The organism is Caballeronia sp. BR00000012568055, from assembly GCF_029439455.1.
Classification (GTDB): Bacteria; Pseudomonadota; Gammaproteobacteria; order Burkholderiales; family Burkholderiaceae; genus Caballeronia.
On sequence record NZ_JAQFVG010000335.1, the window covers coordinates 1 to 42,634 of the forward strand.

Here is a 42,634-nt window from a genome sequence, read left to right on the forward strand (position 1 = left end):
GAACGCTTCGATATCCGTGAACGGTTCGGAGAAAAGATAGGTCCAGTCGCGGCCATCGTCAGCGGCGCTGTAGGCTTCGAACAGATCGTCTAGATGACGATCGACATCCACCGGTTCCAAACGGCAATGTTTCCCTTCAATCACGATTCGCGCGGGTCGCTCGCGCGTCGTCCAGTCATTCACGGCATCGCCAATCGGCTGCTGATACTCGTTCGTTCTCGTCATGCGTCGCAGACTCCCGTGGTCACTCGTCCGAAAGCATCTAAGGTAACGCATTCGTTTGATATCGAGTATGCAAAAAGCGTTGATTGACCGTTCAAATTAAATCCGCTTACCATGCGTCGATCGACACACGAGATCACCATGCCCAAGCTCGGAATGCGCGAAGTGCGCCGCGCACAATTGATCGACGCCACGCTGCTCACCATCGACCAGGTCGGGCTCGGCGGCGCGACGCTCGCGTCTGTGGCGCAGCGCGCGAGCACATCGACAGGAATCGTGAGTCACTATTTCGGCGATAAGGATGGCCTGCTCGAAGCCACCATGCGCCATGTTTTACGCGATCTCTGGTTGGCTACGTCGCGCCGTCGCAAGGCCGCGAAGGCGGATTCGCGCTCGAAATTGCGCGCGGTCGTCGCCGCCAATTTCGATGCGGAACAGGTGAACGGTCCCGTCATGAAGACGTGGCTCGCGTTCTGGTCGGAGAGCATGCACAAGCCTGCGTTGAGGCGCTTGCAGCATGTGAATACGCGGCGACTTTATTCGAATCTGTGCGCGGATTTTTCGCGTGAGTTGTCGAAGCCTGCGGCGCGACGCGCGGCGAGTGGGTTGGCCGCGTTGATAGATGGCTTATGGCTGCGCGGCGCGTTGGCCGGCGAACCGTTCGATACGAAAGGCGCGCTGCGTCTGGCTTACGATTACATCGACCTGATACTCGAACCGCGCGAGCAATAAAAAACGGCGCGGAGAATATCCGCGCCGTTCCTGCTTCAATGCAACGCTTGAATTAAACCGCCATCACCGTCACCGACTTCGACACGAGATACGGTTCGAGCGCTTCCGGTCCGCCTTCCGAGCCATAACCCGAATCCTTGACGCCACCAAACGGCATTTCAGGCCAGGGCGTCGCGGGCTGATTGATCCACAACATGCCGACTTCAAGCTGATTCGTCAGCAGATGCACGTTCTTGAACGAGCGCGTGAACGCATAACCCGCGAGACCATACGGCAGACGATTCGCCTCGGCGATGGCTTCCTCGATCGAATCGAATCCGCGCACCGCCGCGACCGGGCCGAACGGCTCGTTGTTGAACACGTCCGCTTCTAGCGATACATCGGTAATCACCGTCGGCGCAAAGAAATTGCCCGCCGTGCCGATACGCTCGCCGCCCGTGGCAATCGTCGCGCCGGTCTTGCGCGCGTTTTCGATCACGCTGTTCATCGCCGTGATACGGCGTGCGTTGGCCAAAGGTCCGAGCGTGGTGCCATCGGCGAGGCCATCGCCTACTTTCAGACTTTCGGCGTGCTTGACCAGCGCGGCGATGAAGTCCTGCTTCACGCTGTTATGCACGAGGAAACGCGTCGGCGAAATGCAGACCTGACCGGCATTGCGGAATTTGGCCGCGCCCGATGCCTTCACCGCGAGTTCCACGTCCGCGTCTTCCGCGACGATTACCGGCGCGTGGCCGCCGAGTTCCATGGTCGCGCGCTTCATATGCGTGCCGGCGAGCGCGGCGAGTTGCTTGCCCACGGCCGTCGATCCGGTGAACGTCACTTTGCGGATTTCCGGATGCGCGATCAGGAACTGCGAAATCTGCGGCGGATCGCCATAGACGAGTTGCACAACGCCCTTGGGCACGCCTGCATCGGCGAATGCGCGAATCAGTTCAGCGGGCGATGCCGGCGTTTCTTCCGGCGCCTTCACGATAAACGAACAGCCCGTCGCCAGCGATGCGCACAGCTTGCGCACCACCTGATTGACCGGGAAATTCCACGGCGTGAACGCAGCGACCGGACCGACCGGCTCCTTCACCACGATCTGCTGCGCATTCACATTGCGCGGCGGCACGATCCGCCCGTACACGCGACGCCCTTCATCCGCGAACCATTCGATGATATCCGCCGCCGAATTCACCTCGATACGCGCTTCCGCCAGTGGCTTGCCCTGCTCCTGCGTCATCAGGCGCGCGATCGAATCTGCGCGTTCGCGGATGATCCCGGCCGCCTTGCGCATGGTGTTCGCACGCTCGATGGCCGTCAGCTTGCGCCACGTCGCAAAGCCTTGTTTCGATGCCGCCACCGCGCGTTCCAGATCGGCCGTGCCCGCGCGCGCCACCTTGCCGATCACCTCGCCCGTCGCCGGACTCACGACGTTGATGGTCTCGCCGGACTTGGCGTCGCACCATTCGCCATCGATGAAAAGACGTGTGTCTGTATAGCCTGCTGTTGCCATTGATGACCTCCAGATGAAAACAAATAGTCTGTCTATGTTGCCTGATATCGGTATCGCTCGCAGAAACGCGGTTGCCTCAAGTCACGCATCGCCCTGCCGTAAACCTTCTTGAGACGCAGGTTTTCTCCGCCGTCTCTGGCTCTTTCGATCGCTTGTTTTCAGCCGATCGGAGCAGCTTCGCATTCTCCCGTGGCATTGCTCAGGTTTGAATCAGTCACCAATCGTCCGCATGCGGACATGCCTGGTGCGATGCGCCTGCTTCGTGGATACGACTTCAATTCGCCCATTCGGTATTGCGCTTCGCCATGACGAAATCTGATCGACCTGTTGTGTTGCCCCACACCTTCATTGCCATCGCGATGAGTCTTTTGATCGCGGCCTGCGGCGGCGGCGGTAGTGGCGATGCCGGGACGACTGCATCGAATGCGGCGCGTGGCACTGCTTCGACGTCTTCTTCTGCTGCTCCCTCTGCGTCAGCATCCTCGCCTTCGGCAGCGGCCGCTTCTCCCTCTGCATCTGCTACTACAGATGCGACTTCTGCGGCTTCGTCAGCGCCCGCCTCGGTTTCCATTGCTGCGTCAGATACAGCGGCGGCTCTTACCGCTTCAGCTCCGGTGGTCACCAGCGTGCCTGCATCGACCGCGAAGTTGTTCTACGGCGCGAACGGTCACAACAACGAAGGCGGCGCATACGATATCTCCAGCACCGCGCTCCAGCTTCAGCAATTGCAGGATCTCGGCGCAAAGCTTTATCGAAACGAGGTATTTAGCCAGAGCAGCGCGACCAAACTCGCCACCGTCGCGCAGACCATGGCGGCAGGCGGCGTGACGGTGTATCCCGTCATGCTGATGGGCCTCGACTTCAACAGCGAAAGCGATGCCTATGCAGCGGGTTTCGCGCTCGGCCAGCAGACCGCGAATTCTTATCATTATCCGTACTACGAAGTAACAAACGAACTCGAAACGGACGCGCTGACCGGCAATGTCGATGGCGTCTATCCTTCGCATTTCGACAACACGAAATTTACCCATGCGCGCGGCGTGATTCGCGGCATGATCGCGGGCGTCAAGTCGGTGGATGCGTCCGCGAAAATCATCATGGGCGGCGGCGGATGGCTGCACTACGCGTTCGATCAGATGCTCGCCAGCGGCACGCAACCGGACGGCTCGACCGGCCATGAAACGGTGGACTGGGACATCACCGCGTGGCACTGGTATTCGGATATGGGCGACATCACCAATGCTTGCGGCGGCACCGGTTGCCATAATGTTCTCGCCGCGCTCAAGCAACTCGGCAAGCCAATCTGGATCAACGAATTCGGCGTGCGCCCGTGGTATGGATCGGATCAGCAAGTCGCTACATATCTGATCGGCAGTCTGATGATGGCGCAATTCGTCTCGCTCGCATCGACCTACAACATCCAGTCGATTCAAACCTACGAGCTTTACGACGATCCGGCCGGTGGCGAAGGCCCGTACGGTCTCCTGAAGAACGACGGCATCACGCCGAAGGCAGGCTACGCCGCGTTCAAACAATTCGTCGCCGCCAATCCTCGATAAACCACGCAAATCGGCCCGCGCGCCTGCGGGCGATCCCACGCTTCGGGACAGATGAACGCACGCGTGCGAGCCGGTAAAAACAGAAAGGTATTCTCGAAACCTAATTGTTGGCACGTGCTTTTTTCTGCAACTTCGGTTTACTTTCCATTCATTACCCGATAACCTTTGCGCCGCTATCACAGGTTTCGGCAACGCTTGCAAGTCTGACGATCATTGATCAGACCAGATCGGCAAATTCGTTATCCACAGCGCGCATCGCGGCTTGTACAAGTTACCGGTGAATAGCACGCCGTCAGGCAAAAACGCCTTCGGCGCTTCGCAGTATCCGTTGATCAAAAGCGAGCAAACGCAATCGTTTGCTCATCGACTCCGCCATCCGGGGGCGCTGCCATTCGCGCGTCTGGACTGCTTCGGCGAATCCGTGTTGTTCCGGCTGTCGTGTGGCGCTTGCAGAGCGTCGGCAGCCAATCCCCATTGCGGGTTGTCGTATGGACTACTAACGACCGTTCATTTGTAACGGCATCTGTGGCCCTTTGTTACATCGACATTTTGTACAGACCGGATCGTGACCGGCGCGTCCAGCGTTTGCGTTTCAATTTCGTGGCACGCCTCATGCCATTAGTACCACTAATTGATATGACGAATCGAACTCAAGCAGACACCTCACGCTTTCAGGCGTTTTACAGCAGCAAGGTCTCGGCGATTGCCGCAGCGGTCGTTGCAAGCGTGATGCTCGCCGCATGCGGCGGCGGCAGCGACAGCGCCGTCGATGCAGCCACCGGCAAAGCCGCCACGCCGAAGGCGACGGCCAAAGCCGCGAACAACGGCTCGATCTTCTACGGCTTGAACGGCCATAACAGCAACGGCGCGCCGTACGACACCACCAGCATTCAGACGCAGTTGTCGCAGCTTCAGGATCTCGGCGCGACCATCTATCGAAACGACGTGTATAGCCAGGCATCGGCGCAGATCGTCGCGAAGGTCGCGCAGCAGATGGCGGCGGGCGGCGTGACGGTGTATCCGGTGCTGATGCTCGGCCTCGACTACAACAGCGAAGACGATGCCTATAACGCGGGTTACACGCTCGGTCAGCAAACGGCCAACTCGTATCACTACGGCTATTACGAAGTCGGCAACGAACTCGAAGCGAAGGCGCTCGCCGGCAACTACGACGGCAATAACTGGCAGCACTACAACAACTGGTCGTACATGCTGGCGCGCGGCGTGATTCGCGGCATGATCGCGGGCGTGAAGTCGGTGGATGGCTCGGCGAAGATCATCGTTGGCGGCACGTGGAAGCACACGGCGTTCTTCCAGATGCTCGCGGACGGCTCGCAGCCCGACGGAAGCTGGGGCCATCCGACGGTGAGTTGGGACATCACCTCGTGGCACTGGTATTCGAACGAAGGCGACATCACGTACGCGTGCGGCGGCACTGGCTGCCAGGACGTGCTCGCCACGCTTCAGCAAATGGGCAAGCCGATCTGGATCAACGAATTCGGCGTGCGTCCGGACTACGGCTCGATCGCATCGATCGCGTCTTATCTGACGGGCAGCCTGATGATGCAGCAGTACGTCAATATCGCTTCGAAGTACAACATTCAGTCGATCCAGGCTTTCGAACTGTATGACGACGGCGAAGGCGAGTACGGGTTGCTGCAAGGCGACGGCCAGACGCAAAAGCCTGCTTACTCGGCATACAAGAACTTCGTCCAAAGTCATCCGATGTAAATCGCGGGCAATACGCCGCGTCCCGACTCGCGCGCATCATCGAAAAGATGCGCGCGAGATCGAAAACGAACAATTCGAACCAGAAAAACGAAAAGAATTGTTCCATCAGCAATCGGTCACGCCCGACCGATCGCGCAAAAAATCCAACCAAATCCTCAATTTAGCCGGATGCTTACGCGATCGCGCCGCAAGCATCCCTATGGTTTTCCCTAGTCCTCAAGCCGACGCGCGAGAGTACGATCCCCGACGATTAGCGGTCCCGAATGTTCGAATTCGAGCATCGGAATCGCGCAACTTGTCGTGATCGGAGTCTCCATGTTGAAAACTGTCATCGGCTTGCGCTGGTGGATCATCGCGCTCGTGTGTGTCGGCACGATCATGAATTACCTGTCGCGCAACGCGCTCGGCGTGATGGCGGCGGAACTCAAGCCGCTGCTCAACATGAGCACGCAGCAGTATTCCTATGTGGTCGGTGCGTTTCAGATCGGCTATACGATCATGCAGCCGGTGTGCGGGCTGATTATCGATGTGATCGGTCTGCGGCTCGGCTTCGCCTTGTTTGCGTGTCTGTGGTCGGCAACCGGCATGGCGCACGGTCTGGTCGGCAACTGGATGTCGCTGGCCGCATTGCGTGGGCTGATGGGTCTGTCCGAAGCGGTGGCCATTCCGGCCGGCATGAAAGTGGTTGCGGAGTGGTTTCCGAATCGCGAGAAGTCCGTCGCGGTCGGTTACTTCAACGCGGGCACCTCGCTCGGTTCGTTGTTCGCGCCGCCGCTCGTCGTGTTCCTTTCCCTTCGATTCGGCTGGCAGAGCGCCTTCGCCGTCACGGGCGCAATGGGCTTCGTCTGGGCCGCGTTCTGGTACTGGCTGTATCGATCGCCGGCGGATCATCCGCGTATCAGCGAGAAGGAACGCGCGACGATTGCTACAGGGCAGACGCCGCGTCTGAAGTCCGGAGAAAAGCGCCGCATCCACGAAGTGCTCGGCACGCGGCGATTCTGGGCCATCGCGCAGGCGCGTTTTTTCGCGGAACCCGCGTGGCAAACCTTCAGCTTCTGGATTCCCCTCTATCTCGCCACCGAACGCCACATGGATCTCAAGCAGATCGCCATGTTCGCGTGGCTGCCGTTTCTCGCCGCCGATCTCGGCGGCTTGTTCGGCGGCTATCTCTCGCCGTTCCTGATGAAGCGTTTTCGCGTGCCGCTGATCGCCTCGCGCATCACGGGCGTGGTGCTCGGCGCGTTCATGATGATCGGGCCGGCGTGCATCGGATTGGTGGCATCGCCTTATGAAGCGATCGCGCTGTTCTGCGTCGGCGGCTTCGCGCATCAGATGATCTCGGCGCTCGTCAACACGCTCGCCGCCGATGTCTTCGAACCAGGCGAAGTCGGCACCGCAGCCGGATTCGCGGGCATGGCCGCGTGGATCGGCGGGCTCGGTTTTTCGCTGATCGTAGGCGCGCTCGCAGATACCGTCGGCTACGGGCCGCTGTTTATCGCGCTCGGCGCATTCGATCTGATCGGCGCGTTCCTGCTTGTCGTGCTGATGCGCGGCGTCAAGGGCGATGCGCGCCTTCAGTCCGTCCCGAACTAATTGGCAATCCGAAATGGCTAATCTCAAACATCGTCCGCAATTTACGATTTCGTATATCAAGAAGCATCGTGTCGCGCTGGCTTCGGCCGAAGGGCATCGCATCGAGATCGATCAGCTTGCGCAGGATATCGTGCGCGTGCTCGTGTTGCCGTATGGCAAGCTGCGCGGGCCGCGCTCGTGGGCGATTGCGCCCGGTCAGGACGACGTGCCGCTCGAAGGCCGCGACCGCCGCGATGTGACCGGCTTCGATCCCGGCCCCGCGCGCTTTCTCAGCGACGATCACGAATTGATGATCGAAACGTCGATGCTGCGTCTGACGGTGACGCTCGACGGCGGCTTCTGCACGTGGGACGTGCTGCGCGGCGGACTGTGGCATCGCGTGTTGGGCGATCGCAAGACGCAGGCGTACAACTTCGGCTGGTGGGACGAGCGTGTGTATCACTACGTCGAACGTTGCAAAGGCGAAATGCTCGTGGGACTCGGTGAACGCGCGGGCATGCTGGATCGCTCGAATCAGCGCTACGAAATGCGCAATATCGACGCGATGGGCTACAGCGCGCGCACGACCGATCCCTTGTACAAGCACATTCCGTTCTACGTGACGTGGCAGCCGGAAACGTCCACCGGCTACGGCCTGTTCTACGACACGCTCGCCGATTGCCACTTCGATATGGGCCGCGAACTGGACAATTATCACGGGCATTACCGGCATTTCATCGCGGAACACGGTGATCTGGACTACTACTTTATCGCCTCGCCCGATACACCGTTGAACGCCACGCGCCGCTTCACCTGGCTCACCGGCAAACCCGCGTGGATGCCGAAGTGGGGACTCGGCTATTCCGGCTCGACGATGAGCTATACGGACGCGCCCGACGCGCAGCATCGCATGAGCGAATTTATCGATCGATGCCGCGAGCACGACATTCTGTGCGACTCGTTCCACTTGTCGTCGGGCTATACATCGATCGATGGCAAGCGTTACGTGTTCAACTGGAATCACGAGAAATTCCCGGATATCGATGGCTTCGTGCACGACTATCTGCGCGATGGCGTGCGCCTCGTGCCGAACATCAAGCCGTGTCTGCTGCACGATCATCCCGCCTTCGATGAAGTCGCCAAAGCGCGCCTGCTGATCGAAACGAACGACGGCGCGCCCGCATGGATTCAGTTCTGGGACGAAGTCGGCGCGTACCTCGACTTCACCAATCCGCAGACCATCGACTGGTGGAAGAATCGCGTGACGGACAGCCTGTTGCGCTACGGCATTGCATCGACATGGAACGATAACAACGAGTTTGAAATCTGGACGCCCGATGCCCTCGCCTACGGTTTCGGCGTGCCCTTCCCCGCGCGCGAAGCCAAGGTCCTTCAGACCATGCTGATGATGCGCGCCTCGCGCGATGCGCAACGCGAGCACGCGCCCGGCGCGCGGCCGTTTCTGGTGTCGCGATCGGGTGGCGTCGGCATGCAGCGTTATGTGCAGACCTGGTCGGGCGACAACTACACGTCGTGGGAAACGCTGCGCTTCAATCTGAAGATGGGACTCGGTCTGGCGATGTCGGGTGTATCGAATAGCGGGCACGATATCGGCGGGTTCGCGGGACCGGCGCCCGGTCCTGAACTGCTCGCGCGATGGGTCGCGTTCGGCATCTTCCTGCCGCGTTTTTCCATTCATTCGTGGAACGACGATGGTACGGTTAACGAACCGTGGATGTATCCGGAAATCACGCGCGTGGTGTCGGATCTGATCAAGCTGCGGTATCGGCTGATTCCGTATCTGTACGAGTTGCTGGGGCAGTCGCACGACCGCTACGAGCCGGTCACGCGGCCCATGTTCGCGGAGTTTCCGCACGATCCCAACTGCCTCGTCGATGGCGACGACATGATGCTCGGCGCAGCCTTGCTGGTTGCGCCCGTGGTCGAGCCGGATCATAAGTATCGCGAAGTATATTTGCCGAGCGGCGCGCGCTGGGCGTCGTACTGGAGCGGCGAAGTGTTCGATGGCGGTCAGCGCGTGAATTTGCCCGCGCCGTTCGATCGCCCAGTGATGCTGATTCGCGAAGGACACGTGGTGCCGCTGAATATCGCGGAGCAGCACTTTGCGCAAGCGGCGGATGAGCGCGCGTTTATCGCGTTGCCGTTCGAAGGCGACGGCGTCGCGCGTGGCGAATGCGTCGAAGACGATGGCGAATCGCACGATGGCGCGCGAGGTCATTGGCACGTTTCCATCGAAAGCGATGCTTCTGAATTGCGCGTATCGGTGGAATGTCCGCTTGCCGGACAGCGCGATGTGCGTATCAGCATTCCGGCATCGGACAAGCGAAGCATCGCGAGCACGCAAGGCGAACTAATCGACGATCAGATCAGCAAAGGTTGGCGTCATCTCACGCTGCGTCTTGCTGACGGTCTCGCTCACTGAGCGAAGCGGTTTCGTTTTATGAATCGAAGGAAAGTAATGAAGTCATCGAAAACCGTCTGGGCGCGCGCATCCGTCCTGTTGTCTCTGCCTGTGGTGTTTGCAAATCACGCGTTCGCGCAAAGCAGTGTCACGCTGTACGGCGTGGTCGATAACGCGTTCGCGTACGTCAACAATCAGCGCGGCCACTCGAACATTTACATGAGTCAGGGCAACTTGCAGGCGAGCAAGTTCGGCTTGCTGGGCGCGGAAGATATCGGCGGCGGCACGAAGGTCGTTTTCCGGCTGGAAAGCGGCTTCAATTCGCTGACGGGCGCGCAAAGCAGCGCGGGCAATATGTTCAATCGGCAAGCATATACGGGCTTGAGTAACGATCGATACGGCACGCTCACGATGGGCCGTCAATACACGCCCTACTTCAACATGGTCGGCGCGCTCGGGCCGACGGGCGTGCTGACGGGCGCGACCGGCGCGCATCCCGGCGATGTCGATGCGCTCGACACCACGCTGCGTTTCAATAATTCGGTTACCTATGTATCGCCGACGATCGCGGGACTGGCGTTCAGCGCGCAATACGCGCTCGGCGGTGTGCCGGGCAGTATCGCGAGCGGCAGCAATTTCAGCGCGGCTTTGCGATACGACTACAAACCGTTTGTCATCGCTGCGGGTTATGTGAAGCTGAAGGACATCGCAACGAGTCCAGCGCTCGGCACCTTCGCGGTGAATTCGCCGGTGAACAACGGCTTCGCGAGCGCGCGCAGCGTGCAACTCGCCGCAGCCGCCGCGCGCTACACGTATAACGATCTGATGCTCGGCGTGAATTACTCGAACGCGCAGTACGCGCCGGGATCGAACTCGCTATTTACCGATGAAGCCGTGTTCAACACGTACGGCGCAATCGCGACCTATCGCTTCACGCCCGCGATCAACGTCGCGGCCGGTTATAGCTATACGCTGGCGAGCAAGTCGAACGGCATCAACGAGCCGGCGCGTTATCAGCAGATTTCGCTGGAGCAGACGTATTCGCTATCGACGCGCACGACGTTCTACGCGCTTCAGGCGTATCAGCATGCAAGCGGTAAATCGTTGATTGCTTCGGGGAACGGGCCGGTGATTGCGAATGCGGTGGCCGTGGTCGGTGACTCGCAGAACACGTCGCCGTCGTCCGGACCATCGCAGTTCGTCGCGATGGTCGGCATTCGGCACGCGTTCTGATTCAGCTTAACGTGTAGCTCCGCGCGAATGCATCGAATTGTTCGATCTGATTCGATTGCCATTGCGCGGGCTTTTGCAGTTCTTCCGCCATAATCCGCGCCACTTCCGGCGCGGCGCGGCGCGCGGCGGCGGCATCGAGAAACAAGGCGCGATTGCGCCGCGCAAGCACATCTTCGACAGAACGCGCCAGTTCCGCGCGCACCGCGAAACGCGTCTGTGCTTCCGTCAGTCCACTTGCTTCGATCAGCACATTCGATGCGCCCGGCAACTGCTCGATAGCATGCGCATCCGAGCCGTAATAGCCGCCGCGCTCATTCGTCGATCCGTGCAGTGGCAAATGCTCCGTGCGGCACGGCGCGGCGGCCAGCATGCCCTGCTTCACCGCGAGATCCATCACCTGCTGCGCCATCAGCCGATACGTCGTCCACTTTCCGCCCGTCACGGTGATCATGCCGGTGCTGTTCAGCTCGATCGTATGTTCGCGCGATAACGACGCCGTCGGCCCGTTGCCATCGCCCTTTTTGACCAGCGGACGCAGACCGGCCCACACGCTCAGCACGTCGTCGCGCGTCGGCTTGATCGCCAGATAATCGGCGGCGGTGGCGAGAATGAAGTCGATATCGGCATCGCTTGCGTGCGGGTCGAGCGGCAGATCGTGGCGCGCGGTATCCGTCGTGCCGATGATCGTGTGGCCGTGCCACGGCACCATGAACAGCACGCGGCCGTCCTTGGTTTTAGGCACGAGAATCGCGTGATCGCTGCGGAGGAATTTTCCTGGCAGCGTCAAATGCACGCCCTGGCTCGGCTCGACAATGGGCCGCGCGGTCGGATCGGCCATGGCGCGGATCGAATCGACCCAGACGCCGGCTGCGTTCACCACGCACTTTGCGGTGACGCTGAACGTATCGCCGGTATCTTTATTCTCGACCGATAGCCGGTGAAGCCCCGCAGCCTTGTCGAACGTGACGCCACGCACGGCGGCATCGTTGAGCGCGATGCCGCCCAAGTCGAACAGCGTGCGCATCAACGTGATGGCGAGGCGCGCGTCGTCGAACTGGCCGTCGTAGTAGAGCGTGCTGCCGCGCAAGGCGTGGCCTTGAAGCGCGTCGGCGAGCATCGGCGCATGGTCGCGCGTTTCGGTGAGACTCAGACCACGGCTCGATGCGAGATTCAGTTTGCCCGCGAGGCAATCGTAAATTTTCAGGCCCGCGCCGTAGAAGAATTTATCGCCGAAGTGATACGCGGGCACCACGAAGCCCAACGCGCTGACCAGATGCGCCGCGTTGCGGGCAAGCAGGCCGCGCTCGCGCAGCGCCTCGCGCACCAAAGGAATATTGCCTTGCGCGAGATAGCGCACGCCGCCGTGCACGAGTTTGGTCGCCTTGCTCGACGTGCCCTTGGCGAAATCGCGCGCCTCTAAAAGCAAGGTTCGATATCCGCGCGAAGCCGCATCGACGGCGGTGCCGAGGCCGCTTGCGCCGCCGCCGATCACGACGACATCCCAAGGCACGGTTTGATCGAGTTCGCGCAGAAGCGCGGCGCGGTCGGCAGGAATCGTGGCTTGCATGGTCAGACGGTGCAGGTAGTTGAGGTTTGCGGAGCGGCAAGGGGAACGTCCCAGCCCTTCGAACGTTCGATCGCGCGATGCCATCGGTCGAGATGCGCGGCGCGTTCATCCGCAGACATCGCCGGTTCGAAGCGGCGGGCGGCATCGGCTTGTTGCGGGAGATGGTCGGGGCTCGACCAGAAGCGCGCGCCGAGTCCGGCGAGATACGCCGCGCCGAGCGCGGTGGTTTCCGTGATCGGCGGACGCACAACCGGGCGGCCGAGCAGATCGGCCTGAATCTGCATCAAAAGATCGCTCTGCGATGCCCCGCCGTCCACGCGCAACTCGGTCAACGCGATGCCCGCGTCTGCTTCCATCGCGTCGAGCATATCGACGGTTTGCAGCGCGATCGCTTCGAGCGCCGCGCGGGCGATATGCGCGCGTGCCGCGCGCGTGCGGATCCCAATGCGGCGCGCCGAGTCCGGCGAACGCGGGCGCGAGCACCACGCCGTCGCTGCTTTTGCATTGAGCGGCAAGCGCGCCGACATCGGCTGCGCGTTCGATGATGCCCAGACCATCGCGCAGCCATTGAACGATTGCGCCGCCCATGAACACCGAACCTTCGAGCGCATAGGTGCGCGCATCGCCGATTTGCCAGCCGAGCGTCGTCAACAACTGATGTGTCGATGCCACCGGCTGCGCGCCCGTGTTCATCAGCAAAAAAAGCCCCGTGCCATACGTGTTCTTGACGATGCCGCGCTCGAAACACGCTTGGCCGAAAGTCGCCGCCTGCTGATCGCCCGCGATGCCGGTAATCGGAATCGATGCGCCGAAAATCGACGGATCGGTGCGCGCGATCTCGCCGCTCGATGGCACGACTTCCGGCAGCACGGCGCGCGGGATATCGAACAGTGCAAGCAGATCGTCGTCCCATTGGCCGCGGCGGATATCGAACAGCGAGGTGCGCGAGGCGTTCGAGCCGTCGGTGACGTGCCGCTTGTTGCCGCTCAGATGCCACACAAGCCACGTATCAACGGTGCCGAAGGCGAGTTCGCCGCGTTGCGCTCGCGCACGCAGATCGGGCGCGCTGTCAAGTAGCCAGGCGAGTTTCGTCGCGGAGAAATACGGATCGATCCTGAGGCCAGTCCTGTGCGCGATCAGTTCCGACGCGCCCTGCTCCGCGAGACGCGCGCAATGTTGCGCCGTGCGCCGGTCTTGCCAGACGATGGCCGGGCCAACCGCTTCGCCGGTCTTGCGATCCCACAGCAAGGTCGTCTCGCGCTGATTTGCAATGCCGATGGCCGCGATTTGCGTGGCATCGACCTGGGCCTTTTTCAGCGCTTCATGCGCGACGGCGAGCTGCGATTGCCAGATATCCTGCGGATCGTGTTCGACCCAGCCCGGCTGCGGATAATGTTGTTCGAATTCGCGCTGCGCTTGCGCGGCCACGCGGCCCGCGCGGTCGAATAGCATGGCGCGGGAACTGGTGGTGCCCTGATCGAGCGCCAGAATGTAGGCGGGCTGGGTCATGCGGCCGCGGCTCCTGAATAAAGTTATTCTTTTAGATTCGCAAACGAACCTTTAATGTTCATTTACGCGCATCGTATCATAGCTTTCTTGGGCTTCGCGCCCCGTTGATTCGATTAAACTAGACACCGTTTTTCACTTATTTTCGATTCCGCTCATCAACATGACACTCGCTTCGGCGCTCAACAGCAGGCAGCAAGCGCTTCTCGACCGCGTCGCGCGCTCGGGATTCGCGACCATCGACGATCTGGCAGCGGAGTTTCAGGTCACGCCGCAGACCATCCGGCGCGATGTGAACTGGCTCGCCGATCAGAATCTGCTGCGTCGCTATCACGGTGGCGCGAGTGCGCTGACGAGCGCGGAGAACACGGCCTACACCGCGCGTCAGGAGATGTTTCTGGATGAGAAGCGGCGCATCGCCCGGCGCATCGCGCAGGACATTCCGAATAACGCGACGCTGTTTATCAATCTCGGCACGACGACGGAGGAAGTCGCCCGCGCGCTGCGGTCGCATAGCGGGCTGCGCGTCATCACGAACAATCTGAATGTGGCGAATATTCTTGCGGATGAATCGGACGCCGAAGTGATTGTCGCGGGCGGGCGCGTGAGGGCGCGCGATAAAGGCGTAGTGGGCGAGCAGACGGTCGATTTCATCCGTATGTTCAAGGTGGATTTCGGAATCGTGGGGATTTCGGGTATCGACGAAGACGGTACGCTGCGTGACTTTGATATCGCCGAGGTGCGCGTTGCGCAGGCGATCATCGAACAGTCGCGGTCGGTGTTTCTCGCGGCGGATCACTCGAAGTTCGGGCGCGCGGCGCTGGTGCGGCTCGGCCATCTGAATCAGGTCGATGCGCTGTTCACCGATACGCCCCCGCCCGAGTGGATGGCAGAGGCATTGTCGGCGGCTGAAGTGTCTGTACGCGTGGCGGAGTAAACCTCTGAGGCGTTATTTAGCGGGGGATTGATCGGCTTCGGTCGCTTCTGCGACGGGTTCCGCGATGGCTGGTTTCGGCGGACGCGCGCGTTTCTTCGGCGCCGTGGTCTTGCCCGCCTTCGCCACTTTGCTCTTCGATTTCGCTTCAGCGCTTGCGCCAATCGCAAACACCGATCGATCGGCCGCATCGGCAATCCATGCGGGCGCACGGCCATGACCGGTCCACGTCTTACCCGTCTCCGGATCGCGATACAACGGTTTACCCGGCGCGCTTTTGGCGGCTGCAGCCTTCGGTTTCGATGTACCGGTCACATCGGTCGCATCGATCAGAAACTTGCTGCGATCACGCGCATTCGCGATCCACGCGGGCGGGCGCGCACGGCCACTCCATGTGTCGCCCGTCTTCGGATTGCGATATTTCGGCGGCAATTGGTTTTTCACCGCACGCTTCTTCGCTGCCACAGACGACACCCCGAGCGCCTTTTGCCGACGCTTCTTCGCAGCTGCCTCGATATCCGCCGTCGTCAGCCCGTGCTCGATCATCAAGTCGCGAATGTGATCGACGACTTTCTGCGCCTGCTTTGCGATCAGAGTATCCGCCTGTTTTTGCAGCGCCTGAATCTTCGCCCGAATCTGCCCGATGGTCGCCATGATGCCCCCTCAGCGTTTGGGTGAATGCACTATGCCATCAACACTTGCTTTAATCGAGCCGCGACCGCCGTCAACAGCGACTCAGCGCGCCTTGCGCGCAGCCTTGCGCAACTCCGCCGCCACGAACGACACGAACGTACTCGCGATGCTCGGCCACGTCATGATGTTCGCTTCGTCGATGTCGGCCGCCTTGAGTCCCTGCCGGTCGATCGCGCGCTGCCCGATCGTGCTCGATGCCACGAAGCTCCGGACCAATTCTTCCTGCGTTTTCTTTTCCGCCGACACGAAGAATTCGCGCGCGGCGCGCGTCTCGTCCTGACGACGCTGATCCGCCGCCGCTTCCGCCGCCGCGAGACTGGCGGCGACCGCATCCTTGCGCGCGTTCTGTTCTTCGTTCTTCGCCGCGGCTTTTTCGACGCGCTTCGTTTGGAGCATCGAAACCTGCTTATCGGCTTCGGATACGCGGTAATTCTCCGACAAGGCTTTCATCAGATACGCCGACGCGCGACGAATATCGTCACCTTTGGCGATTCGCCAACGCACGTAATCGATAGCCTGCTCGATGCGTTCGTCCGACCACGTCGCGCGATTTTCACGGATCTGCGCGAACTGTTTATCGGAGAGACCGAATTCTTTGTAGAGCGTCAAATAAAGCGATGCCGACGACAGCATGTCCGCATCCGCTGCCGCCGCTTCCTCGCGACGCTTGAGTTTGAAGCGAATCTGATCTTTCTTGCGCGAACCGGGCGTGCCGGCGCGCGTCTCGTAGGCAATCTCGATATCGGACAACTCGTTGATATGTTTGATCGCCGGTTCGAGATAGTCGCGCTTGAAATACTTGAACTCCGCGAAGTTCGCCCAGGACTTGCCGGGCAGACTGCGAATCAGATCGAGCGAAATCCAGTCGGTGCGCTCGTGCGGCACCTCTGGCAAGACGTGGTCGTAAATCGCGCGCGCATAGATCAGCTTGAATTTCGATGTGACCAGCAGACTCGTCCAGTACGAATTCTCGGGATCTTTGATCAGCCGCTGCAATTCGAGCGGCACGCGAAAGCGGATGCGTCCGCTGCGCACACTCACGCGGCCGATCAGTTCGAGCCAGTCGCCTTCATCGTCGCTGATGGAAATGAGGCTGTCATCGTCGGCGTCGTCTTCATCGGCGTCCGTTGCGTCCGGCTGATCCTCGACCAGGCGTCCCTTCGAATCCACCGATACCACCGGGCCGCTCGTCACCTCGAGCATGGCCGACTTCACGCTGCGCACGACGCTGGAAAAGTGCTTCTTGTTATGGCTTTCGTAGCGCATCAGCCATTTGAAAAAGCTGAGCGACACTTCGTACGTGTCGGCGGTCTCCGGCTCCTGCGCGACGATGAAATACGCGGCATCGACAAAGCGGCGCGCGGACAAACCCAGCCCGATGATCCGCGCGAATACGCTGTTCTTCTGATAACCGATGTCTTTCGGCGTAACGACAGCGTCGATGGGCGTCTTCACCGGTGCGTTCTCGACGAATAAATCGAGCGCATATTGAAGCGGCGTCACCCGTCTCTCGACACTGCTGGCCATGTTGTTTCGTTGATATGAGGGCTGGTCCGGTTAACTTTAGCACAGGAAGGTGAGATAGCGAACAAACACTCTCACCTCTGCCGCTTTTTCGGCACGCTTTTGACACTATCTCTCACCTTCGCGACAGCGGATCTCACCTTCGCAAGCATTCTGCGCCCCTGAAAGTCAAGCAGACACAGCGTGCAGCGCGAATCCGACAACCAATCTCACCTCTGAGCATGCGCGCCAAGGACTCTCACCTTTTCGCCCGTGACTCTCGCCTTTGGTTACAACGGTTCTCACCTTTGATGGACACTCGCTCTCACCTTTGCGCCAATAGTTCTCACCCTACGCGGATAAGCCGTTGATTCTATTCCGGTCGCCTTCGTTCTGTTAGTAAGCTTGTTCGTTTTTCTAGGTTTACAACGACAAACAAACCGAGCCTAACGTAGCGGGCGGACTACTTCTCTTGATCTGCGAGGCCGTCCGAGCACGGTAAAGGTGAGAGTCATTGTCGTCCGCGATGTCTACTTTTACGGGACATGCGGCGATTTGTCTATAACGACAGGCCTCTTGAGGGCTTGACGGCGTTTACCGGACACTAACTCTCACCTTTGGGCTACACGGGGGCTCAAGAATTCGGGCTTTTACTGCGCCGTTCCGTTCATACAAGGCTGGAAATACGCTCAAGTTTGCGGGCGTCATAGTGAAGGTGAGAGGTTTTGGTGCCGCATTAAAGCATATGTCACGCTTATTATTTTGAATGATCGGACAATCCCGCGCTTATAACCGTTGTAAAAACAGTGAGTTACTTGAGGCTATGTAGAAATAAGATGCGCTTTGAAACCAGCCATTCTGGTTTTCCGGTATTCTACGTTTAGGCTTAATTTTCAGGAAAAACTTCGAAATGGCGAATGTCAGTCAACCGATGCCAATCGATCGAACGGTGACTTTGGCGCAAATCAGCGATTTCGCTGATGTCGTCACCGATTACGCAACCGAGTTGCGGGATCAGATTTTGGCGCCGCGGCCGCGAAAAAGCGCGCCTATGTTCACCACGGGAGAAATTGCCGAGCTGTGCGGCTTGACGCGACAGCAGGTGCACTACCTCGTTGCAAAAAGCGATGGTGTGCTGCCGGAGGGACAGTCTACTGGAACGGGCCGCAGTCGCAGCCGAATGTTTACCCTTCCCGAAACGCGCACCTGGGTTCAGCGCGTATCAGAGATTTATCAAACACCGATAGTCGAAGGCCCGAGCGATAACTTCGAAGGCAAGGTCATTATCACCTCGCAACTCAAAGGTGGCTCCGCGAAAACCACGACTACGATGTGCCTCGCACAAGGACTGACTTTGCGCGGCCGAAAGGTTCTCGTGATCGATCTTGACCCGCAAGCATCACTCTCGGAATTGTGCGGGCTTTATGCCGAGAAGGAGATCTTCCCCGAAGACACCGTGCTTCCTTTTATCTATGACCAGAAGGTCGAAGGCGGTTTGCTCGGGAAGGTTCAAACAACGTATTGGGATGGTCTCGACATCATCCCGGCTCACACGGAATTAGTCGGCGCTGAATATCACCTGCCTGCCATGCAGATGAAGTTGCCTGGCTTCAAATTCTGGACGGTTCTGCGCGACGGACTCGCACCGCTTCGCAAGCATTATGACTACATCATTCTCGACACGTCGCCGTCGTTGTCCTATCTGAACCTCAATGCGTTGATGGCCGCCGATGCCATGGTCATGCCTATGGTGCCCGAGAATCTGGACTTCTTCAGTTCGCTATCTTTCTGGCGGCTATTCTCCGACGTCGCGAAGTCGTTCATTCGTTACGAGGCCGACAAAAAATACGATTTCGTTTCCGTGCTGCTCACTCGGGTGAATTATGGTCCTACGGCGTCGACACCGGTCGTGCGAACTTGGGCGCAAGGGGCGTATCGACAGTGGCTCGATCCATTCGAGGTGCCGGCTAGTTCGGTGATGAGCTCCGGCGCGCTTGCTTTTACCACCGTGTTCGATATCGCGAGTACGCATAGTCAGGCGAAATCGCTGGCGCGAGTCCGGCAGCCTTTGGTGGACTATTGCCGATGGGTGGATGATCAGTTCGTTAAGCAATGGAGACCGGCGCAATGAGCAACATCCGCGAACAATTGCTGGCGAAGACGGCCGGGATCAAAGCCACGGATGCCAGAAAACCAGATGCATCGCGTCGCGCTAGCCGAACGGAAACCGCGCCGGGAATGGCGGGCGCGCTCGCGGCCGCTCAGTTGCGAGTGCAGGAACTGGAATCGAAAGGCACGTCGTCGGAGTTGACGGTCAGCGAAATTCTGCCGAATCCCTGGCAGCCGCGACGTGTGTTTAACGAGAGCAAGCTAACGGAGCTCGCTGAGTCGATTCGTGAAGTCGGTCTCATGCAGCCGATCGTGGTGCGTCGTGTGGATGCGAATTACCAGATCATCGCGGGCGAGCGTCGGTGGCGTGCGCACAAGATGCTTGGTCTTGAGGCGATTCCTGCTGTGGTTATTGAATGTACGGACCAGGATATGGCGGTGCTGGCGCTGGTCGAAAACGTCAGCCGCGATGATCTGACGGATTACGAGATTTCGGTTTCCATTCGCCGATCGGAGCAGGAGTTTCCGGATCGCAAACGGATGGCCGAGGCACTGGGTATGTCGCGGGCCGGGTTGTATCGTTACTTTGCGTACGAGAGCTTGCCGGGTTTTATCCGAAAGACGCTCGATCTTCAGCCGACGCTGTTAGGCGGGCACGCGGCGCAGGATATCGTTTCGACGTTAAAGAAGCACGGCGAAGATGGTACGCGGGCGGCATCGGAATTGTGGCCGGATGTTGTCAGTGGAGATTTGCCGCAAGGGAAATATGCTGCGTCGATCGCTGCGCTGGCTGTCAAGCGTCGCTCGAGTGGAGATGTCGGCGCGGGAAGAAGTATCGAAAAGTTTTTCGCGGGACGTGAGCAGGCGGGAAATATCACTAAGGATCTTGGCAACTTCACGGTCAAGATTAAGACCGCGATGTTGACAGAGGACCAAGAGCGCGAGATACGCGATGTTATTGGCCGGCTGTTTTCTACGCAGCCAAAAAATTGAGTTGCTTTTCGGTACCAAGATGAAGCCCGCGCAAGCGGGCTTTTTTTGTGCGTGTCTCCAGTGGAGACACGCAGTGTTAATACAGACGGGAACGTGCGCAGGCCACCGAACCGCCTGCACCGAATTTTTTAAGGCAGGAGTTACGGCAGCGGCTCTAAGACAGTTGGATGTAGAGGGTATCGCCTGATGCAAACGCGAAGGTGCTGATTAACGCGGCAATGATGATATGTATGACGTTGCTGGCAATCTCGCGCGCCGAACTCATGCCGCTTAGCCGACCGCAGCTAAGCGGCAACGAGTGATCAAATGCCGATTACCATTTCCTAGCCGTGCAAGCCGTGGATCTAGATGCGGTCGTGCTGAAGCTCTTGTGACTATCACTCGTGTCTCCACTGGAGACACTAAAAGCATTTACGACTTCTATTGCCTCCGCTTAATTTGCGCGGCCGCATCGAATCCAAAAAGTCGGCAAATGGGTGAACCCATTCGGTTCGCAAGCGATGATCTGCGTTCGAAATGCAAGCGATCAAGACAAGTTGCCAAGGCTATCCGCCGCATCGCATGGAATATGGATACACCTCGAAGATAGCCAAGTGTCTCCATTGGAGACACGGAAACGATGTGGGCAAGCTGCAAAACGCGAGCATTGCAGTGGCCGTCAGAATCATCGAACAGCGTTGCGCTGGCAAGATCGTTGGCGCGAAACAAGCTTAGCTACGTCGATCAGGAAACCGGGCGTGAAACATGCGCGAAAAACAACGGCTTCAGCTTTTGTGTCGTAAAATCAGCAAGTTGCACCATTTACATGAAGTTGTTTCACGGAAAAGCAACGGAGATTTCGCGAAGCGTCGCCGAAACTGGTCGAAATACGGCTTAAAAGCGACCAAAGCCGCCAGGCGTATTAACCGAAACCTTGACCGTATCGAACGACACGCCAGCGGTTGAATCGCTCAAGCGAAGCAGATACGCCTTAAGCCCGTCGCCGATGCGCCACCTGACAAGGCTCACCCGCCTTGAACCGGTCCAAACGCTCACTCGCCACGGTCAACGCGCCAAGACTCGCCCGTCGCAACTGATAATCGTAGAGCGACACGATCGCTGCGAAATTCTCAAACTCATCCGCCGGCAGCGTCCAAACACCCGACGCCCGCCCGCCATCAAAAACCGCAGCCATGACGCGATCAGCACTCGCTAACGCATCCGCGGAAAAATCGCCGTGACCGGCTTCTGACAGAAACCGCGCCAAAAGCATGGCTTCCGTTACGCGTTGCGCGGGTTCGATTTCCGTCGCGCCCGCCCGCAGCGCCTGCAAAGAGAGATGCGCTTGAAGCGCCAACTCACTCGCGACTGCACGAGGAATAGGAAGAAGCTGCGCTTTGGAAAACTGCGCATTGGTCGTCTTTTGCGACTGCTTAAAAAGTAGAGTGCGTGACATGCTACCGATCTTGAAGTTGATCTTGATGCGTTAACGATCAACTCAGTCGGAATCTGAAGGGTATCCGCTTCTTTCTTGTTCGAATCGTTCGATAATGGCAATCGCGCCTTCACATTGCTCGGCATCGAGCGAATGGATCGAGCCTTTTTCGGCCAACTCCGCGCCGATCTGCTGCGTGACCCACTTCAGCCCTTTTGCCCGCGCCTCAAAGATCGAGCAGCCGTCGCGCCGGACTTTTGCCTGAGCCAGCGGTTCCAGCATCGCATGCAGTTTCGCCTTCAACTCACGAAGCCGCGCATCGGCGAGACGACCAAGCGGAACGTTACGTGTGCTGCGTGGAAACACGCCGATCCACGCCTGACAATTCACGCATATCCACAGTGACCCGTGATTGTCGCGATACGGATAGATTTCGTCGCCGGCCCGCGCGAGGGTCGCGGGCGCGCCGCAATAATCGCAATTCGGATGGGGCAGGGCTTTGACTGGGCGACCGACACGCATGTCCGCTCTCTCGCTCGTTTCTCTCGCAGTTAGGAAACTCAATATAGCAAAGCGCGAATGAGCGAACGTTCGTTGGTCTCGCGCTTACGCGCAATAATAATTCGGATAGCGAAGCGTCAGCATCGGATTGAAGAATCGCACCAGGCGCGTACCTACATAGGTGGGAATTTACTTCGGCGTGTGACGGTATAGGGTGTAAGTGCGTACGGAGCCTACGCACTTCAGGAGACGAATGACTCTCCCCACGTAGCGTTCGATCACGATCAGCCGATCGAACCGCACATCGCAGCATAGTCGAGCCACGTTCTGCCGCAGGCATCGCGGGCGTGCGTCAGCAACACGTTCTAAGAGGTGATGACGATGAGAGCAAGTTATCTATTGGCCGCATTGGCCGCCGGGATGCTCGCACTGAGCAGCACGGTATTCGCACAAGATATGCAAATGGCACCCGACCAAACCACCATGCCGCAACAAAACGCGCAGAGCATGCAGTCCGATACGACGTCGTCCAGCTATGGCGGCACGTCATCGACGATGACTCGCGCGGGCGGCATGTCTCAATCGACATGGACGAGCGGAACCTCGTCGGCATGTGTCACCGGCCTGAGCTGCAATATCTATCAAGGGAATTGAAAGCGTGTGACCGCCGCAGGCAGCGGCCACACGTGAGAGGGGAGCGCCGGAAGCCGGCGCTGCCACCGAAGAAGCGCCTTAGCGCTGATGGTCCTTCTTGATTTCTTCCTTGGCGTCGCCGAATTGCTTGCGGGCTTCGCCAGCACCTTGTTGCACTTGCCCCTTCACTTGCTGAGCCGTATCGCCGGTCATTTTGCCGACAGCTTCATTGGCCTTGCCCTTCACCTTTTCGGCGGTACCCTTGACTTGATCCTTGTTCATGGTGAGCCTCCTTATCGATTGCGTGGGGGCCGTTGCCGCCACGATTGGATATCAGCAAAACGTGGACCTGAGAGCGATCTGCGCGAAAAACGCAGACGAAAAAAAAGCCCGCTGTGTGCGGGCTTCGAATCCATATCAAGTGAAGACATGGAGGAGACAAATTCAGTATAAACCCTGATCGATCCGATTAGCCTGAATTTGTGAAATGTTGTCACTGAGCAACGCTGGAATCCGATGCCGATACCGCTGGTGCCGAAGACGCTGACGGCAAAATCGGCGGCATCGTCGTGAAGGTTGGCGGCGGTGGCGTTTCTTCTTCCGTCACTTCCGCAGCAGGCTCGGCCGGCGCGCGTTTCACGGGCGCACGTTTCGGCGCTGCCGTCTGCTTCGCCGCGCTCGGCTTCGGCGCTTTCGAGAACGTCTCCGCGAACCACGTTTTCACGCGCGTCACCATTGTTTGCCATGGACTTGGTGTTTCGCGCGTGTCGAAGCGCTCGCGCGTATCGATCAAATGCGAACGCAACGCGCGCTGCGTAAAGTCGCCGACGATGGGCAACGCGCTATGCGCCCCTTGTCCCCAAAAATCGCTGCGCAAGGTGACGCGGCTGTCGTTGAAACCGACCCACGCGCCCGCGACCAGTTGCGGCTGCATCAGAATGAACCAGCCGTCGGCGTTGTCCTGCGTTGTGCCGGTTTTGCCCGCGACGTCCGCGCGAATCCCGAAGCGCGTGCGGATCGCCGTGCCGGTGCCGCGGTTGATCACATCGCGCATGACATCGACGAGCTTGTGCGTGGCGCTCACCGACAACGCGCGCTCGGGCGTGCTCTCGAATTGCGCGAGCACATCGCCGTCCTTGTTTTCGATGCGCGTGACCAGCAGCGGCTCCATGTGATTCCCGTCATTGGCGATGGTCCCGTACGCCGACACCATTTCCTTCAGCGTCACCGGACTCGTCCCCAGCGCCAGCGACGGCACTTCGTCGAGGTGACTTTCGCGCACGCCCATATTGCGCGCGAGCCGCGCCACGCGCGCCGGTCCGACCGACTGCATCAGTTGCGCGGTGATGCGGTTCTTCGAAAACGCGAGCGCATCGCGCAGGCTGACGGGGCGGCCGGTCGGCGCGTAGTCGTCGGTGGGACGCCAGATTTCCTCGCCGCGAATCGGAATCTCGACAGCCTGGTCGATGAACGTATCGGTCGGCTGCGCGCCGCGCTCGAAGGCCGCGCCGTAGACGAACGGCTTGAATGTCGATCCCGGCTGACGACGCGCCTGCTGCACGTGATCGAACGGATCCTGCGTGAAATCGCGGCTGCCGACCCACGCCTTGATCTGCCCGCTGCGCGGATCGAGCGCGACGAACGCTGCCTGCACGCGCGTCTTGTTTTCGCACAGTGCCTGCATGAAGGTGCGATCCGCGCTCAGTTTTTTGATGGCATCGGCATCGCTCAAATTGCTGTTGCGCAGGCTCCGGTAATCGCTCGTCTCGCGGATAAACGCATGGGCCAAATCGGCGTCCGCGTTCACACAACCGCCGCGCCCGCCCCACGCCGCATTCGCGATTCCCTGCAACTGATTGCCCTGCAAAGCCAGCGCCTGCGTCGCCATCGTCTGGAGACGTGAGTCGATGGTCGTGCGCACGACGAGACCATCGGAATAAATATTGAAGTCGTTGTCATCGGCCCAGGTGATGAGCCACTTGCGCAACTGCTGCGCGAAATGCGGCGCGCGGCCCGGCTCCTCGGTCTGCCGCTCGAAGTCGATACGCAGCGGCCGCTTTTGCAAACCATCGAGCTTCGCTTGCGGCAGATGCCCGAAGCGCACCATCTGACCCAGCACGATATTGCGGCGAGCCAGCGCGCGCTCCGGATTGATCACCGGGTTGTAATAGCTATTGCCCTTCAACATGCCGATCAGCGTCGCGCTTTCGAGCACGTCGAGTTGCCCGGCGGATTTATCGAAATAAGTGCGAGCCGCCATTTCGATGCCGTACGCGTTGTACAGAAACGGCACCGTATTCAGATACGTCTCCAGAATCTCGCTCTTCGAATACACCGCTTCGATCTTGAATGCGGTGATCGCTTCCTTGAGCTTGCGCGTGAGCGTCTGCGAACGGCCGATATCTTCCGGATACAGATTGCGCGCGAGTTGCTGCGTGAGCGTCGAACCGCCTTGCCGATCGCCCGAAAACGTATGCAGCGCCGCCGATGCCGTGCGCCGCCAGTCGATTCCGTGATGCTCGTAAAAGCGACGGTCTTCGGTGGAAATGAGCGCATCGATCACTTGCGGCGACACTTCCTTGAGACTCACCCATTCGCGATGCGTCGGCCTGAACTCGGCGAGGAGCTTGCCATCGGCGGAATAGATCTGGGCGGGCTGATCGACTTTTGCGCGGCGAAGATCGCGGATGCCGGGCGTGAACGGGATCAACACGAGCACGTAGAGCAGGAACAGCGCAGGCAGGACGAGCAGCGAGCGGGGTCTGAGATGCGGACGCAGCCACACCATGAGACGGGCGCGTAACCCTGCAAAAAAGGCTTTGAATTCGGACGCAGTCACAACGGAACGGCGAAGGCCAAAGATGGAAAACCCTGCATCGTAACGTAAGTTTACAAAGCGACTGTGGTTTCTTCCGATCCTTCGACCGCGCCTTCAAACGTGCGCAAAACAGCAATTTTGACCGAACCGATCAAAATAACATTTTTGGTACAAATTACTTACATCTTTACGATCTTTTTCGTCCGATATACTGGACGCGTCCACCTAGACCCCGGCGCACAGACGCGGGGCACACTGAGAGTTCAATGAAGGTATCGAAAGAACAGGCCGAGCTCAATCGCATCGCGTTGCTCGACGCGGCATCACGCCTATACCGCCGGCACGGTTTTGATGGCGTCGGTGTTGCGCAAATCGCCCGCGAAGCAGGTCTCACGCATGGCAGTCTGTATGGTCACTTCGAGTCGAAGGATCATTACGCGGCCGAGGCGTGCGCACACGCGTTCAAGAAAAGCCTCGATCTGCTGAAGCGATTCGATGACGACGGCGATCAGCCGCTCGCATCGTTCCGCCGCAGATATCTGTCCGAGGCGTATCGCGACGATCCAGGCAACGGCTGCACGATTGCCGCGCTCGCCGCCGATGCCGCGCGCAAACCGGGACCGGTCGCCGAGACCATGACGCAAGGCATCGAATCGTTTATCGATGCCTTCACCGAGCGCCTGGACGGTCGCGAACACGCGATGACCACGTTGTCGATGATGGTCGGCGCTTTGATCCTCGCACGCGCGAGCGCGCAGGCGAATGCGTCACTATCGAAGGAACTGTTGGATACCGTGCTCGGCACGCTCGACGAGCCGGGCGCATAACTCCGGGCGCTGGACACCCAAGCGGCTATCATGTGCGCATATCAATGTGCACATCCGTCTGGAGAGGTGAATGCCTGCAGCTCAGGAAAGCGTCAGCATGGCGCTGTTTTGCGACTTCGAAAACGTCGCGCTCGGCGTCAGCGACTCAAAATACGATCAGTTCGATATCAAGCCCGTTCTGGAGCGATTGCTTCTGAAGGGCAGCATCGTCGTGAAAAAGGCTTATTGCGATTGGGAGCGCTATAAGGCTTTCAAAAAAACCATGCACGAAGCGAGTTTCGAATTGATCGAAATTCCGCATGTGCGTATGTCGGGCAAGAATTCGGCCGATATCCGCATGGTCGTAGATGCCCTCGATCTTTGCTACACGAAGTCGCATGTCGATACCTTCGTGATTATCAGCGGCGATTCGGACTTCTCGCCGTTGGTGTCGAAGCTGCGCGAGAACGCGAAGAAAGTGATTGGCGTGGGCGTGAAAAATTCGACATCGGATCTGCTGGTCGCCAATTGCGACGAATTTATTTTCTACGACGATCTGGTACGCGAGCAGCAACGTTCGATGGCGCGTCGCGAGACGCGTGAAGCACGCGATGCGAAGCGTCCGTCGAATAGCGAGAAGCCGCCGAAGCAGGATAACGAAGCGCGCAAGTCGCAGGCGATTGCGATTGCCGTCGAGACGTTCGAGGCGCTGGCTTCCGAGCGAGGCGAGAGCGACAAGATCTGGGCGTCGGTATTGAAGAGCGCAATCAAGCGTCGCAAACCGGGTTTCAGCGAGACGCACTACGGTTTTCGCGCATTCGGCAATCTGCTCGATGAAGCGCAGGCGCGCGGTCTGCTCGAAGTGGATCGCGATGAAAAGAACGGATCGTTCGTGTCGCGTGCGCGATCGGTCAGTGTGATGGTCGAATCGAAAGAGCCTGACGTGGTGGCGGTGCCTGAGCCGGTCGAGCCTGTGGTTGAAGAAGCACCGCAAGCGGAGGCGCAAGCGCAGCCGCAGTCGCAGCCGGTCGATAAACCGCGACGTGCACGCAAGAGCGCGGGCAAGAAATCCGCGAAGAAAGAAAGCGCGCCGGAAATGCCGCAAGCGATGTTGTTCGAAGCCGCAGCGGAATCGCCGAAAGCGGCGGATGCGCCGGAAGAAGCGAGTGCGCCCGCCAAACCGAAACCGGCGCGTAAATCGTCATCGCGCACGGGCCGTTCGCGCAAGGCCGCGCAGCCGCAGAAAGAAAACAACGCGTGATGTCACACGCTGCCTGATGCGTTTCTTTTTTGGACGCTTCAGGCAGCGATATTTAGTTAGGCATCCAGATAAACACGCTTGCCTACCACACCGCCTGACTCGTCAGCGCAAACTGTCTGAGCGTGTCATCCGCAGGTGGCGGGCCGTTGAGCGCCATCTGCTCGATGGTATCGACAAGCGGCAGGCCGAGTCCTTCGAGCCACGACGATAAACCGAACCGCGCGGGGGTATCGACGCGGACGAACATGCCAGCGTTCGACGCGAGCCAATAGCTGATCAGTGCCTTCGCACGGTTTTGATCCGCCGATTCGGGCGCGACTACCGGCCCGATTACGTGACCGTCGCCGAAGCGTCGGAACAGCGCGAAGCCGATCAGTTCGCCATCGCGATCCAGCGCGATTCCGCTCGATACATCCAGCAGCGCAGGCATCAACTCCGTGCGATCCAGCCCGCCAGCACGCGATGCCAGCGCGGCCAGACGCGGCGTATCCTTCGCGCCGATCGGCCGCAGTCGCTCGCCCGGCGGCAGCGATACCAGCGGCGGCTGAAACGCCGCGCCCTGATGCTGATGAATGGTGCCGAGATGCTCGAGCCCCAGCGATTCACACAGCGGCCTGCCATCCTCCGACGCATGCACCAGCAGCAAACGCGATCCGAGCCGATCCATCAAACGCGTCAGCAACCCGCGCCCGATGCCGTGATGCTGATGCTCCGGCGACACGATAAACATACCGACCGTCGCCGCCTCCGCACCGAACTCGAACGCGAGCGCCGTGCCCGCCAGCTCTCCGTTCTGCGCAACCGCAGCGAGCCCGCGCCCGAGCCGCGCCGCAAAGCGCCAATCGTCCGCGCGATGCCGCCATTTCACCGACATCGACAGCGCATGCGCGGCGGGGATGTCGTCGGACGTGAACGCCCGGTATTCGACCACCTCGTTCTGGATTGAGTCGGGCACGCAGGCCTCCTCGAAGCTTTCGACAATTACCCCGATCCTGACATTACGCAGCGCGCGTGGCTAGGACGATCTTCCTGCCGTGCGTTGTGAATAGTGGTGCAACGCAAAACCGCCAGTCGCCATGCCGCGAAACCGCACGATCTGCTGAATCGGCAATTTTGTCGGCGAAATATGCGGCGTCTTCGGACCTACGATTTAGATCAGGCCAACGCATTCGGAGACTCACGCATATGGACCGTTTCGATCCCGCGAGCATTGCTATCAGAAGCGGGCATTTCATCGGTGGCGAATTGATCGATGCAGGCGCGTCGCGTATTGAAGTCACGCGGCCTTCGGATGGCGTGGCGTACGCATCGGTTCCGATCGCGGACGAAGCGATGATCGATTACGCCGTGCAGAACGCATACGATGCCTTCCGCAACAGCGACTGGGCACGCCGCGCGCCACGCGACCGCGCCCGCGTGCTGCGAAAGTTTGCCGATCTCGTCGCCGCCGATGCCGCCACGCTCGCGCCGCTCGAAGCGCTCGGCTCCACGCGCCCGATCCGCGATGCCTTCAACTGGGACGTGCCGTTCACCGCCGAGGGCATCCGCTTTTATGCGGAATACGCGGACAAGATCGGCGGCGAAGTGGCGGCGACGGATCATCGGCATCTGGGCATGACGATCGCGGAGCCGTACGGCGTGATCGGCGCGATTGCACCGTGGAATTTTCCGCTGGTGATGGCGTCGTGGAAGATCGCGCCCGCGCTCGCGGCGGGCAATGCGGTCGTGCTGAAACCATCGGAAATGACGCCGTTTTCGGTGTTGCGGCTTGCGGAACTGGCAATCGAAGCGGGCGTTCCCGCTGGCATCTTCAATATCGTTCAGGGCGATGGCCGCATTACGGGCGATGCGCTCGTGCGTCACCCGCGCATATCGAAAGTCACGTTCACCGGATCGACGCGCACCGGTGCGGCGATCATGGCCGCGTGCGCCGAAACGGGCACCAAGCCGGTCACGCTGGAACTCGGCGGCAAAAGCCCGCAAATCGTTTTCGCCGATGCACCGCGACTCGATGAAGTCGCGCGGCGCATTGCGGGCGCGATCACGGGGAACGCGGGACAAGTGTGCGTGGCGGGATCGCGTCTCTTGGTGCAACGCGCCATTGCCGATCAACTGACAGATCGCATCGCGCAGGCGTTCAGCGAACTAAAAGCCGGTCCGACATGGGACGCCGCGACGAGCTTGCCGCCGATCATCTCCGAGCCGCAGGCGCAGCGTATCGACACGATCGTTCAGCGCAGCATCGCCAGCGGCGCATCCTTGCGATTCGGCGGCAAGCGCGCGGACGCATCGACACCGGGCGCGTTCTATTCACCGACCTTGCTCTGCGATGTCACGCCCGAAACCGACGCCGTACGCAATGAAATCTTCGGTCCCGTGCTGACCGTCCAACCGTTCGATACCGAAGAAGAGGCGCTCGCGCTCGCATCGCACGCCGAGTATGGACTTGCGGCGGGCGTGCATACCGCCGATATCGGCCGCGCGCTGCGCATGGTGCGCGGCATCGAAGCGGGCACGATCTGGGTGAATCGATACGGCCGCACCAGCGACTTCGTGATTCCCACGGGCGGCTACAAGCGCTCGGGCATCGGCAAAGATTTGGGTAAGCAGGCTTACGAAGCCAATCTGCGCTTCAAAAGCGTCCTCATCGATACAAAAAGCTAAGCCAAAACCAAGACCGCATTTTCTGCTGCAGCGATGCCTCAAAACGCATGACTTATGTGGCCGCACGACACGCATTCAACGCAAGCCGGCATTTTTGCCTTGTTTAAATTTTCCTAAGCCATCGCCACGCGCGATTTTTTCAAGCCACCGAATCTTCACACGACAGGACAGACACCATGATCGATTTCGAGCCGAAGTACATCACGTTCGATTGCTACGGAACGCTGACGAAATTCCGCATGGCCGATATGGCCCGCGAAATGTACGGCGACCGTCTGCAAGGCGACGACCTCGAACAGTTCGTCAAATTTTTCTCGGGCTATCGCCGCGATGAAGTGCTCGGCGCATGGAAGCCGTATCGCGATGTGATCGTCAATTCGGTGCGCCGTACGTGCGAACGTATGAAGATCGAATTCAAGGAATCGGAAGCGGAACAGTATTACCTCGCCGTGCCGACGTGGGGCCCGCATCCGGACGTGCCGGAAGGTCTGTCGCGACTGGCTAAGAAGTACAAGCTGGTGATTTTGTCGAATGCATCGAACGATCAGATTCAGAGCAATGTGGACAAGCTCGGCGCGCCGTTCCATCGAGTTTTCACGGCGCAGCAGGCGCAGTCGTACAAGCCGCGCATGCAGGGCTTCGAGTACATGTTCGATCAACTCAATTGCAATCCGGAAGACGTGCTGCATGTGTCGTCGAGCCTGCGTTATGACCTGATGACCGCGCACGATATGGGCATCAAGCACAAGGCTTTCGTCAAGCGCGGCCACGAGCCGGGCACGCCGTACTACGAGTATTACGAAGTCGACACCATCGGCGATCTGGCATCGCAGCTCGGTCTCTGATCTTTTACCGCTACTGAAACCGCCGATGAAACTCGACTCCTACTGGCTCGATACCGCGCCTCAGTTGCTCCCGACATGCGAAGGCCCGACCGATGGTCAGGCCGATGTCGTCGTGATCGGCGGCGGGTTCACGGGTTTGTCGGCGGCGCTGGCTCTGAGCAAACGCGGCGCGAGCGTCGCGGTGCTCGATGCCGGACGCATCGGCGGCGGGGCGTCGGGACGTAACGGCGGTCAGTGCAATACGGGCGTCGCGCAGGATTATGCGGCGCTGCGTGCGCAGCTTGGCGTGGAGCGTGCGCAAGGGTGTTATCGCGCGTATGCGGCGGCGGTCGAAACCGTCGAACGTCTGATTCGCGAAGAACAGATCGATTGCGATTATCTGGCCTCGGGCAAGCTCAAGCTCGCGGCCAAACCGCATCATCTGGAGCATATCGCGCAGACGGCTGAATTGATTCGGCGTGAAGTTGATTCGGATATCGAAGTATTGAATAAAGAGCAGGTTCGCAGCGAAGTGCAGTCGGATAGCTTTTACGGCGGCTTGCTGCAAAAGCACGGCGGACAGATGCATATGGGCAAGTTCGCTGCGGGTCTGGCGACGGCTGCGGTGCGTCAGGGTGCGCGGCTGTACGAGCATGCCGAAGTCACGGCGATTGCGAAGGAAGCGGGCGCGTATCGCATCGAATCGAAGCGCGGTGCGTTGCGCGCGAATCAGGTGTTGATCGCAACAGGGCCGTCGAAACATGGTCCGTTCGCGTGGTATCGGCGCAGGCTGGCGCCGGTTGGCTCGTTCATCATCGTGACGGAACCGTTGCCTGCTGAACAACTGAATCAACTCTTGCCGAATCGGCGCTCGTACACCACGAGTCGGCTGATGCACAACTACTTTCGCGTCACGTCCGACTCGCGCCTGCTGCTCGGCGGACGTGCGCGATTCACCGCGTCCGAGCGTCCGTCCGATGCCAAAAGCGGTCGCATTTTGCAAGCGAATCTCGCGTCCATTTTCCCGAGCCTGAGCGATGCGCGCATCGACTATTGCTGGGGCGGTCTGGTCGATATCACCGCCGATCGCCTGCCCCGCGCAGGCCAGCATGACGGCATCTATTTTTCGATGGGCTACAGCGGCCACGGCACGCAAATGTCCACGCACATGGGCCAGGTGATGGCCGAGGTGATGAACGGCAACGCGGCCGCGAATCCGTGGCGCGATTTCGACTGGCCCGCGATTCCGGGTCACACGGGCAAGCCGTGGTTTCTGCCGCTCGTCGGCGCGTATTACTCGATCAAAGACGTTTTCTATTGAAGCGGTTCTGAAAAACCGCCGACCTACTTATAACGCCCCTCTCTAGCGGAGAAGTCCATGAGCATCGATCGAACGACTGAAGCAGCCGCCCATGCCGATGCCGGCACGCGTCTGGAAGAACTGACACGCAAAGGCGCGTCGCGTCGCAGCGTCCTTCGCGCGATGGCCGCAGGCGGACTCATGTCGATGACCGGCGCGGGCCTGCTCACGACGAGCGGCGCAGCGCTCGCACAAGCGAACAAGCCGAAGCAGGGCGGACGCATTCGCGTGGCGACGCAATCCTCCTCCGCCGCCGATACCCTCGATCCCGCCAAAGGCGCACTCGGCACCGACTACGCGCGCGCCTTCATGTTCTACAGCGGCCTGACCGAGCTGGATAATCATCTCGGCGCGAAAATGGCGCTGGCCGAATCGCTCGATACGAAGGACGCGACCGTGTGGGTCGTGAAGCTGCGCAGCGGCGTGCAGTTCCACGACGGCAAGTCGCTCACGCCGCAAGACGTGGTCTTCTCGCTGATGCGCCACAAAGATCCGGCGATCGGCTCGAAAGCGAAAACGCTCGCGGATCAGTTCAAGGAAGTGAAGGTCACCGGCCCGAACGAACTGACCATCACGCTGTCCGGCGCAAACGCCGACCTGCCCGTGATCCTCGCCGATTCGCACTTCCTCATCATCAAGGACGGCACGACGGATTTCAAAACCGCCATCGGCACCGGCCCGTTCAAGGTCAAGGAATTCTCGCCGGGCGTGCGCACGGTCGGCGTGCGCAACGAGAAGTACTGGAAACCAGGCATGCCGCATCTGGACGAAGTGGAACTCGTTGGCATTGCTGATGAACCCGCGCGCGTCAACGCACTGATGTCGGGCGACGTGCAACTCATCAACGCCGTCAGCGCGCGTTCGACGGAGCGCATCAAAAGCACGCCGGGTTTCAACGTGCTCGAAACGAAGACCGGCCAATACACCGATCTCATCATGCGCGATGACGGCGGCATCACCGGCAATGCGGATTTCCGGCGCGGCATGACGTATCTGATGGATCGCGAGCAGATGCGCAAGACGATCTTTCGTGGCTACGGCGCGATCGGCAACGATCAGCCGATCGATCCGTCCAACAAGTACTACATGGCCGGCTTGCCGCAACGCGCCTTCGATCCGGACAAGGCGAAATTCCACTTCCAGAAAGCCAAACTCGGCAGCACGCCGATCCAGCTTTACGCATCGCCCGCCGCCGAAGGTTCGGTCGAAATGGCCGTGCTGATGCAGCAGGTCGCGCCGCAAGCGGGCATCAATCTGCAAGTCACGCGCGTGCCGTCGGATGGCTACTGGTCGAACCATTGGATGAAGCATCCGCTCGGCTTCGGCAACATCAACGCGCGCCCGAGCGCGGACGTGATCTTCACGCAGTTCTTCAAATCCGATGCACCATGGAACGAAGCCAACTGGAAAAGCGCCCAGTTTGACCAAATGCTGGTCGCGGCACGCGGCGAACCGGACGACGCCAAGCGCAAGAAGATCTACGGCGATATGCAGGAACTCGTGCATACGGACGGCGGCATCGGCATTCCGATGTTCCAGAGTTCGCTCGATGCGCACACCAGCAAGCTCAAAGGCCTGGGCGGCATTCCGCTGGCTGGCCTGATGGGCTGGATGTTCGCGGAAAACGTCTGGCTCGACGCCTGATCTCCGTGGTTCACGACGCGCGCTGCGTTCTGAGCGGCGCGCGTCTTAAAGAAGGAGGCGATATCCGATGAAAGCTCACGCGCAACGACTCATCGCCGCGCGCTTTGGTCTCGCGCTGCTCACGCTGCTGCTGGTGTCGATGGTGGTGTTCGGTATTACCGGACTCCTGCCCGGCGATGCCGCGCAGCAAGCGCTGGGACAAGCCGCGACGCCCGAGCAGGTGACGGCGCTTCGCCATCAGTTCGGTCTGGATCAGCCGGCCATTTCGCGCTATGTGCAATGGCTGGTGCATGTGGTGAGCGGCAACTTCGGCACGTCGCTGTCGAACAATCTGCCCGTGCGCGAGCTGATCGCGACGCGATTGCCGAATTCGCTGGTGCTGGCCGGATTGACGGCGCTGGTGTCCGTGCCGGTGGCCTTGTTCATCGGTATTGCATCGGCGATGTATCGCGGTTCGCTGCTCGACCGCGCGCTGAATGTGCTGACGCTTTCCACGGTCGCCGTGCCGGAGTTTCTGGTTGCGACCATCGCCGTGCTGATTTTCGCGGTGAAGCTGCGCTGGTTGCCGGCGCTGTCGTATCTGTCGGATGTGTCTTCGTTCGGCGCACTGGTCAAGACGTACGCAATGCCCGTCATGACGCTGTGCTGCGTGATCGTCGCGCAGATGGCGCGCATGACGCGTGCGGCGGTGCTCGATCAGCTCAACGCATCGTATGTGGAAATGGCCTTGCTCAAAGGCGCTTCGCCGATGCGCATCGTCCTGCGCCACGTGCTGCCGAACACCATCGGCCCGATCGCCAATGCGGTCGCGCTGAGTTTGTCGTATCTGTTCGGCGGCGTGGTGATCGTCGAGTCGATCTTCAATTATCCGGGCCTGGCGAGCCTGATGGTCGATGCCGTCACCAACCGCGATCTCCCGCTCGTACAAGGCTGCGTGATGGTGTTCTGCGCGGCGTATCTCGTGCTCGTGCTGATCGCGGATCTGGCTCAAATCGTCTCCAACCCGAGGCTGCGTCAACGATGAACCGAAACGTCAATCCTCACGCCTCCACCGTGTTCTACGAAAGCGACGACGAAGACGCATCGACGCCGGCGGTGCGACAAGGCTTCTTCAAGCGCCTCCTTCGACGCTTCTCCGTGCTCGGGCTGATCGGCTTGCTTATCGTCGTGTTCTGGCTGGCGATCGCGCTTATCGGGCCGGTGGTTGCGCCGTACAAGGGGGGGGCTTTTACATCGACGGAAGTGTTCGGCTCGTATAGCGCTGCGCACTTGCTCGGCACCGATTATCTCGGCCGCGACATGCTGAGCCGCATTCTCTACGGCACGCAATACACCGTCGGTCTCGCGTTGGCGGCGACCGTGCTGGCGAGTTGCATCGGCACATTCTTCGGACTACTGGCGGCTGTATCGGGCGAATGGGTCGATGAAATCCTCAGCCGTTTGTTCGATGCGCTGATCTCCATCCCCAGCAAGATTCTCGCGCTCGTCGTCGTGGCCGCCTTCGGCTCCTCCATTCCGATGCTGATGATGGTCGCCGCGCTCGCTTATATTCCCGGCGCGTTCCGTATTTCGCGTTCGCTCGCGGTCAACATCATGTCGCTCGAATACGTGCAGGTGGCGCGGGCGCGCGGCGAAAAGCTGTTTTATATCGCGCGCGTGGAAGTGCTGCCCAACATGATTCATCCGATGCTCGCGGACTTCGGCTTGCGCTTCGTGTTCATCGTGTTGCTGCTTTCGGGTCTGAGCTTTCTCGGCCTCGGCGTGCAGCCGCCGAACGCGGATTGGGGATCGCTGGTGCGCGAGAACATCGGCGGATTGGCGGAAGGCGCGCCTGCGGTGCTGATGCCCGCCATCGCCATTGCGACGCTGACGGTCGGCGTGAATCTGCTTATCGATAGCTTGCGCCGCCATGTCGCCGCAGCGCAGGGAGGCGGCAAATGACGACGAATATGATCGAAGTGAAGGGCTTGCGCGTGGTCGCGGGCCGCGCGCCGGATGCGGTCGTCGAGATCGTGAAGGGCGTGGATTTCTCGGTGAAAAAGGGCGAAGTGCTGGCGCTGATCGGCGAATCGGGATCGGGCAAGACGACGATCGCGCTGTCGCTGTTGGGTCATGCGCGCGGCGGCTGTTCGATTGCGGGCGGCAGCGTAAAGATCGGCGATGTCGATGTGTTGTCGCTCGATGAAAAAGGTCGTCGCGCGTTGCGGGCGCGCACGGTCGCGTATGTCGCGCAGAGCGCATCGGCGGGCTTCAATCCGGCGCGCACGATCATGGATCAGGTGACCGAACCGGCGTTGCTGCACAAACTGATGTCGCCTGCCGCCGCGCGTGAGAAGGCGATCGGTCTGTTCCGCGCGCTGGCCTTGCCGATGCCGGAAACCATCGGCGCGCGTTATCCGCATCAGGTATCGGGCGGGCAGTTGCAGCGGCTGATGGCCGCGATGGCGCTGATCACCGATCCCGCTGTCGTCGTGTTCGATGAACCGACCACCGCGCTCGATGTGACCACGCAGATCGAAGTGCTCGCGGCGTTCAAGCGCGTGGTGCGCGAACTCGGCACGACGGCCGTTTATGTATCGCACGATCTGGCCGTGGTGGCGCAGATGGCAGATCGTATCGTCGTACTAAATGGTGGACGCGTGCGCGAAAACGGCGCGACCGCGCAAGTGCTCGATGCGCCCGCCGACGACTACACGCGTCAGTTGGTGTCGGCTACGCGCCGACCTGAATTCGAACTCTGCGCACCCGATGCCGCGCGTGAAGTGCCGCTGCTCGAAATCCGCGGCTTGAGCGCTGGTTACGGAAAGATCGATGCCAAAGGCGTGCCCGCCGTGCGCGTGCTCGACGATGTGAGCCTGAAGATTGCGCGTGGCGCGACGCTCGGTGTGATCGGCGAATCGGGATCGGGGAAGACGACGCTGGCGCGGGTGGTCGCGGGATTGGTGGATCGCGCGCGCGGCGATGTGCTGCTCGACGGGAAGCCGTTGCCCGCGAAGCTGTCAGAGCGCACGCTCGATCAGTATCGTCGTGTGCAGATCGTGTTTCAGAATGCCGATACCGCGCTGAATCCGAGCCGCACCATCGCCGATATTCTCGCGCGGCCGATGAATTTCTATCACGGTCTGCGCGGCGCGGCGGCGCAGAAGCGCATGCTGGAATTGCTCGATCTGGTGAAACTGCCTGCATCGATCGCGAAGCGTCAGCCGATTGGCTTGTCGGGCGGACAGAAGCAGCGCGTGAATCTGGCGCGTGCGCTCGCCGCGAAACCCGAACTGATTCTCTGCGATGAAGTCACGTCCGCACTCGATACCGTCGTCGGGGCCGCGATCCTCGATCTGCTCGCGGAATTGCGCCGCGAACTCGGCGTGTCGTACATGTTCATCAGCCACGATATTTCGACGGTCAAAGCCATCTGCGATGAAGTGATCGTGCTGTACGCGGGCCAATGCGTGGAAGCCGGCCAGCGCGATGCGCTTTCGCATCCGCCGTATCACCCGTACACGGGTTTGCTGGTCGATTCGGTGCCCGCGCTGCAACCCGGCTGGCTCGATACGCGACGCGCTTCTGCATTGGCGAGCTTGCCTGCGATAGGTCCTGATCGAGAAGTGGCGGAACTGTGCAGCTTCCGTTCGCGGTGCGCGGCGCGTATCGACGGAAAATGCAATGTGACGCCGCCGTCGAAGAAGAAACTGCCGTCGGGCGCGGAGATTCTGTGTCACCACCCCGCCGAAGATTTGATGCGCATGCAGGGCATGGAAACGGTGGCAGCATGAACGGACGCTTCGTACGAGTCGCGGAACAAGGACGCAAGTCGTTCGATATCCTGATCGATGGAAAACGCACATCGGCATTGGAAGGCGACACGCTGATGGTCGCGTTGCTCACTGCGCAAGACACGCTGCGCGACTCCGAATTCGGCGATGGCCGACGCGCCGGTTTCTGCGTGATGGGCGCGTGTCAGGACTGCTGGGTGTGGACGGCAAAGGGCGAACGCGTACGCGCATGCACGACGCCAGCGGTCGAAGGCATGTCGATCGTCACGCGGCTGGAACTGGCAACGGAGGGCGTATGGCCGCGCGTGTAATCGTGATCGGTGCGGGACCGGCGGGCGTGCGCGCGGCGCAAAAGCTCGTGCAGGCGGGCTTGCGGGCTGTTGTTATCGATGAAGGCCGAAGGGATGGCGGGCAGATTTATCGACGGCAGCCTGAGGATTTCAAGCGGTCTTATGAGGCTTTGTATGGCACCGAGGCCGAACGCGCCATGAAGCTTCATCAGGACTTCGATGCTTTGCGCGCGCAGATCGACTTTGTGCCCGAGACGCTCGTGTGGAATATCGAACCGAATGCGGTGCATGTGGTGCAGGGCACACGGCATCGAAAGATTTCGTTCGATAAGCTAATCATTTGTAGCGGCGCGACGGATCGGCTGATGCCGGTGCCGGGCTGGCATCATGCGGGCGCGTATAGCCTGGGTGGTGCGCAGGTCGCGTTGAAATCGCAGGGTTGCGCGATCGGATCGCGCGTCGTGATGATGGGCAGCGGGCCGCTGCTTTATCTCGTCGCATCGCAGTATGTGAAAGCAGGCGCGACGGTCGCGGCTGTGCTAGATACATCGACGTTGATGCAGCGTGTGCGCGCGTTGCCGTTGTTGCTTGCCGTTCCTTCGACGCTGAAAAAAGGCATCGCGTTGATGAGCGTGCTGAAGCGCGCGGGTGTGCCGGTGCATCGCGGTATCACGCCGGTTTCGATCGATGGCACGCCGGAGCATGGCGTTCAGGGCGTGCGGGTAACGCTTGCGAATGGTTCGACGCTCGAAGTGAAATGCGATGCCGTCGCGCTCGGTTATCACCTGCGTTCTGAAACGCAACTCGCCGATCTTGCGGGCTGTGAATTCCGCTTCGATCAGGACCTGCAGCAATGGATTCCCTCCGTCGATGAAGATGGCCGCAGCAGCATAAAAAGCGTCTACGTCGCAGGCGATGGCGCACGCGTGCGCGGCGCGGATGCAGCGGAATGCGCGGGACAGCTGGCGGCTTGTGCTGCCTTGGCCGACCTGGGACTTGCTGTCGATGCTTCGGAAACCGAATCATTACGCAGCAAGTTATCGCGATTCACACGCTTTGCCGCTGGCTTGCGCGCCGCGTTTCCGTGGCCTGCGCGCTTCGCCGCAGCGTTGCCGGACGATACCATCGTCTGCCGATGCGAAGCCATCACCGCAGGCGAACTCCGCCGCGTGGTCAACGAAATGGGCGCGAAGGAAGCGAACCGCGCCAAGGCGTTTTCGCGCGTCGGCATGGGCCGATGCCAGGGGCGTTTCTGCGCGCATGCCGGCGCGGAAGTGATCGCGGCGGAAGCGCGCGTGCCGCTCGAAGCGGTCGGTCGGTTGCGCGGACAAGCGCCCGTCAAACCTTTACCGATGTCGCTTGCATCGCAAGAAGAAAAGGAGACGAGCGAATGAACGATCGCGCCGATGTGATCGTGATCGGCGGCGGCATCGTCGGCACGACGACTGCGTTTTTTCTGAGCCGACGCAAGCGTTCCGTGATCCTGCTCGAACGCGGCCTGACCGGGCAGCAGGCGAGCGGCGTGAACTTCGGCGGCGTGCGTCGGCAAGGACGCGCGCTCGCGCAACTGGCGATGTCGAATCGCGCGATGGAAACGTGGCGACATTCGCGTGAATTGCTCGGTGAAGACGTGGAGTTCCTGCCATCGGGACATACGCGCGTGTGCTATCACGCACATGACGCAGAATACTTCCATCGTTATGCTAACGATGCGCGCGATCATGGACTCGATCTCGAAGTGCTCGAAGGCGAGGCTTTATTCAGGCGTTATCCGTTTCTCGGACGCGAAGTGTTGGCCGCATCGATTTCTCCACTCGATGGCCACGCGAATCCGCGACTCGCTGCGCCTGCATTCGGGCGCGCTGCGGCGCGTGCGGGCGCTCGTGTCGTTGAGAATTGCGAAGTGGTGCGCGTGGAAAAAGAAGCGGGCGGCTTTCGCGTGGAGAGCGCGGCGGGCACGGTGTATCGCGCGGAACAAGTGCTGATTTGCGCGGGCGCATGGGCCAATACTTTATCGACTGAGTTAGGTGAACCCGTGCCGCTGGTCGCGCGCGGCCCGCAAATGGCGGTGACCGAACCCGTGCCTTATGTCTTCAAAGATTCGATGGGCGTGTACACATCGAACAAAGCGGAAAGCGTGTATTTCCGGCAGATACCGCGCGGAAATATCGTGCTCGGCGGCGGGCCGCCCGGCATTGCGGATATCGCCACTCGACGTGCTTCCGTGCTGCCGGAAAACACGGTCGCGCAAGTGGCGCAATTCTGCCGCATGGTGCCCGCGCTCGGTGCGCTGAACTTGATTCGCGTGTGGAGCGGTGTGGAAAGTTATCTGCCGGATTCGGAGCCGATCATTAGCCCGAGTTCGAAAGTGGATGGTCTTTTTTATGCGTTCGGCTTCAGCGGCTCGGGCTTTCAGATCGGGCCGGGCGTAGGCGAAACTCTCGCCGAATTACTCGATACGGGCAGCACGCCGATCCCACTCGATTCGTTTTCCATCCGTCGATTCTTGAATTCCGTGCCGATGCGCGCGGAGTCGGCTACGTCCGAGACATCGTGATGAATCAAACCAATCTCGGCGATGCGCTCGCCTTTATCGAAGCGAATTTCGATCAGACGGTGAGTCTTGCGCAACTGGCGGATTTATCAGCGCTGAGCGTGTCGCGGTTTGCGACGGTGTTTCGGGAACAGGTCGGGTCGTCGCCTTATAAGTATCTTTGTGAGTTGCGCATCCGGCGGGCGCAGACTTTATTGCTTGCGGGTGTGCCGGGCGCGATTGTGGCGACTGAGGTTGGATTTTTTGATCAAAGTCATTTGGCGCGGCATTTTAAAAGGCTGTGTGGGATGACGCCGAGTGCGTTTTTGAAGCGGAGTGCAACGCCGGTGCTGGCGGTTTAGATCGTCAATATATCTAATCGATGCAACCGAGATCGGAAAAGTCTTAATTGTACGCACTGCGATCGATTCATAACTCCATGCATTGAAGATTTGGGCCACAATCGAGGCGTTTTGGCCCGTATTTGTGGAGATGCGCATTTGCGGGGTGTCGTTCGCGGTCGCCTCAGGAATCCACCCGGTATTTAGCAAGGCGACAGCGCGAGTTCAGCAGGGAGTCTCTCGCATGTCGATGGTGTTACCGACGCAGGCTTACAGCCTGACGATCAAGCCACAGCCTGCTGCGATATCGGTGTCCAGCTTTAGTGCCAAGAGCGATATCAGCAGCCTGTACGAGTACCGCATTGAATTCACCAGTCCCGATTCGGACATCGGGATGGATCAAGTGGTTGGCCGGCCCGCAAACTTCACGATCGAGCCCGTTGATCCAGACGCGGCGTACCTTGCTCGAATGTATGGCGAGCGGGCGGCACAATTCAGCACGATGCCCAAGGCCTTCTCGACGCATGGCGTAATTGAAGCGTTCGAAAAAATCGGTACGTCCGCCGATGAAACCCGCTATAGCGTCACGCTGCGTCCAAAGGTCGCTGAACTGGACCGGGCAAGGAAAAGTCGGCTATTTCAGAAACAAAATTACATCGAAATTATCACCGACGTATTGCGCCACTATGGCTATCGTTTGGGCGTCGATTTTGATTTTCTAAAACTTCGCGGCAAATATAAACGCCACGAATACGTGACTCAGTATCACGAGACGAGCTTTGATTTTATAAGAAGACTGTGTGCGGAAGAGGGCGTTTGGTTCCGGCTCGAACAGAAGCGTGACCGAACTGTCATCGTGTTCGGCGATGATTTGGATGCCTATGCGCGAAAAGGACGCGTTATTCCATTCCGTCTCTATTCGGGCCTGGAAAGCGCCGGTGCGGAATCGGTTCGTTCACTCAGAACCATCACACAACGCATTCCCGAAGCGATTCAGTTGAATGACTATAACCATCGGCAGGCGGACGTGTCGCTGCTGGTGGATGCGAACGCCGCGCCCTCGGACAAGACCACCGATGGCGTGGATTCGACCTGGGGCGAACACTACGAGACGCGCGACGAGGGCAAGGCAATCGCGCGTCTGCGTCACGAGGCGCATCTGGCCACGCAGATCAGCTACCGGTTGCGGGGCAATCCTTTCTCGCTGGAAGTGGGCGAGGCGGTCAATCTCGATGTCAATCCGAAGGACGCGCCGCACGGACTGCTGGTGACGTCTATCCGCTTTGGCGGCGGTCGGCGCACCTCGTACTGGTGTTCGTTCCGGGCGATTCCGGCGGACCGGAAGTGGCGTACGAGTATCGAGACGATATCGCGACCCAAGATCGAAGGAATTCTCCCGGCGCGAATCGATTCGCCGGGAAAATACACCTATGGCTACGTAACCGAAAAAGGCCTGTACGTCACGACGATGCCGTTCGATCTGGACGAATGGAGTCCG

General features: G+C 59.9%; 34 protein-coding genes and 2 pseudogenes. 24 read left to right on the top strand and 12 right to left on the bottom strand.

What is annotated here, in order from left to right; genetic code table 11:
- A pseudogene (locus P7F28_RS28590) lies at positions 1 to 225 on the bottom strand (GNAT family N-acetyltransferase); the annotation flags it as partial.
- A gap of 138 nt (positions 226 to 363) precedes the next feature.
- On the opposite strand from P7F28_RS28590, the gene betI reads away from it, so the two are divergent.
- Entirely contained in the window at positions 364 to 954 is a 591-nt protein-coding gene (gene betI, locus P7F28_RS28595) for a transcriptional regulator BetI (RefSeq protein WP_277188220.1), read from the top strand.
- A gap of 52 nt (positions 955 to 1,006) precedes the next feature.
- Here the strand turns inward: betI and P7F28_RS28600 are convergent, their stop codons facing one another.
- Both P7F28_RS28600 and P7F28_RS28605 read right to left on the bottom strand, forming a co-directional pair.
- Positions 1,007 to 2,452, bottom strand: a complete 1,446-nt coding sequence (locus P7F28_RS28600; RefSeq protein WP_277188221.1) for an NAD-dependent succinate-semialdehyde dehydrogenase — start codon at positions 2,450 to 2,452, stop codon at positions 1,007 to 1,009.
- Between the two features lie 274 nt (positions 2,453 to 2,726).
- The gene (locus P7F28_RS28605; RefSeq protein WP_277188222.1) at positions 2,727 to 3,023 is read right to left on the bottom strand and encodes a hypothetical protein; all 297 of its coding nucleotides are present in this window, start codon (positions 3,021 to 3,023) and stop codon (positions 2,727 to 2,729) included.
- A gap of 55 nt (positions 3,024 to 3,078) precedes the next feature.
- Here P7F28_RS28605 and P7F28_RS28610 point away from each other — a divergent pair, with 55 nt between their 5' ends.
- The 5 genes from P7F28_RS28610 to P7F28_RS28630 all read left to right on the top strand — a co-directional run bounded on the left by P7F28_RS28610 (position 3,079) and on the right by P7F28_RS28630 (position 10,969).
- Positions 3,079 to 4,011, top strand: coding sequence for a lipopolysaccharide biosynthesis protein (locus P7F28_RS28610; RefSeq protein ID WP_368860381.1), 933 nt, complete (start codon positions 3,079 to 3,081; stop codon positions 4,009 to 4,011).
- A 636-nt stretch (positions 4,012 to 4,647) separates the two neighbouring features.
- Positions 4,648 to 5,742 (top strand): lipopolysaccharide biosynthesis protein, encoded by a 1,095-nt coding sequence (locus P7F28_RS28615; protein ID WP_277188224.1) that lies wholly within the window; start codon positions 4,648 to 4,650, stop codon positions 5,740 to 5,742.
- Between the two features lie 318 nt (positions 5,743 to 6,060).
- Complete coding sequence (locus P7F28_RS28620; protein WP_277188252.1) at positions 6,061 to 7,335, top strand: MFS transporter; 1,275 nt, start codon at positions 6,061 to 6,063, stop codon at positions 7,333 to 7,335.
- Positions 7,336 to 7,348: 13 nt separating this feature from the next.
- Positions 7,349 to 9,757: a glycoside hydrolase family 31 protein gene (locus P7F28_RS28625; RefSeq protein ID WP_277188225.1), complete on the top strand. Its 2,409-nt coding sequence runs from the start codon at positions 7,349 to 7,351 to the stop codon at positions 9,755 to 9,757.
- Between the two features lie 36 nt (positions 9,758 to 9,793).
- Positions 9,794 to 10,969, top strand: a complete 1,176-nt coding sequence (locus tag P7F28_RS28630; RefSeq protein ID WP_277188226.1) for a porin — start codon at positions 9,794 to 9,796, stop codon at positions 10,967 to 10,969.
- Between the two features lies 1 nt (position 10,970).
- Here the strand turns inward: P7F28_RS28630 and P7F28_RS28635 are convergent, their stop codons facing one another.
- Positions 10,971 to 12,536: a glycerol-3-phosphate dehydrogenase/oxidase gene (locus tag P7F28_RS28635; RefSeq protein WP_277188227.1), complete on the bottom strand. Its 1,566-nt coding sequence runs from the start codon at positions 12,534 to 12,536 to the stop codon at positions 10,971 to 10,973.
- Between the two features lie 2 nt (positions 12,537 to 12,538).
- Positions 12,539 to 14,045, bottom strand: a pseudogene (gene glpK, locus P7F28_RS28640) (glycerol kinase GlpK).
- Positions 14,046 to 14,205: 160 nt separating this feature from the next.
- Here glpK and P7F28_RS28645 point away from each other — a divergent pair.
- Positions 14,206 to 14,979 (top strand): DeoR/GlpR family DNA-binding transcription regulator, encoded by a 774-nt coding sequence (locus tag P7F28_RS28645; RefSeq protein WP_277188228.1) that lies wholly within the window; start codon positions 14,206 to 14,208, stop codon positions 14,977 to 14,979.
- A 12-nt stretch (positions 14,980 to 14,991) separates the two neighbouring features.
- Here P7F28_RS28645 and P7F28_RS28650 read toward each other — a convergent pair whose 3' ends face one another.
- Together P7F28_RS28650 and P7F28_RS28655 are read right to left on the bottom strand one after the other, a co-directional pair.
- Positions 14,992 to 15,630 (bottom strand): H-NS family nucleoid-associated regulatory protein, encoded by a 639-nt coding sequence (locus P7F28_RS28650; protein WP_277188229.1) that lies wholly within the window; start codon positions 15,628 to 15,630, stop codon positions 14,992 to 14,994.
- An 81-nt stretch (positions 15,631 to 15,711) separates the two neighbouring features.
- The gene (locus tag P7F28_RS28655; RefSeq protein WP_277188230.1) at positions 15,712 to 17,196 is read right to left on the bottom strand and encodes a replication initiation protein; all 1,485 of its coding nucleotides are present in this window, start codon (positions 17,194 to 17,196) and stop codon (positions 15,712 to 15,714) included.
- 886 nt (positions 17,197 to 18,082) lie between these two features.
- Here P7F28_RS28655 and P7F28_RS28660 point away from each other — a divergent pair.
- On the top strand, positions 18,083 to 19,303 hold the full coding sequence (locus P7F28_RS28660) for a ParA family protein (protein WP_277188231.1): 1,221 nt from the start codon (positions 18,083 to 18,085) through the stop codon (positions 19,301 to 19,303).
- Entirely contained in the window at positions 19,300 to 20,274 is a 975-nt protein-coding gene (locus P7F28_RS28665) for a ParB/RepB/Spo0J family partition protein (protein WP_277188232.1), read from the top strand. Before P7F28_RS28660 ends, P7F28_RS28665 begins: the two co-directional genes overlap by 4 nt.
- A 970-nt stretch (positions 20,275 to 21,244) precedes the next feature.
- Here the strand turns inward: P7F28_RS28665 and P7F28_RS28670 are convergent.
- Together P7F28_RS28670 and P7F28_RS28675 are read right to left on the bottom strand one after the other, a co-directional pair.
- Positions 21,245 to 21,709 (bottom strand): hypothetical protein, encoded by a 465-nt coding sequence (locus P7F28_RS28670; protein ID WP_277188233.1) that lies wholly within the window; start codon positions 21,707 to 21,709, stop codon positions 21,245 to 21,247.
- Positions 21,710 to 21,751: 42 nt separating this feature from the next.
- Entirely contained in the window at positions 21,752 to 22,210 is a 459-nt protein-coding gene (locus P7F28_RS28675) for a zinc-finger-containing protein (protein ID WP_277188234.1), read from the bottom strand.
- Positions 22,211 to 22,651: 441 nt separating this feature from the next.
- On the opposite strand from P7F28_RS28675, the gene P7F28_RS28680 reads away from it, so the two are divergent.
- Positions 22,652 to 22,843 carry a hypothetical protein gene (locus P7F28_RS28680; RefSeq protein WP_277188235.1) on the top strand — a complete coding sequence of 64 codons (192 nt, stop codon included), beginning with the start codon at positions 22,652 to 22,654 and terminating at the stop codon, positions 22,841 to 22,843.
- 78 nt (positions 22,844 to 22,921) lie between these two features.
- Here the strand turns inward: P7F28_RS28680 and P7F28_RS28685 are convergent, their stop codons facing one another.
- A complete protein-coding gene (locus tag P7F28_RS28685; protein ID WP_277188236.1) occupies positions 22,922 to 23,104 on the bottom strand; it encodes a CsbD family protein in 183 nt (60 codons plus the stop codon).
- A 211-nt stretch (positions 23,105 to 23,315) separates the two neighbouring features.
- Positions 23,316 to 25,610, bottom strand: a complete 2,295-nt coding sequence (locus P7F28_RS28690) for a transglycosylase domain-containing protein (protein ID WP_277188237.1) — start codon at positions 25,608 to 25,610, stop codon at positions 23,316 to 23,318.
- Between the two features lie 296 nt (positions 25,611 to 25,906).
- Here P7F28_RS28690 and P7F28_RS28695 point away from each other — a divergent pair, with 296 nt between their 5' ends.
- Positions 25,907 to 26,467 (top strand): TetR/AcrR family transcriptional regulator, encoded by a 561-nt coding sequence (locus P7F28_RS28695; protein ID WP_277188238.1) that lies wholly within the window; start codon positions 25,907 to 25,909, stop codon positions 26,465 to 26,467.
- A gap of 70 nt (positions 26,468 to 26,537) precedes the next feature.
- Entirely contained in the window at positions 26,538 to 27,707 is a 1,170-nt protein-coding gene (locus P7F28_RS28700; RefSeq protein ID WP_277188239.1) for an NYN domain-containing protein, read from the top strand.
- A gap of 82 nt (positions 27,708 to 27,789) precedes the next feature.
- Here P7F28_RS28700 and P7F28_RS28705 read toward each other — a convergent pair whose 3' ends face one another.
- Positions 27,790 to 28,662 carry a GNAT family N-acetyltransferase gene (locus P7F28_RS28705; RefSeq protein ID WP_370467426.1) on the bottom strand — a complete coding sequence of 291 codons (873 nt, stop codon included), beginning with the start codon at positions 28,660 to 28,662 and terminating at the stop codon, positions 27,790 to 27,792.
- 230 nt (positions 28,663 to 28,892) lie between these two features.
- Here P7F28_RS28705 and P7F28_RS28710 point away from each other — a divergent pair, with 230 nt between their 5' ends.
- From P7F28_RS28710 to P7F28_RS28765, 12 genes are all read left to right on the top strand, one after another.
- Positions 28,893 to 30,371 carry an aldehyde dehydrogenase gene (locus P7F28_RS28710; protein ID WP_277188240.1) on the top strand — a complete coding sequence of 493 codons (1,479 nt, stop codon included), beginning with the start codon at positions 28,893 to 28,895 and terminating at the stop codon, positions 30,369 to 30,371.
- A gap of 176 nt (positions 30,372 to 30,547) precedes the next feature.
- A complete protein-coding gene (locus tag P7F28_RS28715; protein WP_277188241.1) occupies positions 30,548 to 31,216 on the top strand; it encodes a haloacid dehalogenase type II in 669 nt (222 codons plus the stop codon).
- A gap of 25 nt (positions 31,217 to 31,241) precedes the next feature.
- Positions 31,242 to 32,516 carry an FAD-binding oxidoreductase gene (locus tag P7F28_RS28720; protein WP_277188242.1) on the top strand — a complete coding sequence of 425 codons (1,275 nt, stop codon included), beginning with the start codon at positions 31,242 to 31,244 and terminating at the stop codon, positions 32,514 to 32,516.
- Positions 32,517 to 32,573: 57 nt separating this feature from the next.
- Positions 32,574 to 34,199: an ABC transporter substrate-binding protein gene (locus P7F28_RS28725; protein ID WP_277188243.1), complete on the top strand. Its 1,626-nt coding sequence runs from the start codon at positions 32,574 to 32,576 to the stop codon at positions 34,197 to 34,199.
- 67 nt (positions 34,200 to 34,266) lie between these two features.
- Complete coding sequence (locus P7F28_RS28730) at positions 34,267 to 35,223, top strand: ABC transporter permease (RefSeq protein WP_277188244.1); 957 nt, start codon at positions 34,267 to 34,269, stop codon at positions 35,221 to 35,223.
- A complete protein-coding gene (locus P7F28_RS28735; RefSeq protein ID WP_277188245.1) occupies positions 35,220 to 36,140 on the top strand; it encodes an ABC transporter permease in 921 nt (306 codons plus the stop codon). The genes P7F28_RS28730 and P7F28_RS28735 overlap by 4 nt, the downstream gene beginning before the upstream one ends.
- Positions 36,137 to 37,972: an ABC transporter ATP-binding protein gene (locus tag P7F28_RS28740; RefSeq protein ID WP_277188246.1), complete on the top strand. Its 1,836-nt coding sequence runs from the start codon at positions 36,137 to 36,139 to the stop codon at positions 37,970 to 37,972. Before P7F28_RS28735 ends, P7F28_RS28740 begins: the two co-directional genes overlap by 4 nt.
- Positions 37,969 to 38,283, top strand: coding sequence for a (2Fe-2S)-binding protein (locus tag P7F28_RS28745; protein WP_277188247.1), 315 nt, complete (start codon positions 37,969 to 37,971; stop codon positions 38,281 to 38,283). The genes P7F28_RS28740 and P7F28_RS28745 overlap by 4 nt, the downstream gene beginning before the upstream one ends.
- On the top strand, positions 38,268 to 39,656 hold the full coding sequence (locus tag P7F28_RS28750; RefSeq protein ID WP_277188248.1) for an NAD(P)/FAD-dependent oxidoreductase: 1,389 nt from the start codon (positions 38,268 to 38,270) through the stop codon (positions 39,654 to 39,656). The genes P7F28_RS28745 and P7F28_RS28750 overlap by 16 nt, the downstream gene beginning before the upstream one ends.
- Positions 39,653 to 40,819, top strand: coding sequence for an FAD-binding oxidoreductase (locus tag P7F28_RS28755; protein ID WP_277188249.1), 1,167 nt, complete (start codon positions 39,653 to 39,655; stop codon positions 40,817 to 40,819). The genes P7F28_RS28750 and P7F28_RS28755 overlap by 4 nt, the downstream gene beginning before the upstream one ends.
- The gene (locus tag P7F28_RS28760) at positions 40,819 to 41,157 is read left to right on the top strand and encodes a helix-turn-helix domain-containing protein (RefSeq protein WP_277188250.1); all 339 of its coding nucleotides are present in this window, start codon (positions 40,819 to 40,821) and stop codon (positions 41,155 to 41,157) included. Before P7F28_RS28755 ends, P7F28_RS28760 begins: the two co-directional genes overlap by 1 nt.
- A 223-nt stretch (positions 41,158 to 41,380) precedes the next feature.
- A partial coding sequence (locus tag P7F28_RS28765; protein ID WP_277188251.1) for a type VI secretion system Vgr family protein occupies positions 41,381 to 42,634 on the top strand: 1,254 nt, incomplete at its 3' end.

Coding starts and splice junctions, on each gene's coding strand:
- betI (WP_277188220.1), top strand. CDS start 364: ATGCCCAAGCTCGGAATGCGCGAAGTGCGCCGCGCACAATTGATCGAC.
- P7F28_RS28600 (WP_277188221.1), bottom strand. CDS start 2,452: ATGGCAACAGCAGGCTATACAGACACACGTCTTTTCATCGATGGCGAA.
- P7F28_RS28605 (WP_277188222.1), bottom strand. CDS start 3,023: ATGGAAACCGAGGCGGGCGCTGACGAAGCCGCAGAAGTCGCATCTGTA.
- P7F28_RS28615 (WP_277188224.1), top strand. CDS start 4,648: ATGACGAATCGAACTCAAGCAGACACCTCACGCTTTCAGGCGTTTTAC.
- P7F28_RS28625 (WP_277188225.1), top strand. CDS start 7,349: ATGGCTAATCTCAAACATCGTCCGCAATTTACGATTTCGTATATCAAG.
- P7F28_RS28630 (WP_277188226.1), top strand. CDS start 9,794: ATGAAGTCATCGAAAACCGTCTGGGCGCGCGCATCCGTCCTGTTGTCT.
- P7F28_RS28635 (WP_277188227.1), bottom strand. CDS start 12,536: ATGCAAGCCACGATTCCTGCCGACCGCGCCGCGCTTCTGCGCGAACTC.
- P7F28_RS28645 (WP_277188228.1), top strand. CDS start 14,206: ATGACACTCGCTTCGGCGCTCAACAGCAGGCAGCAAGCGCTTCTCGAC.
- P7F28_RS28650 (WP_277188229.1), bottom strand. CDS start 15,630: ATGGCGACCATCGGGCAGATTCGGGCGAAGATTCAGGCGCTGCAAAAA.
- P7F28_RS28655 (WP_277188230.1), bottom strand. CDS start 17,196: ATGGCCAGCAGTGTCGAGAGACGGGTGACGCCGCTTCAATATGCGCTC.
- P7F28_RS28660 (WP_277188231.1), top strand. CDS start 18,083: ATGGCGAATGTCAGTCAACCGATGCCAATCGATCGAACGGTGACTTTG.
- P7F28_RS28665 (WP_277188232.1), top strand. CDS start 19,300: ATGAGCAACATCCGCGAACAATTGCTGGCGAAGACGGCCGGGATCAAA.
- P7F28_RS28670 (WP_277188233.1), bottom strand. CDS start 21,709: ATGTCACGCACTCTACTTTTTAAGCAGTCGCAAAAGACGACCAATGCG.
- P7F28_RS28675 (WP_277188234.1), bottom strand. CDS start 22,210: ATGCGTGTCGGTCGCCCAGTCAAAGCCCTGCCCCATCCGAATTGCGAT.
- P7F28_RS28680 (WP_277188235.1), top strand. CDS start 22,652: ATGGCACCCGACCAAACCACCATGCCGCAACAAAACGCGCAGAGCATG.
- P7F28_RS28685 (WP_277188236.1), bottom strand. CDS start 23,104: ATGAACAAGGATCAAGTCAAGGGTACCGCCGAAAAGGTGAAGGGCAAG.
- P7F28_RS28690 (WP_277188237.1), bottom strand. CDS start 25,610: ATGGTGTGGCTGCGTCCGCATCTCAGACCCCGCTCGCTGCTCGTCCTG.
- P7F28_RS28695 (WP_277188238.1), top strand. CDS start 25,907: ATGAAGGTATCGAAAGAACAGGCCGAGCTCAATCGCATCGCGTTGCTC.
- P7F28_RS28700 (WP_277188239.1), top strand. CDS start 26,538: ATGCCTGCAGCTCAGGAAAGCGTCAGCATGGCGCTGTTTTGCGACTTC.
- P7F28_RS28710 (WP_277188240.1), top strand. CDS start 28,893: ATGGACCGTTTCGATCCCGCGAGCATTGCTATCAGAAGCGGGCATTTC.
- P7F28_RS28715 (WP_277188241.1), top strand. CDS start 30,548: ATGATCGATTTCGAGCCGAAGTACATCACGTTCGATTGCTACGGAACG.
- P7F28_RS28720 (WP_277188242.1), top strand. CDS start 31,242: ATGAAACTCGACTCCTACTGGCTCGATACCGCGCCTCAGTTGCTCCCG.
- P7F28_RS28725 (WP_277188243.1), top strand. CDS start 32,574: ATGAGCATCGATCGAACGACTGAAGCAGCCGCCCATGCCGATGCCGGC.
- P7F28_RS28730 (WP_277188244.1), top strand. CDS start 34,267: ATGAAAGCTCACGCGCAACGACTCATCGCCGCGCGCTTTGGTCTCGCG.
- P7F28_RS28735 (WP_277188245.1), top strand. CDS start 35,220: ATGAACCGAAACGTCAATCCTCACGCCTCCACCGTGTTCTACGAAAGC.
- P7F28_RS28740 (WP_277188246.1), top strand. CDS start 36,137: ATGACGACGAATATGATCGAAGTGAAGGGCTTGCGCGTGGTCGCGGGC.
- P7F28_RS28745 (WP_277188247.1), top strand. CDS start 37,969: ATGAACGGACGCTTCGTACGAGTCGCGGAACAAGGACGCAAGTCGTTC.
- P7F28_RS28750 (WP_277188248.1), top strand. CDS start 38,268: ATGGCCGCGCGTGTAATCGTGATCGGTGCGGGACCGGCGGGCGTGCGC.
- P7F28_RS28755 (WP_277188249.1), top strand. CDS start 39,653: ATGAACGATCGCGCCGATGTGATCGTGATCGGCGGCGGCATCGTCGGC.
- P7F28_RS28760 (WP_277188250.1), top strand. CDS start 40,819: ATGAATCAAACCAATCTCGGCGATGCGCTCGCCTTTATCGAAGCGAAT.